At 69.2% G+C, this 51,675-nt stretch carries 47 protein-coding genes, 1 tRNA gene and 1 pseudogene; 10 read left to right on the top strand and 39 right to left on the bottom strand.

Features of this window, described 5'->3' with window-relative positions; genetic code table 11:
• Nucleotides 1-155: 155 nt before the first annotated feature.
• Nucleotides 156-620, bottom strand: coding sequence for an ATP-binding protein (locus ABD259_RS21330; RefSeq protein ID WP_344164839.1), 465 nt, complete (start codon nt 618-620; stop codon nt 156-158).
• A gap of 129 nt (nt 621-749) precedes the next feature.
• Here ABD259_RS21330 and ABD259_RS21325 point away from each other — a divergent pair, with 129 nt between their 5' ends.
• Together ABD259_RS21325 and ABD259_RS21320 are read left to right on the top strand one after the other, a co-directional pair.
• Nucleotides 750-1,604, top strand: coding sequence for a helix-turn-helix domain-containing protein (locus ABD259_RS21325; RefSeq protein ID WP_344164837.1), 855 nt, complete (start codon nt 750-752; stop codon nt 1,602-1,604).
• A complete protein-coding gene (locus ABD259_RS21320; protein WP_344105232.1) occupies nt 1,601-1,813 on the top strand; it encodes a DUF397 domain-containing protein in 213 nt (70 codons plus the stop codon). The genes ABD259_RS21325 and ABD259_RS21320 overlap by 4 nt, the downstream gene beginning before the upstream one ends.
• Nucleotides 1,814-1,868: 55 nt before the next feature.
• Here ABD259_RS21320 and icmA read toward each other — a convergent pair whose 3' ends face one another.
• Nucleotides 1,869-3,566, bottom strand: coding sequence for a coenzyme B12-dependent isobutyryl-CoA mutase large subunit (gene icmA / locus ABD259_RS21315; protein WP_344164834.1), 1,698 nt, complete (start codon nt 3,564-3,566; stop codon nt 1,869-1,871).
• Nucleotides 3,567-3,668: 102 nt separating this feature from the next.
• Nucleotides 3,669-4,220, bottom strand: a complete 552-nt coding sequence (locus tag ABD259_RS21310) for a MarR family winged helix-turn-helix transcriptional regulator (protein ID WP_344105236.1) — start codon at nt 4,218-4,220, stop codon at nt 3,669-3,671.
• Nucleotides 4,221-4,515: 295 nt separating this feature from the next.
• Here ABD259_RS21310 and ABD259_RS21305 point away from each other — a divergent pair, with 295 nt between their 5' ends.
• Entirely contained in the window at nt 4,516-6,483 is a 1,968-nt protein-coding gene (locus ABD259_RS21305; protein ID WP_344164831.1) for a glycosyl hydrolase family 18 protein, read from the top strand.
• Between the two features lie 428 nt (nt 6,484-6,911).
• Here ABD259_RS21305 and meaB read toward each other — a convergent pair whose 3' ends face one another.
• From meaB to ABD259_RS21290, 3 genes are all read right to left on the bottom strand, one after another.
• Nucleotides 6,912-7,859, bottom strand: a complete 948-nt coding sequence (gene meaB, locus ABD259_RS21300) for a methylmalonyl Co-A mutase-associated GTPase MeaB (protein WP_344164828.1) — start codon at nt 7,857-7,859, stop codon at nt 6,912-6,914.
• A 153-nt stretch (nt 7,860-8,012) separates the two neighbouring features.
• Nucleotides 8,013-8,573: a DinB family protein gene (locus ABD259_RS21295; RefSeq protein ID WP_344164826.1), complete on the bottom strand. Its 561-nt coding sequence runs from the start codon at nt 8,571-8,573 to the stop codon at nt 8,013-8,015.
• Between the two features lie 98 nt (nt 8,574-8,671).
• Complete coding sequence (locus ABD259_RS21290) at nt 8,672-9,859, bottom strand: acetyl-CoA C-acetyltransferase (protein ID WP_344105246.1); 1,188 nt, start codon at nt 9,857-9,859, stop codon at nt 8,672-8,674.
• A 110-nt stretch (nt 9,860-9,969) separates the two neighbouring features.
• Between ABD259_RS21290 and mce the strand changes: the two genes are divergently transcribed.
• On the top strand, nt 9,970-10,413 hold the full coding sequence (gene mce / locus ABD259_RS21285) for a methylmalonyl-CoA epimerase (protein ID WP_344105248.1): 444 nt from the start codon (nt 9,970-9,972) through the stop codon (nt 10,411-10,413).
• A gap of 439 nt (nt 10,414-10,852) precedes the next feature.
• Nucleotides 10,853-12,157, top strand: a complete 1,305-nt coding sequence (locus tag ABD259_RS21280) for a DivIVA domain-containing protein (RefSeq protein ID WP_344164823.1) — start codon at nt 10,853-10,855, stop codon at nt 12,155-12,157.
• Between the two features lie 201 nt (nt 12,158-12,358).
• Here the strand turns inward: ABD259_RS21280 and ABD259_RS21275 are convergent, their stop codons facing one another.
• From ABD259_RS21275 to ABD259_RS21250, 6 genes and pseudogenes are all read right to left on the bottom strand, one after another.
• Nucleotides 12,359-13,999, bottom strand: a complete 1,641-nt coding sequence (locus ABD259_RS21275; RefSeq protein ID WP_344105422.1) for a solute symporter family protein — start codon at nt 13,997-13,999, stop codon at nt 12,359-12,361.
• A 182-nt stretch (nt 14,000-14,181) separates the two neighbouring features.
• Nucleotides 14,182-14,535, bottom strand: a pseudogene (locus tag ABD259_RS21270) (DUF485 domain-containing protein); the annotation flags it as partial.
• A gap of 294 nt (nt 14,536-14,829) precedes the next feature.
• Entirely contained in the window at nt 14,830-15,561 is a 732-nt protein-coding gene (locus ABD259_RS21265) for an alpha/beta hydrolase (protein ID WP_344105252.1), read from the bottom strand.
• 60 nt (nt 15,562-15,621) lie between these two features.
• Nucleotides 15,622-15,936: an ATP/GTP-binding protein gene (locus ABD259_RS21260; RefSeq protein WP_344105254.1), complete on the bottom strand. Its 315-nt coding sequence runs from the start codon at nt 15,934-15,936 to the stop codon at nt 15,622-15,624.
• Nucleotides 15,933-17,480 (bottom strand): mycofactocin dehydrogenase MftG, encoded by a 1,548-nt coding sequence (gene mftG / locus ABD259_RS21255; RefSeq protein ID WP_344164820.1) that lies wholly within the window; start codon nt 17,478-17,480, stop codon nt 15,933-15,935. The genes ABD259_RS21260 and mftG overlap by 4 nt, the downstream gene beginning before the upstream one ends.
• An 11-nt stretch (nt 17,481-17,491) precedes the next feature.
• Complete coding sequence (locus ABD259_RS21250) at nt 17,492-18,721, bottom strand: 3-hydroxyacyl-CoA dehydrogenase (RefSeq protein WP_344105259.1); 1,230 nt, start codon at nt 18,719-18,721, stop codon at nt 17,492-17,494.
• 140 nt (nt 18,722-18,861) lie between these two features.
• On the opposite strand from ABD259_RS21250, the gene ABD259_RS21245 reads away from it, so the two are divergent.
• A complete protein-coding gene (locus ABD259_RS21245) occupies nt 18,862-19,869 on the top strand; it encodes an LLM class flavin-dependent oxidoreductase (protein ID WP_344164817.1) in 1,008 nt (335 codons plus the stop codon).
• Nucleotides 19,870-19,965: 96 nt separating this feature from the next.
• On the opposite strand, the gene ABD259_RS21240 is transcribed toward ABD259_RS21245, so the two are convergent.
• Nucleotides 19,966-20,352, bottom strand: a complete 387-nt coding sequence (locus tag ABD259_RS21240) for an SCO5389 family protein (protein WP_344164814.1) — start codon at nt 20,350-20,352, stop codon at nt 19,966-19,968.
• Nucleotides 20,353-20,632: 280 nt separating this feature from the next.
• Between ABD259_RS21240 and nucS the strand changes: the two genes are divergently transcribed.
• Complete coding sequence (nucS, locus tag ABD259_RS21235) at nt 20,633-21,310, top strand: endonuclease NucS (RefSeq protein WP_344164811.1); 678 nt, start codon at nt 20,633-20,635, stop codon at nt 21,308-21,310.
• A 191-nt stretch (nt 21,311-21,501) separates the two neighbouring features.
• Here nucS and ABD259_RS21230 read toward each other — a convergent pair whose 3' ends face one another.
• The 3 genes from ABD259_RS21230 to ABD259_RS21220 all read right to left on the bottom strand — a co-directional run bounded on the left by ABD259_RS21230 (nt 21,502) and on the right by ABD259_RS21220 (nt 23,681).
• Nucleotides 21,502-22,281, bottom strand: a complete 780-nt coding sequence (locus ABD259_RS21230) for a TNT domain-containing protein (protein WP_344164808.1) — start codon at nt 22,279-22,281, stop codon at nt 21,502-21,504.
• Between the two features lie 195 nt (nt 22,282-22,476).
• Nucleotides 22,477-23,100, bottom strand: a complete 624-nt coding sequence (locus tag ABD259_RS21225; protein ID WP_344164805.1) for a hypothetical protein — start codon at nt 23,098-23,100, stop codon at nt 22,477-22,479.
• 47 nt (nt 23,101-23,147) lie between these two features.
• Nucleotides 23,148-23,681, bottom strand: a complete 534-nt coding sequence (locus tag ABD259_RS21220) for a hypothetical protein (protein WP_344164802.1) — start codon at nt 23,679-23,681, stop codon at nt 23,148-23,150.
• A 356-nt stretch (nt 23,682-24,037) separates the two neighbouring features.
• On the opposite strand from ABD259_RS21220, the gene ABD259_RS21215 reads away from it, so the two are divergent.
• Together ABD259_RS21215 and ABD259_RS21210 are read left to right on the top strand one after the other, a co-directional pair.
• Nucleotides 24,038-25,567, top strand: coding sequence for a M20/M25/M40 family metallo-hydrolase (locus ABD259_RS21215; protein WP_425573553.1), 1,530 nt, complete (start codon nt 24,038-24,040; stop codon nt 25,565-25,567).
• A 397-nt stretch (nt 25,568-25,964) separates the two neighbouring features.
• Nucleotides 25,965-26,561 carry a cob(I)yrinic acid a,c-diamide adenosyltransferase gene (locus ABD259_RS21210; RefSeq protein ID WP_344105276.1) on the top strand — a complete coding sequence of 199 codons (597 nt, stop codon included), beginning with the start codon at nt 25,965-25,967 and terminating at the stop codon, nt 26,559-26,561.
• A 351-nt stretch (nt 26,562-26,912) separates the two neighbouring features.
• Here ABD259_RS21210 and ABD259_RS21205 read toward each other — a convergent pair whose 3' ends face one another.
• The 23 genes from ABD259_RS21205 to ABD259_RS21095 all read right to left on the bottom strand — a co-directional run bounded on the left by ABD259_RS21205 (nt 26,913) and on the right by ABD259_RS21095 (nt 50,675).
• The gene (locus tag ABD259_RS21205; RefSeq protein WP_412759423.1) at nt 26,913-27,398 is read right to left on the bottom strand and encodes a DUF2550 domain-containing protein; all 486 of its coding nucleotides are present in this window, start codon (nt 27,396-27,398) and stop codon (nt 26,913-26,915) included.
• 19 nt (nt 27,399-27,417) lie between these two features.
• Nucleotides 27,418-27,825, bottom strand: a complete 408-nt coding sequence (locus ABD259_RS21200) for a F0F1 ATP synthase subunit epsilon (RefSeq protein ID WP_344105280.1) — start codon at nt 27,823-27,825, stop codon at nt 27,418-27,420.
• Between the two features lie 76 nt (nt 27,826-27,901).
• On the bottom strand, nt 27,902-29,344 hold the full coding sequence (gene atpD / locus ABD259_RS21195) for a F0F1 ATP synthase subunit beta (protein ID WP_344164799.1): 1,443 nt from the start codon (nt 29,342-29,344) through the stop codon (nt 27,902-27,904).
• Between the two features lie 5 nt (nt 29,345-29,349).
• On the bottom strand, nt 29,350-30,267 hold the full coding sequence (locus tag ABD259_RS21190; protein WP_344105284.1) for a F0F1 ATP synthase subunit gamma: 918 nt from the start codon (nt 30,265-30,267) through the stop codon (nt 29,350-29,352).
• A gap of 3 nt (nt 30,268-30,270) precedes the next feature.
• Nucleotides 30,271-31,914: a F0F1 ATP synthase subunit alpha gene (gene atpA, locus ABD259_RS21185; RefSeq protein ID WP_344105286.1), complete on the bottom strand. Its 1,644-nt coding sequence runs from the start codon at nt 31,912-31,914 to the stop codon at nt 30,271-30,273.
• Nucleotides 31,915-31,995: 81 nt separating this feature from the next.
• A complete protein-coding gene (locus tag ABD259_RS21180; RefSeq protein WP_344164796.1) occupies nt 31,996-32,805 on the bottom strand; it encodes a F0F1 ATP synthase subunit delta in 810 nt (269 codons plus the stop codon).
• A complete protein-coding gene (atpF, locus tag ABD259_RS21175) occupies nt 32,805-33,344 on the bottom strand; it encodes a F0F1 ATP synthase subunit B (RefSeq protein WP_344105290.1) in 540 nt (179 codons plus the stop codon). Before atpF ends, ABD259_RS21180 begins: the two co-directional genes overlap by 1 nt.
• Before the next feature lie 36 nt (nt 33,345-33,380).
• The gene (atpE, locus tag ABD259_RS21170; RefSeq protein WP_344105292.1) at nt 33,381-33,593 is read right to left on the bottom strand and encodes an ATP synthase F0 subunit C; all 213 of its coding nucleotides are present in this window, start codon (nt 33,591-33,593) and stop codon (nt 33,381-33,383) included.
• 95 nt (nt 33,594-33,688) lie between these two features.
• Entirely contained in the window at nt 33,689-34,528 is an 840-nt protein-coding gene (gene atpB, locus ABD259_RS21165) for a F0F1 ATP synthase subunit A (protein ID WP_344105427.1), read from the bottom strand.
• Between the two features lie 105 nt (nt 34,529-34,633).
• On the bottom strand, nt 34,634-34,852 hold the full coding sequence (locus ABD259_RS21160; RefSeq protein ID WP_344105295.1) for an AtpZ/AtpI family protein: 219 nt from the start codon (nt 34,850-34,852) through the stop codon (nt 34,634-34,636).
• 60 nt (nt 34,853-34,912) lie between these two features.
• Nucleotides 34,913-35,338, bottom strand: a complete 426-nt coding sequence (locus ABD259_RS21155; protein ID WP_344105297.1) for a Cg1360 family ATP-synthase-associated protein — start codon at nt 35,336-35,338, stop codon at nt 34,913-34,915.
• A 227-nt stretch (nt 35,339-35,565) separates the two neighbouring features.
• Nucleotides 35,566-36,738: a glycosyltransferase family 4 protein gene (locus tag ABD259_RS21150; RefSeq protein ID WP_344164793.1), complete on the bottom strand. Its 1,173-nt coding sequence runs from the start codon at nt 36,736-36,738 to the stop codon at nt 35,566-35,568.
• 287 nt (nt 36,739-37,025) lie between these two features.
• Nucleotides 37,026-37,841: an L-threonylcarbamoyladenylate synthase gene (locus ABD259_RS21145; RefSeq protein WP_344105301.1), complete on the bottom strand. Its 816-nt coding sequence runs from the start codon at nt 37,839-37,841 to the stop codon at nt 37,026-37,028.
• 51 nt (nt 37,842-37,892) lie between these two features.
• The gene (prmC, locus tag ABD259_RS21140) at nt 37,893-38,750 is read right to left on the bottom strand and encodes a peptide chain release factor N(5)-glutamine methyltransferase (protein ID WP_344105303.1); all 858 of its coding nucleotides are present in this window, start codon (nt 38,748-38,750) and stop codon (nt 37,893-37,895) included.
• Nucleotides 38,747-39,814 carry a peptide chain release factor 1 gene (gene prfA / locus ABD259_RS21135; RefSeq protein ID WP_344164791.1) on the bottom strand — a complete coding sequence of 356 codons (1,068 nt, stop codon included), beginning with the start codon at nt 39,812-39,814 and terminating at the stop codon, nt 38,747-38,749. Before prfA ends, prmC begins: the two co-directional genes overlap by 4 nt.
• A 145-nt stretch (nt 39,815-39,959) precedes the next feature.
• Entirely contained in the window at nt 39,960-40,169 is a 210-nt protein-coding gene (gene rpmE / locus ABD259_RS21130; protein ID WP_344105308.1) for a 50S ribosomal protein L31, read from the bottom strand.
• Between the two features lie 404 nt (nt 40,170-40,573).
• Nucleotides 40,574-42,595: a transcription termination factor Rho gene (gene rho / locus ABD259_RS21125; RefSeq protein WP_344105309.1), complete on the bottom strand. Its 2,022-nt coding sequence runs from the start codon at nt 42,593-42,595 to the stop codon at nt 40,574-40,576.
• Between the two features lie 435 nt (nt 42,596-43,030).
• On the bottom strand, nt 43,031-44,020 hold the full coding sequence (gene thrB / locus ABD259_RS21120; protein ID WP_344105311.1) for a homoserine kinase: 990 nt from the start codon (nt 44,018-44,020) through the stop codon (nt 43,031-43,033).
• Between the two features lie 210 nt (nt 44,021-44,230).
• Entirely contained in the window at nt 44,231-45,289 is a 1,059-nt protein-coding gene (gene thrC, locus ABD259_RS21115; RefSeq protein ID WP_344105429.1) for a threonine synthase, read from the bottom strand.
• Between the two features lie 526 nt (nt 45,290-45,815).
• Nucleotides 45,816-47,114 (bottom strand): homoserine dehydrogenase, encoded by a 1,299-nt coding sequence (locus ABD259_RS21110; protein WP_344105313.1) that lies wholly within the window; start codon nt 47,112-47,114, stop codon nt 45,816-45,818.
• An 83-nt stretch (nt 47,115-47,197) separates the two neighbouring features.
• Entirely contained in the window at nt 47,198-48,589 is a 1,392-nt protein-coding gene (gene lysA / locus ABD259_RS21105) for a diaminopimelate decarboxylase (protein ID WP_344105316.1), read from the bottom strand.
• Nucleotides 48,590-48,715: 126 nt separating this feature from the next.
• Nucleotides 48,716-50,173 carry a DALR anticodon-binding domain-containing protein gene (locus ABD259_RS21100; protein WP_344164788.1) on the bottom strand — a complete coding sequence of 486 codons (1,458 nt, stop codon included), beginning with the start codon at nt 50,171-50,173 and terminating at the stop codon, nt 48,716-48,718.
• Nucleotides 50,174-50,285: 112 nt separating this feature from the next.
• The gene (locus ABD259_RS21095) at nt 50,286-50,675 is read right to left on the bottom strand and encodes a response regulator transcription factor (protein WP_344164785.1); all 390 of its coding nucleotides are present in this window, start codon (nt 50,673-50,675) and stop codon (nt 50,286-50,288) included.
• 107 nt (nt 50,676-50,782) lie between these two features.
• Here ABD259_RS21095 and ABD259_RS21090 point away from each other — a divergent pair.
• A tRNA-Arg gene (locus ABD259_RS21090) sits at nt 50,783-50,854 on the top strand.
• Nucleotides 50,855-51,675 lie beyond the last annotated feature (821 nt).

Raw genomic sequence — 51,675 nt, 5'->3', positions numbered from 1 at the left:
GGGTCCCGGGCGCCCTGCGGGGAGCCCGAACAAGCGTCCCGCACCCCGCTACGGCGTCCCGAAGAAGAACAAAACGGGCACTACAAGCCGCCCTGGACACAAGCAAGCAGGTAAAACAACAAGCTAGGGCCGGTGCGGTTTTCTCGTGTCTGGCCTCACCCGGGCGTCGCCGCTGTGGTGCGGTCGAGCGAGAACCAGACGGTGCGTGACTCCTGGTCGCCGTAGGTACCCCAGGTCGTCGCAAGGGCCTCCACCCAGGCCAGACCCCGGCCGTCTTCGTCCCAGGCACGATTGCGCCTGACACGCGGGGCGGCGTAATGGGCGCCTTTCCCACTGACCACGACGTCGATCTCGCGGGCCAGAAGGCCCACGGTGACGGAGAACGGCCGGGGGTCGGTGAGGAGCCCGGTCTTGGGGCAGGCGGTGTTCCGGGTGTCGCCGTGGATGAGGGCGTTAGTCGCGAGTTCGCTGGTGAGCAGGGTCGCGGTTGAGCAGATGTCGGGGTCTTCGCGGGAGAGGACGCAGCCGACGCAGTCGCGGGCCGTGCGGACCTCGCCCAGGAACAGGCCGGGCAGGTAGAGGGTCGTGACGTCCGACTGACAGCCGTGTTGGGGGAACACGAAGGTCACCTCCGTGAATCAAGAGGTTTGACAAGTGCTGACATCAACACCGTCCGTAGTAGGACTCTAGGATCGCCAGCTGCGAAACGCAATATGCTTTTCGAAGAACTCGGCTGATATCTTTTCACCATGGCGAGTCCAACGGTTCGGCGATGGCAGATCGCGTACGAATTGCGCAATATGCGTGGGGATCGCACTCAGAAGGAGGTTGCGAAGGCTCTGGGAGTGGCACAGAGCAGCATCACTCGTTGGGAAGACCCTCGTGGCATGCTCCCCAGGGCACGTGATCTACGTCTGCTGCTGGAGTACTACGAGCTCAGCCCTCAGCGCATCGAAGAGATGCTGAACCTACGTCGAGACGCCGAGCAGCGAGGTTGGTGGCAGACGTACCGCCTCGACAAGCAATACGAGACCTTCATCGGTCTCGAAGCAGACTCGGCACGTATCCAGTCGTTCCAATCCCAGATCATCACGGGACTCCTGCAGACTGAGGGCTACGCTCGCGCTGTGCTCAGGGCGACGCGTCCCGAAGCCACGGCTGACGAGGTTGAGCAGCTGCTTCAAGTGCGCATGACGCGGCAAGATCGTTGGGCGACCAACAACAACGTGAAGTTGTGGGCGATCCTGGGGGAGGCCGCACTACGCCAGGTGGTCGGAAGTCGAGCGATCATGGTTGAACAGATTGAGCACCTGCACGAGCTCTCGCTTCATCCGCGAGTAACTCTGCAGGTCCTTCCCTTCGACTCAGCGGCCCATCCCGCGCTCGAAACCACGTCCTTCCAGGTCTTCCAGCTTGCCGATCTCCCCCTCTCGGCTGTCTTCCTGGATAGCCGCACAGGTAGCCTGTATCTGGAAGATCCCCACGAAATCGAAGATTACGAAGACCTTTTCAACAAGCTTCGCGCTGCTGCTCAGGACATCGAACCCACCCGCCAGATGCTGAGCAGTGTCGCGCGGGACCACCGCGAAAGAGCGGCCCAATGAGCACCAACCCCGATAGATGCCTCTACCCAGCCAGCCAGTGGCGTAAGTCCAGCTACAGCGGCCCCAACGGCTGTGTCGAGATCAATGACCTGTCGTACGGGACGGCTGTCCGTGACTCAATGAACCCCGGTCTCGGACACCTCAGCTTCACGAGCGGAGAGTGGTCTGCGTTCGTACAAGCAGTGAAAGATGACGAGGTAGGCAGGTAATCGACGGACACAGCGATGGGGCGGGAGATCTCCCGCCCCATTTTCATGACCGCCGCTAGAACTGCGGGGCCTCGGTGTAGGTGCCGAACTCCTCGCCCATGGTCCGGCAGATCTCGCCGAGCGTGGCCTCGGCTCGGGCCGCGTCCAGGATCACCGGGATGAGGTTGCCGCTGTTCGGGTCGCGGACGGCTGCGAGGAGCCGGTCCAGTGCGGCGTCGACGGCGGCCTTGTCGCGATGGGCTCGGCGCTCGGCGAGGACGCGCTTCTGTTCGCGCTCGATCTCGTGGCTGATGCGGAGGATCTCCAGCTCGCCGGAGACCGTCGAGGTGTGGCAGTTGACGCCGACGATGCGCTTCTCGTTCTTCTCCAGGGCCTGCTGGTACTGGAAGGCCGACTCGGCGATCTCGGAGCTGAACCAGCCCTTCTCGATCCCCGCTAGGATGCCCGAGGTCATCGGACCGATCGCGTGCTCAGCGCTGTCGCCGCCGCCCATGTGGAGGATGCGTTCGAAGATGCGCTCGGCCTCGGCCTCGATCTGGTCGGTCAGGGCTTCGACGTACCAGGAGCCGCCGAGCGGGTCGGCGACGTTGACGACGCCGGTCTCCTCCATGATGACCTGCTGCGTCCGCAGCGCGATCTCGGCCGACTGCTCGGTGGGCAGCGCCAGGGTCTCGTCCAGGGCGTTAGTGTGCAGCGAGTTCGTGCCGCCGAGGACGGCCGACAGGGCTTCGACGGCGGTCCGTACGACGTTGTTGTAGGGCTGCTGGGCGGTCAGCGACACCCCCGCCGTCTGGGTGTGGAAGCGCAGCCACTGGGCCTTCTCGCTCGTGGCCCCGTAGCGGTCGCGCATCCAGCGGGCCCAGATGCGGCGCGCCGCGCGGAACTTGGCGATCTCCTCGAAGAAGTCGATGTGCGCGTCGAAGAAGAAGGACAGCCCCGGGGCGAACGTGTTGATGTCGAGTCCGCGCGACAGGCCCAGCTCGACGTAGCCGAACCCGTCGGCCAGCGTGAACGCCAGCTCCTGCGCGGCCGTGGCCCCTGCCTCGCGGATGTGGTACCCGGACACCGACAGCGGCTTGAACGCGGGGATGTTGGCCGCGCAGTACTCCATCAAGTCGCCGATCAGCCGCAGATGCGGCTCGGGCGGGTACAGCCACTCCTTCTGGGCGATGTACTCCTTGAAGATGTCGGTCTGCAGCGTGCCGTTGAGCTTGCCGGTGTCGACCCCTTGGCGCTCGGCTGCCGCCAGGTACATGCAGAACGCGGGGATGGCCGGGCCGCTGATCGTCATCGACGTGGTGATGTCGCCCAGCGGGATGCCGTCGAACAGGATGTCCATGTCGGCGACGGAGTCGATGGCCACGCCGCAGTGGCCGACCTCGCCCAGCGCCTGGGGGTCGTCGGAGTCGTAGCCCATGAGCGTGGGCATGTCGAAGGCGACCGAGAGCCCTCCGCCGCCCGACTCCAGGATCATCTTGTAGCGCTCGTTGGTCTGCACGGCGTTGCCGAACCCGGCGAACTGCCGGATGGTCCAGGTCCGCCCGCGGTAGCCGGTCGCGTACAGGCCGCGGGTGAAGGGGAACTCGCCGGGCCACCCGATGCGGTCGAAGCCGGGGACATGGGCGTCGTCTGCCGGCCCGTAGACGGGGTCGACCTGCTGCCCGGAGAGCGTGGTGAAGTCGGCGTCCCGCACGCGGGACGCGTCGAACCGTGCCTGCCAGCGGGCACGCCCGTCGTCTGTGTGCTGAGCCATACTCCGATAGTAGGACTTCCTACTAAATTTCGATAGGCCCTATCCCCACGGCGCGAACCGTGTGAGCTGTGTGAGCTGTGCGGTTTCGGGGACGGCCGGACGTCAGGGCTCGCGAGAGGAGCGGGACGAGCGTTCGGCCTCGTCGGTGTCGTCGGGGAAGTCGCCGTAGTCGACGCGCAGGCGGCGGAGCATGCTGTGGATGTCCCACAGCTCGCTGTCCTCGTAGCAGTCCATGCCGAAGTCCATGGCCAGCAGGTCGCGCGTGGCGTCCTCGACGACCTCGCGGCCAGACTCGGTGATCTCGGCGAGCGTGCCGCGCCCGTCGCTCGGGTTGGGCTTGCGCCGGACCAGGCCCTGGCGCTCCAGACGGTCGATGGTGTTGGTGACGCTGGTGGGGTGCACCATCAGGCGCTCACCGATCTTGCCCAGCGGCAGCGCGCCGGTGGAGCTGAACGTCAGCAGCACCAGCGCCTCGTACCGCGCGAAGGTCAGCCCATAGGGCTTGAGCGCGCCGTCGAGCTGGCCGATGAGGATCTGTTGCACCCGCATGATCGAGGTGACCGCGACCATCGCGGGGGAGGCGCCCCAGTGGCGGCTCCAGTTGTCATGGGCGCGTTCGATCGGGTCGAAACGGAGATTCAGCGGGTTTCCCACGCTGCCACTGTAGCGAGCCGAGGATGATTAACACTCAACTTCCCCCTGGTCAAGGAGAGCTGACTGGCCAGCATTGGCCACCGTGCCTCCAAAAACCCCCGATCCAGTCCGCCACCTGGGTTTGCCCACCACCAGGAAGTGTTCGTGCTGTCACTCGGACCCCCGGGGCACCGAAAAGGGGCACGTGGGTCGTTGACCGTTCACAAAACTAATAGTTAAGTTTCCTAAAAATTGGTGCCCACAGCAGCACATCTCCCATCCCCCATAGGTCCTACACGCCAGGAGATGCAGCAACGTGAGAACCCCCCACCACCGAGGCTGGCTCGCCGCCGCGATCGTGGCCGTCCTCGTCGCACCGCTTGCCCTCATCGCGGCCCCCGCGTCCGCCGCCCCCTCCGGTGTCACCGTCATCTACACCGAGGGCTCGCGCTGGGACACCGGCTACAGCGCCCAGTTCACCATCGACAACCAGTCATCGACCGCTCTGGACGACTGGACCATCCGCTTCACGCTCCCCGCCGGCGCCAGCGTCGCCAGCCTGTGGAACGCCACGATGGAGCGCTCCGGCTCCGACTACACGCTCACCCCGCCCAGCTGGGGCGCGTCCGTCCCCGCCGGCGGCGCCTACCAGATCGGCTTCAACGGCTCCTTCTCCGGAGGCGAGACCGAACCGGTGAGCTGCACGCTGAACAACGCGCCGTGCTCCGGCGACCCCGGCGAGGAGGACACTGAGGCGCCCACCGCGCCCACCGACCTCAGCGTGCGCGACACCGCCGCCACCAGCATCACCCTCGGGTGGACCGCCTCCACCGACAACGTGGACGTGGCCGGGTACGAGATCCTCGACGCCGAAGGCACCGTCGTCCGCGCCGTCATCGGCGGCACCACCAGCGGCACGGTCGGCGGCCTGTCCCCCGACACCGCGTACACCTTCACGGTCCGCGCCTTCGACACCGCGGGCAACCGGTCGGACGCCAGTTCCGCCGTGACCGCCCGCACCGCTAAGGAGGACGACAACGGGCAGCCGCCGGACGGGCAGCGCCGGGTCGGCTACTTCACCCAGTGGGGGATCTACGCCCGCGGCTACCTGGTGAAGAACATCGACACCAGCAACACGGCCGAGAAAATGACCCACATCAACTACGCCTTCGCCAACATCAACGCCAACGGCCAGTGCTTCCAGGCCAACCAGGCCGGTGAGGGCGACGCCTGGGCCGACTACGGGCGCTCCTTCCGGGCCGACGAGAGCGTCGACGGCGTCGGCGACACCTGGGACCAGGACCTGCGCGGCAACTTCAACCAGCTGCGCGAGCTCAAGGAGAAGCACCCGCATCTGAAGGTCAACCTCTCCATCGGCGGCTGGACCTGGTCGAAGTACATCTCCGACGCCGCCGCCACGCCCGAGTCCCGCCAGCGCATGGTCTCCTCGTGCATCGACATGTTCCTGCGCGGCAACCTCCCCGCCTTCGACGGAGCCGGCGGCCCCGGATCCGCCTACGGCGTCTTCGACGGCATCGACCTCGACTGGGAGTGGCCGGGCTCCGAGGGGCACCCGGACAACATCGTCCGCCCCGAGGACAAGCAGAACTTCACCGCCCTGGTCAGCGAGTTCCGCACCCAGCTCGACGCCCTGGAGTCCGAGACCGGCCGCGAGTTCGAGCTGACGTCGTTCATGCCGGCCGACCCGGAGAAGGTCGACGCCGGATTCGAGGTCCCCAAGATCATGCCGAACTTCGACTTCGTCACCGTGCAGGGCTACGACTTCCACGGTGCCTGGGAGGACATCACCAACCACCACTCCAACCTCGTGCTGGTCGAGGGCGACCCTGGTCCGCGGTTCTTCAGCAGCGAGATCGCCATCGACACCTGGGTCGACCGCGGCGCCGACCCCGGCGACCTCGTGCTGGGCGTGCCTTTCTACAGCCGCGGCTGGACCGGCGTGGACCCCGGACCCAACGAGGACGGCCTGTTCCAACCGGCTACCGGCCCAGCCCCCGGGACCTACGAGGACGGGTACGAGGACTGGAAGACGGTCAAGCTCCTGCTCGACCAGGGGTACACGCTGTACCGGGACAACGATGCCGGAACCGCGTGGCTCTACAACGGCAGCACGTTGTGGACCTACGACGACGAGATCGCCATGCGGCAGAAGGCCACCTGGGCCAAGCAGCGCGGGCTCGGCGGCGCCATGATCTGGTCGCTCGACGGCGACGACGCCCAGGGATCCCTGATGTCGGCGCTCCACGGAGCGCTCGGCTCCTGACCCACCCCCCAGAGAGGATCCGGGGCCATCCCCTCCCGGCCCCGCAGGTCCTCCCCCGGTGGCGGCCCGGTGCGGCGGGCCGCCACCCGACGCCGTCCCGCCCGGAGTGCACCCGGGCGGGACGGCCCTATGCGCGACTTCCCCGCGATGATCATGGGGACTATCCCGACAAACCGGACACCATCGGGACCGTTCCCATGATCATCGCGGGGAAGGTGGGGCAAACCGGGCATGGGCCGCCCGCATGGTCCGTTCGGGAGCCGACGGGCGGCGCCCCGCCCCACAGCCGCCGCCGCTGCCCCGCCCGGCCGCATCCCCTGCGACGACCGGCGCCCCAGCCGCCTTCCGCCGTCGCTGCCGCTTTTCACCCAAGAACACCGGCAAGGAAGAACGCTGACAAGGCCGCCCAGCAGACCCGACCGAAGTGATCAGCGGTCGAGGGCGGATAGCAGGGTGTCGGCGGCGGTGTAGGGGTCGCCGTGGCCGGTGGCGACCGCGTCGGCGAGCTTGTCGAGCCCAGCGTGGCCGTGGATGTCGCCGAGCCGTTCGCGCAGCACGCTCATCACGATCGCCTCGATCTCCTCGCGGGCGCGCGCGATCCTGCGGCGGTTCAGCTCACCGCTGTCCGTCAGGTGGGCGTGGTGCTGGTCGAGCCGCTCCAGCAGCTCCTCGACGCCTTCCCCCTTGGCCGCCACGGTGCTGACAATCGGCGGCTTCCACTCCTCGGGTGCCCGCTCCACCTGGCCGACCATCTGGCGCAGCTCGCGCACGGTCACGCGGGCGCCCTCGCGGTCGGCCTTGTTCACCACGAAGATGTCGGCGATCTCCAGTACCCCGGCCTTGGCCGCCTGGACGCTGTCGCCCATCCCCGGCGCGCAGAGCACCACCGTGGTGTCGGCGTGCCGCGCGATGTCCACCTCGGCCTGGCCGACACCCACCGTCTCCACGAGGATGACGTCGAAGCCCGCCGCGTCCAGCACGCGCAGCGCGTGCGGCGTGGCCCAGGACAGGCCGCCCAGGTGCCCGCGGCTGGCCATGGAGCGGATGAAGACCCCGTTGTCGGTCGCGTGCTCCTGCATCCGGACACGGTCGCCGAGCAGCGCGCCGCCGGTGAACGGCGAGGAGGGGTCGACGGCCAGCACGGCGACGCTCTCGCCGCGCGCCCGCAGCGCCTTCACCAGCGCGTTGGTGGAGGTGGACTTGCCGACACCGGGCGATCCCGTCAGCCCCACGATGCGCGCGCGGCCGGTGTGCGGCGCGAGCCCCGCCATGATCTCCCGCAGCTGCGGGGCGGCGTTCTCCACCAGGGAGATCGCCCGCGCGACGGCGCGGCGGTCTTCCTGGATCATGCGGTCGACGAGTTCGGGGGCCTGCATGCGACTCCTCGGCGTTGAAGGGTCCGTGCCGGAACGTTGGCGATGCCAAAGATCCGATGACGCCGAGTATCGCAAGTGCGGCGAGAGCCCCGTCACACGAGGTCCCCGCCGCGTCGTGCGCCGGTGCCGTGGTCCAGTGGGAAGCCGGTCCGGTTAGAAGCCGGAGGTGCCGTCGATCTGCTCGCGGATGATGTCGGCGTGCCCGGCGTGGCGGGCGGTCTCCTCGATCATGTGCACGTAGATCCAGCGCAGCGAGAGTTCGCCGATCCTGGGTTCGACGAAGGACTGTTCCAGCGGCAGGTCGGCGGCGGCCGCGCGGGACTCGGCGCAGGCGCGCTCGTAGTCAGCGACCAGCGCGGGGAGGGTGTCGTCGTCGGTGAGGTCCCAGCTCGGGTCCTCCTCCGGCAACTCGAAGTCGATGCCGAGTTCGGCCTTGTCGCGGCCGAGCAGATGGTGCTGGAACCAGTTGCGCTCGACTATTGCCAGGTGCTTGAGCATCCCGGCGAGCGTCGTCTTGGACGGGACGAGGCGGCGGCGCGCGTCCGACTCGCTCACCCCGCTCGCCCGACCGATGACGGCGGCGCGCTGGTCGTCGAGGAACGCTTCGAGGGTCTCGCGCTCGTCCGCTCGACCTGCGGTCACAATGCGCTTTTCCGTGTCGGTCAGGGGGCGTGGAAAGGCGGACTCATCGATGCTGCTGTCGGTGTCGGTCATGCCCGGCAACCTACGGGCCCGGTACGACACCGGAAAGCGATTATTTCGGGCCCCGCCGAACGCCCGCTCTCCGATGCCGTACCCCGGCGCAGCGCGGGTCAGGCGCCGGGAACCTGGAACAGCAGCGCGTCGCCCTGGCCGCCGCCACCGCACAGGGCGGCCGCGCCCAGGCCGCCGCCGCGGCGGCGCAGCTCGTGGATAAGGGTCACCGCGATGCGGGCGCCGGAGGTGCCGATCGGGTGCCCCAGCGCGATGGCGCCGCCGTTGACGTTGACGATGTCCTCCGAGACGCCGAGGTCGCGCATGGACTGGACGGCCACGCTGGCGAAGGCCTCGTTGATCTCGATCAGGTCGAGGTCGTTCACCTGCTTGTCGGCCTTGCCCAGCGCGTGGTTGATGGCGTTGGACGGCTGGGACTGCAGCGAGTTGTCCGGGCCCGCGACGTTGCCGTGCGCGCCAACCTCGGCGAGGATCCCGCAGCCGAGCTCTTCGGCCTTGGCCCGGCTCATCACGACGACGGCGCTGGCGCCGTCGGAGATCTGCGAGGAGGACCCGGCGGTGATGGTGCCTTCGGCGTCGAAGGCGGGGCGCAGCCGCCCCAGGCTCTCGGCGGTGGTCTCCGGGCGCACGCCCTCGTCCTCGGCGAAGACGCGCGGCTCGCCCTTGCGCTGCGGGATGCTCACCGGCACGATCTCGTCGGCGAACCGGCCGTCCTTGGTGGCGGCGGCGGCGAGCTGGTGGGAGCGTGCGGCGAACGCGTCCTGCTCGGCGCGGCCGATGCCGAGGCGCGCGTTGTGCCGCTCGGTGGAGGCGCCCATCGACTCGTTGTCGAACGCGTCGGTGAGGCCGTCGTGCGCGGTGGCGTCGAGCATCTCGATCGAGCCGTACTTGTAGCCCTGCCGGGACTTGGGCAGCAGGTGCGGGGCGTTGGTCATGGACTCCATGCCGCCCGCGACGACGACGTCGAACTCGCCCGCGGCGATGAGCTGGTCGGCGAGGGCGATCGCGTCCAGGCCCGACAGGCACACCTTGTTGATGGTCAGCGAGGGGACGTTCATCGGGATACCGGCCTTCACCGCGGCCTGGCGCGACGGGATCTGCCCCGCGCCGGCCTGCAGGACCTGCCCCATGACCACGTAGCCCACCTGGTCGCCGCGGATCCCCGCCCGCTTCAGCGCCTCCTCGATGACGATGGCGCCGAGGTCGACGGCCTGGAAGCCGGTGAGTGACCCGAGCAGTCGCCCGATGGGTGTCCGGGCTCCACTGACGATGACGGATCCGGGCATTGGGTGCGCCTCCATGTGTGTTCTTGTGGCTGTTCGCCCGTTCGCTCACAACACCTGGTCTGTCACCATACATATACGCCCATCACCTACCTTCCGGGAGGTCCACGGCAGTGCCAGCGTTCACCCGTATCGACCACATCGGCATCGCCTGCCACGATCTGGAGGCCACCGCGCGGTTCTACCGGGACACCTTCGGCTTCGAGGTCACCCACACGGAGACCAACGAGGAGCAGGGGGTCCGCGAGGCGATGCTGCGGATCAACGGAACCGACGACGGCGGCGCGAGCTACCTGCAGCTGCTGGAGCCGATCCGTGAGGACTCGCCGGTGGCGAAGTTCCTCGCCAAGAGTGGGGAGGGCGTGCACCACATCGCGTTCGGCACCGCCGATGTCGCCGGTGACGCCGCGGCTGTCGGCGAGCGCGGAGTCCGGGTGCTGGGCGATCCCCGCACCGGCTCCATGGGCTCGCTGATCACCTTCCTGCACCCGAAGGACTGCGGCGGGGTGCTGACCGAACTGGTCCAGTCCGCCGCGAAACCGGACGGACACGCCTAGAAGTTTAAAAAAACAGTACGTGCACGCGAGATCACGTTAACGTGATGGAACCGTCACTTCACGTGTCGGGGCACGTCTCGGCCCGAGCAGGGCCGGAGACCTGGGCAGGAACCTACCGAAAGGCCCTTCCGAAAAGGCCTGAGCTTGATAAAGTCTGCTAGTCGCCGGACTCGGATCGTCGGCGGCATCTGTCCCCCCGTACGTATGCAGACTCGTCGAGGCGGGTCGAACGTTCGCGGCATGCGCCTTCATTGAGCAGACCTTTGGCATCAATGGAGTGAACATCCCAACGCGGAAGGACCTCGCGGAGTACCCTTCCCGGGGAAGTGCTACCGCCGATTCGAGGTGGGAGGAGCCGTCCTCCACGCCACCTCATGGCTCTCCACACGACAATCTCCGCATACGTAGCCGTCTCGTCACCCGTTCAGGATTCCGCCACATGTCGTCGCCAGATATTGAAGCCCAGCTCAGCAATTTCTTCGAGGAAGGCACTCAAACCACCGAGTTCGACGTGGTGCTGCGTGGTTACGACCGGCACCAGGTCATGGAGTTCATCGGCCAGAAGCAGAGCGAGCTTTCCCAGGCCCGCGAAGAGGCCGATCGCAACCGCAAGGAGCTCGCCGAGGCCAAGCGGCAGCTCCAGGAGCAGGAGCGTCCGACCTACTCGGGTCTGGGCGCCCGCATCGAACAGCTGCTCCGGCTTGCCGAAGAGCAGGCCACTGAGCTTGTTCAGGGTGCGCGCGCTGAGGCCAATGACATCAAGTCCGCGGCCAAAATCGAGGCCGCCGAAATGCGGGCCGCCGCCGAGAACGAAGCGACCGATCTGCGCACCACCGCCCAGCGCGAGGCGGAAGAGATGCGGACGAGCGCCGAGTCCGAAGCGGAGGAAATCCGCACGACCGCCCGTCGCGAAGCCGACGAGCTGACCTCGACCACCGAGCGCGAGGTGCAGAAGAAGCGCTCCGCGGTCGACCATGAGATCGCCGAGAAGCGCGCCACGTTCGAGGGTGAGATCGCCAAGCTGCGCACCACCACCGAGCGCGAGTGCGCGACGGCCCGCGCGTCCGCCAAGCGCGAGCGCGACGAGACGCTGCAGACCGCAAAGCGTCAGGCCGACGAAATGCGTGCCCAGGCCCAGCGCGCCGTCGAGGAGAGCGAGGCCAAGCGGGCGCAGGAAGAGGCCGAGTTCGAGATCCAGCTGGCCAGCCGCCGCGAAGAGGCGGAGCGCCAGGACGCCGAGCGTTTGGCTGCCGCCCAGGCCGCCACGCAGAAACTGGTCTCGGAGGCCGAGGAGCGGGCCGCCAGTGCCGAGCAGCGCGCCACCAAGGCGAGCTCGCAGGCCGAGCAGACCCGCCGCGACGCCGAGCAGCACGCCAAGCAGGTCGTCGCCAACGCGAAGAAGAACGCTGAGCAGATCGCGGCCGAAGCCAAGAGCAAGGCCGAGCACCTGGTCAGCGACGCGAAGGCCGAGGCCGACCGCATTATGACCGCCGCGCAGCAGGAGGTCGACGAACTCAGCCGCCAGCGCGACGGCATCCAGTCCCACATGGACCAGCTGCGTCAGCTGCTGGGCGGTGGCGGCGGCGTCCCCGCGCCCCCGGCCCAGGCTGCGGCACCGGCCGCCCAGGAACCCGCGGCCATCGAGAGCAACGACAGCAACAACAACAAGCAGCAGCAGTCCCAGCAGGCCGTCCCCGCCAAGTCCGGCAAGGGGAGCGACGACGAGGACTGGTGGCAGGAGTAGCGGCTCCGACGCCCCACCGTCCTGTGCCGCCGCGCACACGGCCGCGGGAGCGCCCGTGAGTCATCGTCCGTAGCCGCAAACGCGCGGACGCCGCCGCTGGAGGCCCGGTCCCTGGTCAGGGGCCGGGCCTCCGGTCGTTCCGTCGGCCGTGAGCCGATGCGGTGCCACGGTCGGCGAAGCGACCGGGGCACCGCTGCCGCGTCAGTGCGCCCCGGCCCCGGTGACGGCGCGCACCTCCATCTCGGCGAACCGGTCGTCGTCGCGCTCCTTGGACAGCAGCGTGCCGATGACGGCGCAGAGGAACCCGGCCGGGATGGACACCAGCCCGGGGTTCTCCAGGGGGAACCACGCGAAGTCGACCCCGGCGGGGAACAGCGACAGGCTCTCCCCCGTCTCGGGGTGAATCTTGCCCGAGACCACCGGTGAGAAGAACACCAGCCCGACGGCGGCGATGAGCCCGCCGTACATCCCGGCGACCGCCCCCGTCGTGTTGAAGCGCCTCCAGAAGAGGTTCAGCAGCAGCGACGGCAGGTTGGCGGAGGCCGCGATGGCGAACGCCAGAGCCACCAGGAACGCGACGTTCAGCCCCTGGGCGAAGATCGCGAGGATAATCGCGACCACGCCGATCGCCATGGCGGCGATCCGGGCCACGCGGACCTCTTCCCGCTCTGAGGACTGGCCCCTGCGGAGCACGCTCGCGTAGAAGTCGTGCGCGAGCGACGACGAGGAGGCCAGGGTCAGCCCCGCCACGGTGGACAGGATGGCGGCGAACGCCGCGGCCGCGATGAACGCGAGCAGCAGCGCGCCCGCCGCGCCGCCGCCCAGTTGCAGCCCCAGTTGTTGGGCGAGCTGCGGCGCCGCGGTGTTCCCGGCCGGGTTCTGCGCCGTGATGGCGTCCCGGCCCACGATGGCCGCCGCGCCGAAGCCCAGCACCAGGGTCATCAGGTAGAAGCCGCCGATCAGCACGATCGCCCAGTTCACCGAGGTACGGGCGGACCTGGCGTCGGGAACGGTGTAGAAGCGGATGAGGATGTGCGGCAGCCCGGCCGTCCCCAGCACCAGCGCGATACCGAGGCTGATGAGGTCGAGCTTGCTCCACAGCGTCGCCCACGCGTCGCCGTCCACCTCGACCCCGTAGCGCAGCCCGGGTTCGAGGAAGGCCTGCCCCTGGCCGCTGGACCGGGCGGCGTCGCCCATCAGGGCCCCGAAGTCGAACCCGTAGACGGCGAGGACCAGTACCGTCAGTAGGGCCGCGCCGCCCATGAGCACCGCCGCCTTGATGATCTGCACCCAGGTGGTGCCCTTCATCCCGCCGAGGGTGACGTACAGCGTCATCAGCAGGCCCACGATGACGATGCCGCCGATCTTGGCGGCGTCGGCGCTCAGGCCGAGGAAGGTTTCCCCCTCCTGGATCCCGAGCAGCAGGGCGATCAGCGCGCCCGCGCCGACCATCTGGGCGAGCAGGTAGAAGACCGACACGGTGACGGTGGAGACCGCCGCGGCGGTGCGCACCGGGCGCTGCCGCATCCGGTAGGAGATGACGTCGGCCATGGTGAAGCGCCCGGAGTTGCGCAGCAGCTCGGCGACGAGGAGGAGCGCGACCAGCCACGCGACGAGGAAGCCGATCGAGTAGAGGAACCCGTCGTAGCCGAAGAGCGAGATCATGCCGGCGATGCCGAGGAACGAGGCCGCCGACATGTAGTCGCTGCCGATGGCCATCCCGTTCTGCAGCCCGGAGAAGCCGCGGCCGCCGGCGTAGTAGTCGGTGGCCGACCTGGTGCGGCGGTTGGCCCACACGGTGATGCCCAGTGTGGCCCCGACCAGCAGGAGGAACAGGACCATCGTGGCGAGGCGCTCGCCGCCGCCCCCGATGGCCTCCGTCGTGGTCGCCGCAGTGGCGGCGGTCGCGGGGCCTGGGCTCATTCTTCGGCCCCCTTCATGCCGGAGGGTGCGGGTCCGGCGTCGGACAGGTCGTCGGCGAGGTTCTCCGCCGGGCCGTGGGCGGCGACGGCGCCCACGCCCGCGTTGTTCAGCTCGGCGCGGAGCTCCTCGGCGAGGGGATCGAGGCGGCGGGCGGCGTACCGGGCGTAGAAGAACGCGATGCCGAAGGTGGTGGCGAACTGGAGTAGGCCGAACACCAGGGCGACGTTGACGCTGCCGAACAGGACGATGGCCATGGTGTCGCGGGCGAAGGCCGACATCAGGACGTAGAGCAGGTACCAGGCGAAGAACGCGATGCTCATCGGGAAGATGAACACCTTCAGGCGCCGTTTCAGCTCAACGAACCGGGGATCGTCGCACATGGCCACCGCCCTGTCGGTGGCGGTCTGCCCTTGTGTGCTGGTGTGGTCGGGTGATCCTCGCGATGGATCGACCATAGGTCTCAGACCCCTCTCGACGACTGCTGCGGTGGCGGGCGGCGGTACGCGCGTGCGGGGATACAGCGGCGTGCCGCGTTGCTCTCCCCAGCAAGGTAGAGGTGTTTTGGATCACACACCAGCGTTTGCATGCCACACATGAATCACCCCGGAGGCAGTGACGCCCTCCGGGGCCATTGGTGTAATCTTCAACATTTTGCGCCGAACGCGTCGTCGGGCCCATCGCGCGGCCCGCGATTCGGCGAGACCGCACGTCGGCGGGGGAGCCCCGCGAGGGCGGCCCGGCGCGGCGGCTCAGACGGTGTCGCGCTCGGCGGGACCGTCCCACTCCGTGGGCAGCGGGTACGCCTTGGGCGCGACGCGCTTGACGATCTCGTCGAGCACGATGCGCACGTAGGGCTCCCCCACCCACAGGTGCTTCGCGTTGTCCACACCGATCACCTCGGCCTGCGGGACGCGGGCGAAGCGCTCGCGCGCCTCGGCCGGACGCAGGTAGTCGTCGAACTCGGGCACCAGCGCCACCAGCGGACGGCCGAACTCCGCCCACGCGTCCAGGTCCGTGTCATTCGCCCGGTGCAGCGGAGGTGAGAGCAGGATGGCGCCCTCCACCTCCGGATCGCGCCCCCACTTCAGCGCGAGCTCGGTGCCGAACGACCAACCCAGCAGCCAGGGCCGGGGCAGCCCCTCGAACTCGGCGAACTCGATGGCGGACGCGACGTCGTAGCGCTCGGTCTCGCCGTCGCCGAACGACCCCTGGCTCGTCCCGTGCCGCGAGGTGGTGCCGCGGGTGTTGAAGCGCAGCACCGCGACGTCGGCGAGCGCCGGGAGCCGGAAGGACGCCTTGCGCAGCACGTGGCTGTCCATCATCCCGTCGGCCGTCGGCAGCGGATGCAGGCAGACCAGCGTCGCCACCGGCGCGCCGGACTCCGGCAGCGCCAGCTCACCGACGAGCTCCAGTCCGTCGGCGGTGTGCAGGGTGATGGGACGACGGTCGGCGGGCAGCACCGTGGCAGCGCGAATATCCATGGGTCCTCGATATCGGATCGGGAATGGGGATGGTCAGCGTCGGGGCGGAGCCGAGGGGGCTCAGCGCCGCGGCATCCGGACGCCGCGGTGCGCGCGCCGCTCCCAGCAGGAGGAGTGCCAATGGCGGCGGTCCTCACCGTCGCCGTAGGGCCGCCACGCCACGACGTGCGGCATCCCGACCGGGATCTCCTGGTAGCAGCCGGGACAGCGGTAGGTCTTGGTCGCGGCGGCACCGCTGATGCGCCGGATGACCCACTCGCCGTCGGCGCCCGTCTCCCGGCGTTGGCCCCCGGTGATGCGCAGCATCAGCCCGTCCTCGTCAGGCGGCTGGACACGGGTCTCCTTGCGGCGGGGGCTGTTACGGCGCGGACTCACGTTTCCAAGGGTACGGGGAATGAACGTGCCAGGTGTTCACCCATCATGACGGCGGTGGCCACGGTACCGCGCGACGGGGCGCGGGGCAGGATCGAGGTGTCGGCGACGCGCAGGCCCGTGACGCCGCGCACGCGGCCGCGGGCGTCGGTGACCGACCCCATCGCGCAGCCGCCCGAGAGGTGGTTGGCGGTCGAGACGCGTTCACCGATCCACGCGTCGAGGGCGCGGTCGGAGCCGAGGACGGCGGCCGGCGGGCCGCCGTAGGACGCCGTCAGGCGGCGCAGCGGCGCCGATGTAAGGATCTCCGCGCACCGCCGCACCCCCTCACGCAACCGGGCGCGGTCCACCGCCGAGGTGAGGTGCCCGAAAGTGATGACCGGTGGGGCGTGCGGATCGGCGGAGGCGAGGCGGATCGCGCCGGAGCTCGCGGTGCGCAGCAGGGTGACCCCGAACGCGATCTCGTCCGGCGGGGTCGCGGCGCCGCCCGGGATCAGCTCGGCGAACGGCGCGGTGTAGGGCATGATCTCCAGGTCACCGTCGCCGCGCCCGTCGGCGGCGGCGTCCGCGGCGGTCGCGACCGTGTGCAGCGCCGCTTCGACCACGCCGGTGCGTGCGGCGGGGCGTGCCGCGGGGACGGGCGTGATGCCCACGGCGACGCCCGGGTGGTCGGTCACGGCCTGCCCGACGGCGGGCGCGTCGTGCACCACGGGGATGCCCAGGGCCGCCAGTTCGTCAGCGGGCCCCACGCCCGAGCGCAACAGCAGCCGGGCCGAGGAGATCGCGCCAGCGGCGAGCACGATCTCCTCGGCCCGGATCACCCGGAGCCGGCCGTCGACCTCGGCTTCGACCCCGATGGCGCGGGTGCCCGCGAACACGACCCGGTGGACGAGAACGCCGCCGCGGACGGTGAGGCGGGGCCGTCCGGCGCGGGGCAGCAGGTGGGTGAGGAGCGCGCCGTGGCGGACCCCGGAGACGACGTTCACGGGAACCGGACCGGCGCCCGGCGGCCCGGAAGCGTTCTTGTCGGCCTCCCACGGGTATCCCAGGTCGCGGCAGGCCTCCCAGAACGCCTCGGTGACCGGGCAGGCGGATCCGGGGAAGGTGCGGCGAACCGGCACCGGGCCGCGGCGGCCGTGCGGCGGGCCAGGGAAATCGTGGTCGTGCTCCACCGCCGCGAAGGACGGCAGCACGCGCTCATACGACCAGTCGTGGTGGCCGAGCGCGGCGATCGCGTCGAAGTCCTCGCGGGTGCCCCGGATGAAGACACCGCCGTTGATCGCGCCCGACCCTCCGGCTACCCGGCCGCGCGGCACGGGCCGGGGCGTCCCCGGCGCGACAGTTCCGGTGAACGACCAGTTCAGCTCGTGGCCGGGCCGGGCGGCGGCCATCCGGGTCCCGTCCAGCACCTCCGGCGGGACGGCGTCGCGCGTTGCGGGCACCGGGCCCGCTTCCAGAAGCAGGACGGAGCGCGCTGCGGACGCGTTCGCGGCGTCGCTCAGCCCCGCCGCGAGGGCCGACCCGGTCGGGCCGGCCCCCACGATCACGACATCGGCGGTCAGGACCGCGCGGACCCCTGGCAGCAGCCCTCGTCATCGTCCTCGTCGATCTCGGGAAGCTTGTCGAGGATCAGCGGAGCGGGCAGGGAGAAGGGGATCAGCCCGTTGTTGGTCAGCTGGAAGTGGTCCTCGGCGACCTTCTCGACGCCGATCTCCTCTAGCAGCTCCACCGGTCCCTTGGGGTAGCCGCAGCCGAACCGCATCGCGGTGTCGACGTCCTGGGCGGTGGCGTAGCCCTGGCCGACCATGCGCATGGCGTCGTTGATGTGCGGGACGAGCAGCAGCCCGGCCAGGTCGCAGTCGTCGTTGCCCTCGTCGCGCAGCTGCGTGGCGATGGCGCCCTGGGGCAGCTCTTCTGGGGGGTTGTCCGCGCCGGAGTAGTCGTAGAACCCGCGCCCGGACTTGCGGCCGAGCAGCCCGGCGGCGACCATGCGGCGCAGCAGCGGCGCGGCGACGTAGCGCGGCTCGCGGAACTCCTCCCACAGCACGTCCATGACGGCCAGGCAGACGTCCAGACCGACGAGGTCGGCCAGCGTCAGCGGCCCCATGGGGAACCCGGCGGCCTTGGTGACCGACGCGTCGATCTCCTCGCGGGAGGCGTACTTGTACTCGTAGGCCTTGACCGCGTCGTTGATGTAGGGGACCAGCAGCGCGTTGGCGACGAACCCGGCCCGGTCGGTGACGACGACCGGGGTCTTGCCGATGCGCTTGGCGACCTCGGAGGCGACCTCGATCGTGCCCGGGGTGGTGAGCACCGTGCCGACGATCTCGGCCAGCTTCATCACCGGGGCGGGGTTGAAGAAGTGCAGCCCCACGACCTTGTCCGGGCGGTTGGTCAGGGCAGCGATCTCGGTGACCGAGAGCGAGGAGGTGTTGGTGGCCAGGATGGTGCCCGGCGGGCAGATCCGGTCGAGGTCGGTGAAGACGTCCCGCTTGATGTCGATGCGCTCGGGGACGGCCTCGACGACGAAGTCGGCATCCGCCAGCTCCTCGCGGGAGGTGGTGAACGTCAGACGACCGAGGATGGCGCCGTGCTCCTCCTCGGTGATCTTCTGTTTGCTCAGCGCTCGGCCGAGCGACTTCTCCAGGTGGCCGCGGCCGCGGTCGAGCGCGCCATCGTCGATCTCCACGCCGGTGACCGAGAACCCGGCCCGGGCGAACACCTCGACGATGCCGGCGCCCATGGTTCCGAGCCCGACCACTCCGACCTTCTTGAATTCCTGCACCATGTGACTCACCTTACGGGGTGCCCGAACCGGCTCTTACCGGCGGGTACTTATCGTGATCTCGTCCGGAAATGTCGGCCGCGGGCCGGAGGAATCCGCTCGTTCGCGCGACGAGCGGACGGTATCGCGACCAGAATGCCACCATGCGTATCGGAGCGTTCCTCCCGGCCGCCCAGTTCCCCGGCCGGGACCACACCCGGGTGCTGGAGTCGACGCTGGACGCCGCCGTCGCCGCCGAGGAGGCGGGATTCGACGGCGTGTGGTTCGCCGAGCACCACTTCATGTCCTATGGGATCTGCCCGTCGGCCGCGACCCTGGCCGCATTCGTCCTCGGGCGTACCCACCGCATCAGCGTCGGTACCGCGGTGAGCGTGCTCAGTACCCGGCATCCGGTGGACCTCGCCGAGCAGGCCAATCTACTGGACCAGGTGTCCGGTGGCCGGTTCCGGCTGGGGGTGGGGCGCGGCGGACCCTGGATCGACCTGGAGGTGTTCGGCACCGGGCTGGACCGCTACGAGAACGGCTTCGCGGAGTCGCTCGACGTCCTGCTGGCCGCGCTGGGCGGAGGGCGGATGCGCGCCGACGGCGCCACGTTCGGGTTCCGCGAGGTCGAGATCGTGCCGGGGCCGCGGACCCGTCCGCGGCCGGACGTCATGGTCGCGGCGTCGTCGGATCGCACGCTTCACCTGGCCGCACGGTTGGGCCTGCCGGTCCTGGTGGGGATGCATTTGACCCCGCAGGAGCAGGCGGAGCTGCTGCGCGACCACGCCGAGCACGCGCCCGAGGGACCGGTGGCCGGCCATGTGGTGACGGGTGTCGCGCACGTGGCCGACACTCGGGAGGAGGCGCGCGCCACACTGCTGGAGGCGCTGCCGACGTGGTTGCGGCCGGGGTTGGCGAGCTACCAGCCGCTGGACGGGAGGCAGCGGCCCCAGCGGGACCCGGACCACTACGCGCGGTTCCTCGTCGACACCCACGCGGTGGGCTCGCCGGACGACTGCGTGGAGCGGCTGACCGAACAAGCGGGGGTCACCGGCGCGGACGAGCTGATCCTGCTCGTGGAGGGGGCGGGCGATCCGGATGCCGTGCTGCGCAACATCGCCCGGCTGGGCTCCGAGGTGCTGCCGAAGGTGCGGGCGGCCGTCGACTGAGGCGCGCGGCGGCCGGACCGAGGTCCGGCCGCCCACGGCCAACGGCGGGAACGGTCGGTGCCGGTGGCCGGGGCCCCGGCCACCGGCACCTTCCCGTCAGCAGTCGACCAGCTCCGGCGACTGGTTGAGCAGCTGGGAACGGGGGGTCACGAACTCCTCGTAGGCGGCGTCGGCACCTTCGCGGAACAGCGCCACCTTGTGGCAGTTCTGGAAGGCCATACGCATCCCGAAGTGGCGCTCGACGGCGGCGCGCATGGCGTCGCTCGCGACCAGGCGCAGCAGCTGGCCCCGCTCGGCCTCGCCGGGCGGCGGCACCTCGTTGGCCTCGTAGTCGGCGCCGCTGGCCGTCGCCTGCTCGGCGAGTCCGCTGACGACGCTCCAGGCGTACGGCAGGGACGTGCGGATGCACTCGATGAAGTCGGCGTTGTCGATGGGGCCCTGTTTCGCCTTGTCGAGAAGTTCCGGTGAGACCGTGAGCGACATGTGAGTCCTTACATCTCTCGGTGACAGGCGGCCACGGGACCCGAGGACGCGCGGGCGGATGCGACGGCCGCGGGTCCCGTGCACCTCTTGTGACGGTAGATCCCGGTACGTACGACGTCACGGGACGCGAGGGTCACAGCTTGCTACCCTCGCCGCTATATGAAAATAGTTTTCATTCTTATCCTCCGCCACCCCGGCCCCGCATCCGCCCGGCCCGCCGCCCGCGATCCTCCCCGATTCCGACCGAACCGGTCCCGCGATGCCGGTAGCGTGGCGTTCCGTGCGTCTTGTTATCGCCCGTTGCAGCGTCGACTACGTCGGTCGGCTCACCGCCCACCTGCCCATGGCCCCGCGGCTGATCCTGATGAAGGCCGACGGATCCGTGTCGATCCACGCGGACGACCGCGCTTTCAAGCCGCTGAACTGGATGAACCCGCCGTGCACGGTGCGCGAGTCGACCAACGGCGACGGCCTGGCCGTCTGGACCGTCACCCACGGCAAGTCCGGCGAGAAGCTCGTGCTGACGATCGAGGAGATCCAGCACGACAGCTCCCATGAGCTCGGTGTCGACCCGGGGCTGCAGAAGGACGGTGTCGAAGCCCACCTCCAGGAGCTCCTCGCCGAACACATCACCACCCTCGGCGAGGGCTACACCCTGATCCGCCGCGAGTACCCCACGGCCATCGGCCCGGTGGACATCCTCTGCCGCGACGCCGAAGGCGCCACGGTCGCCGTCGAACTCAAGCGCCGCGGCGACATCGACGGCGTCGAACAGCTCACCCGCTACCTCGAACTCCTCAACCGCGACCCGGCCCTCAAGCCGGTCCACGGCATCTTCGCCGCCCAGGAGATCAAACCCCAGGCGCGCGTCCTTGCCACCGACCGCGGTATCGACTGCGTCACCCTTGACTACGACGAACTCCGCGGCATCGAACCGGACACGCCCCGCCTGTTCTGACCGAAGGGAACCCCCTGGCGCGTTCCCGGCGCGAACGCCGCGGTCCTCCGCGGTTGGCCTGTAGCGTCGCCGCCGATGACCGGGTGTTCCCCTGCTGTCCCGACGGGACCGCCCTGGACCACCTCGTCCAGTCGGCCGCGGGGTCGCAGAACACGGGGCCATCGAGCGGTGGCCGCGGCCCACGCTCCCGCTCAGGCCGCCAGCCTGAAGCGTTCGGACACCGCGCAGTCCTCGGCCGGGCGGTCCTCGACGTAGCCCCACTCCGCCAAGGAGTCCACGCCCACGTGACCCAGGCCCGTGCCTTCGGGGACAAGGGCGGGGTCAAGGAAGAGCCGGTCGCCTCCGCCCGGCTGTTCGAAGGCGGGGGCGATGGGTCCGACCTCGGCGGTGAACTCGTCGAGGACCTGGTAGCAGCGGTAGTTGTGGGCCGGGCCGCCGGGCCAGGTGTTGAGGGAGTCCGGGGGCAGGGAGCGCTGGGCGTAGGGGGTTCCCGCCGGGGCGAGGAAGGAACCCCACGGGGAACCGAACCGGTCGAGCATGGTGCCCGCGGCCACGTCGACCTTCCAGCTCTGCACGACGCCGCCAACGGTCGCGAAGCCCTGGTGGGCGGGGTAGATCCAGCTTTCCTCGGCCTCACCCGTCTGGGGGTCGGTGGAGGTGCGCCGATACCGGTTGAGGAACTCGGTGGGCGAGAGGCCACCCAGACGCTGGTAACCGTGCATCAGTTCGCCCACGACCCCGTCGTCGGGGAGGTCGGCCGGGCCGAGCCGGGGGTCACCGCAGAGGTAGCGTTCGAGGTCCTCTTGGCTCGGCGGCGGGTCAAGGAGGGGGCAGTCGGTGGCGACGACGGCTGGCAACCGCTCCGTCTCCGTCGGCGCGGCGGCGGCAGCATCGGCCGACGCCGCCGGGGCGAGCACGGCGAGCGCCGCGCCAAGGACCAGGCGCAGGCGCAGGCGGGTGAAGGGACGCAACTCCGACTCCGCAGGATCTGTCGGCCGACAAGGATTCCCGACCCAAAGTGATTAGGGTCATTCGGAGAGTAGTTAATCAGGCGCGGACGCTGACCCCCGCGGACATCGGGAATGTCGGCGCGGCCCGGCGTCGCGTCACCAGCGCGGTAGGGACCGGCCGGGCGGTGCGTCCGCCCGGCCGGTCCGCGCGGCGGGTCAGCCGCCGTGTTCCTCGTGGTCGCCGTGGTCTCCGTGGCCCTGCGCGGCCTCGCTGCCGGATACGTCGGTTTCGGCCTGGATGGCCTCGCCGTCGACGGCCCACGTCGTGTGGTCGTTGGCGTTGAGGGTGACCATCACGGTGTGCTCACCGCCGCCGATGGCTTCGGCCGGGAGGTGGAACCACTGGCCGTAGACGCGGGCATACTTCTCACCATCGATGTAGAGGTGGGCGTGGCCCTCACCGCCAGCGGCCTCCTTGCCGGCCTGCTCGGGGACGAACTCGTACCCCTCCGCCGCGATGTGCAGGTTCCAGCCGTCGACAGGGTCGGGTTCGGCGGTGAGTTCCACCGTCGGCGCGCTGTCGGCTGGGATCTCGCGCAGCTTGTGGCCGTCGGGCGCGGTAGCGCCGGTGACCTCGCCCAGCGGGAAGGCGTCGGAGGCGGCCTCCGGGGTCGCGTCTCCGGTAGCGGCCGCCCCGTCGGCGGGTGCGTCCGCCGTCCCTCCGCACCCTGCTGCGAGCAGGCCAACCAGCGCGGCGGCCACAGCCGGGGCCAGGAGGCCGCGGTGGGCGGGGGTCGTCCTCTCGGGCATGCTTCGCACGCCCGTCGTTCTCTGCGCCATCGTCGGCGCTCCTCTCGGGTCGGGATGTCGTCTGGTCCGATCGCTGGTCAGTAACCGGCGGGCCGAACCGGAGGACCCCGCTGGACGAGGGTGTGGCGCAGGAGGTCGGTGCGTGCCGACCGTGCGGGGCCGCGCGGCGGCGGCGTCGGTGCGCCCATGATCGGGGCGGCGGTCGCACGCGGGAAACGGAGGATGGTGAGAACGGCCGTCGCGATGCGGCGGACCAGGGCGAAGGCGGCGGCCTCTCCCCTGCGCAGCCACCCGGCGCTGATGATGGCGGCCGCGAGGTGCGCGGCGACCATGCCGGGGGACATGCCTTCGGTCGGCCCCGCCGCGACCGCATGGGAGTGGTGGCCGCCCGCGTCGGCGGCTGCCGTGCCCGGCGTCGCCACGGAGAAGATGAGGTGAAAGGCCAACTGGCTGCACAGCATCGCGGCGAGGATCTCGGCGAAGCCGCGTTCGCGGCCCGCGGCCGACCAGGCGAGCGCCAGCACGGTGAGGAACCCCGCTGCCAGCCCCGCGGGCGCGACGTCGTGGCCGGCCGCGGCGGCATGTCCGCCCGCCGACAGGCCGGTACTCACGCAGGCGAACACGCCTGCGCGCAACCACCGCGACCGCCGGGGGGATGACATGTCCGGGTCATCGTGCCACCGGTGGTCGCCGCACCGCTACGGGGGCGTGGCTTTTGCCCGGTTTACGGCGACCCTGCGATCGCCCGCGGCGTACTACCCAGCGGCGAACACCGGGACGATCGGGTGAGAATCGTCCATAACACCACATCACCTCCCCTTCGCGTAAGGGGTATGGCTGATTGTGGCAAGTCCCAGTGCCTCACCTTGATCCGCCGTATCGCAACCTGACAGGCTGCACGGTACTTCTCACCATTCGCGTCCATCCCGATACCCCGCATGGGTGGGCGCCTGTCAGAAGGGCCATCGTGCGCAAGCCAGAATCTGGACGATCCCCCCGTCGTGCACACACCGCACGCAGACGACTGCTGGCCGGTGGTACCGCCATCGCCGCCGCCCTGGCTGTGGGGCTGGGCCCGACAGCAGCGCAGGCCGACACGGCTCAGCTGCCCGTTCTCGTGACGGTGGACAACGTCCGCGCCCACATGGAGAACCTGGAGACCATCGCCGAGTACAACGGCGGCAACCGGGCCAGTGGGACCGCCGGCTATGACGTGTCCGCCATGTACGTCATCGACCAGCTCAAGCGGGCCGGTTACAAGCCGAAGAAGCACACCTTCGAGTTCGACTCGTGGAAGCAGCACTCGGACCCGGTGCTCTCGGTGACCAAGCCCGAGCCGAAGGACTTCGTCCACGAGGACGACTTCAGCACCATGACCTACTCCACCGGCGGAGAGGCGACCGCCGCCGGGGTAGCGGTGAACACCGACAGCGGCGAAAGCGGCTGCTCGGCCGACGACTTCGCCGACTTCCCCGAGGGAGCGATCGCCGTCATCAAGCGCGGCGGCTGCACGTTCGCGGCCAAGACGCAGAACGCCGCGGACGCAGGCGCCGTCGGTGCGATCATCTACAACAACCAGAAGGGCCTCTTCGCCGGGACGGTGAGCGAGCTGTCCGACATCCCGGTCGTCGGCGCCTCCGACGCGGTCGGGGCCGAGCTGCTGGCCGCGGGCGAGGAGCTGGAGCTGCACCTCAAGGTCGACGCCGAGGTCGTGACCGAGTCCTCCTACAACGTCATCGCCGAGACCAAGGGCGGCCGGAAGGACAACGTCGTGGTCGTCGGCGCGCACCTCGACAGCGTCGAGGACGGCCCGGGCGTCAACGACAACGGCAGCGGCACCGCCGGTGTGCTGGAGACGGCCAAGCAGCTCGCCAAGCTCGGCAAGCCGAGGAACAAGGTGCGGTTCGCCTTCTGGGGCACCGAGGAGCAGGGCCTGATCGGATCCACGAAGTACGTGGAGGGCCTGAACGCCAAGCAGCTCGACGACATCGCGCTCTACCTGAACTTCGACATGATCGGGTCGAGCAACTACGGCCGCTTCGTCTACGACGGCCGCGGTGAGCTCGCAGGGTCCCTCACGCCGCCGTCCGGATCGGCCGCGATCCAGAAGACCTTCGAGGACTACTTCGAAAGCAAGAACCAGGTCTCCGAGCCGACCGAGTTCAGCGGCCGCTCGGACTACAGCGCCTTCATGGAGAACGACATCCCGTCGGGCGGCCTCTTCAGCGGCGGCGACTCCGTGAAGACCGAGAAGCAGGTCGAGTACTACGGCGGCACCGCCGGAGCCGACTTCGACCCCTACTACCACACGCCCAACGACACGATCGAGAACATCAACTGGAACTCGGTGGACGAGCTCTCCGACGCCCTCGCCTACTCCGTGGAGAGGTTCTCCAAGAGCACACTCCCGGTGAACGGCGTCGCGCCTCGGACGCTTCAGGCCCCCGTCCAGGCCGGCATGCAGTTCGATCGCCAGGGCGACCACTGGCTGCGGTAACCGTCCTACCGCGCTGGGCGCCCGTGGGCGAGGGGACTTTCCCCCTCGCCCACGGGCGTCTTTCCTTCCTGACCGGGTCCGCCACCGGCTCGGGCTCCCCTCCTTCCCGAACCGGTAACGGGCGGTGTCCCCAAGCCCCCCGACTCAAGGATCGCTCCCCCTTCGGCGGCCCCGGTCATCCCCCCTCTTTGAGGCTCGTCCCCCCACGGGCCGCAGTCCCTCGGCCGTCCCCCGATGGTCCCCCGGTCGAACGTCCCACGGCCACTCAGCCCCTGAACAACTACTCTAAGTAGCTTGTTCACTGCTCAACGTATCAGCCTGTCGATCACACGACACCCTCTGAGACCGAACGGTTATCCGCCAGCCGCGCCAACCCGTGCACTTCTAGTCTGGGGCCATGACGAAAAAGGATTCCGACAAGCCCGTAGTCCTCTCGAAGATCTACACGCGGGGCGGCGACGCCGGTACCACCGCCCTCGGCGACATGAGTCGGACGTCCAAGACCGACCTGCGCCTGGCCGCCTACGCCGACGTGGAGGAGGCGAACGCCGCCATCGGGACCGCCCTCGCCCTCGGCGACGTCCCCGACGACATCCGGACCCTCCTCACCCGGGTGCAGAACGAACTCTTCGACCTCGGAGCCGACCTGTCCTGCCCGGTCGTGGAGAACCCCGAGTACCCGCCGCTGCGCGTCGAGGCCGACTACATCGAGCGCTTGGAGGAAGCCTGCGACGCCTACAACGCCGACCTGCCGACGCTGCGCAGCTTCATCCTGCCCGGCGGCTCCCCCACCGTCGCGCTGATGCACACCGCGCGCGTGGTCGTCCGCAGGGCCGAGCGCGGTGCCTGGGCCGCGATCGAGGCTCACGGGGAGACCGTGAACCCGCTCACCGCCCGCTACCTCAACCGGCTCTCCGACCTGCTGTTCGTCCTCTGCCGCGTGCTCGGTAAGGACGGCAACGAGGTGCTGTGGAAGCCCGGCGGCCAGCGCTGACGAACGCGTGGTGCTCGTGGGTGTCCCGATGAGCACCACGCAAAGCGTTACCGGGGGCGGAAACCTCGGTCTGCTAGGCGGCCTTGTCGGCGGTCGGCTCGTCCGGTGTTCTTGGGTGAAAAGCGGCATCGACGGCGGAAGGTGGCGGCGGACGCCGGTCGTCGCAGGGGACGCGGCCGGGCGGGGCAGAGGTGGCGGCCCATGCCCGGTTTGTCACAACTCCCCCGCGATGATCATGGGGACGGTCCCGATGATGTCCGATCTGCCGGGATAGTCCCCATGATCATCGCCGGAGGGTCGTTTCACCTGCGAGCCCGGCAGGGGCGCACAGCAGACCCACGGCCAAGACGCTCACGACTGCCAGATCGTCCCCGGTGGCAGGGACTCCAGCCACGACAGGAAGCCGGTGAGGGCGCTCTCGCTCATCGCGATCTCATAGACCGGCTCTTTGGGGTCAGTGCCGTCCTCGGCCGCCCACCCCACCTCGATGACCACCAGGTCCGAGGTGAGCTCGGTGAGATCGCGGTGCGTGGGCGCGCGACGCCCCATAATGACGAGACCGCGGCGCGACAGCTCCGCTGTCGGCCGCGGCCACAAAGAGAAGATGCGGTACCAGCGCAGTTCCTCGCTCCCATAGCGCCCGCACCCGATGCGCCAGGGCGCTGGATCGTCACCCGAACCGGCCCGCATATAGCACTCGACGGAGCCGCCCCCGCGCTCCAGGACGAACCTGCGCACGGTCACGGCGACCAGCCCCAGAAGGGCAAGGACGAGGAGGGCGAAGAACAGCCACTCCGCGATCTGAAACCACGCTTGGCCGAACAGCTGCGCCCCCACTCTCACGTCCCCTCGGGCCTCAGGCCGCCGTGCCAGCGGCCTCCAGGCGGCTGCGCGCACGCGCGGCCCGCGCCTGCGCCTCTGGGTCCTCCGGGCTGATGCCGCCGGACTCGGCGTCGGCCAGCGCTCTGCGCGCACGTTCGACGTCGATCTCCTCGGCGAGCTCGGCGGTCTCGGCGAGGATCGACACCCGGTTGTCATCGGACACGGAGATGAACCCTGCGTGCGCCGCCGCGCGGACCTCGCCGGTCTCCCGGCCACCGAGAATGCGGACGACCGACCCCGGCGCCAGCAGCGCCAGCACCGGCACGTGCCCCGGCTGCACACCGATCTCACCGTCGATGGTCTTGGCGATGACCATGTCGCCCTCGCCCGCCCACACCTCGTGCTCGGGGGAGACGATCTCGACGAAAAGCTTTTTCGACACTGCCACAAACTCCTTCGGCTCGCGGGCGGTTTCGACGGGAGCGGGCGCCGCCCGAGCGCCCGCTCCCCACCGTGAACTAGCCCTGGAGCTTCTTGGCCTTCTCGACGGCCATCTCGATATTGCCGACGTCGAGGAACGCCTGCTCGGGCAGGTGGTCGTACTCACCGTCGCACACCGCCTTGAAGGAGGCGATGGTCTCCTCCAGCGGCACGAACACGCCCGGGTTGCCGGTGAACTTCTCGGCGACGAACATGTTCTGCGAGAGGAACCGCTCCAGGCGCCGCGCCCGGTTGACGATGATCTTGTCCTCTTCGGACAGCTCGTCGATACCGAGGATGGCGATCTGGTCCTGCAGGTCGTTGTTGCGCTGCAGGATCCCGATCACCCGCTGGGCGACGTCGTAGTGCTCCTGGCCCACGTACTGCGGGTCGAGGATGCGGGAGGTCGACGCCAGCGGGTCCACCGCCGGGTAGATGCCCTTCTGCGAGATCGGCCGGGACAGCTCGGTCGTCGCGTCGAGGTGGGCGAAGGTGGTGGCCGGGGCCGGGTCGGTGTAGTCGTCCGCGGGGACGTAGATCGCCTGCATCGAGGTGATCGAGTTACCGCGGGTCGAGGTGATCCGCTCCTGGAGCAGGCCCATCTCGTCGGCCAGGTTCGGCTGGTACCCCACGGCCGAGGGCATGCGGCCCAGCAGCGTGGAGACCTCGGAACCGGCCTGGGTGAATCGGAAGATGTTGTCGATGAACAGCAGCACGTCCTGGTTCTGCACATCGCGGAAGTACTCCGCCATGGTCAGAGCGGACAGGGCCACGCGCAGACGGGTGCCCGGGGGCTCGTCCATCTGGCCGAAGACCAGAGCGGTGTCCGGGAGGACGCCCATCTCGCCCATCTCCAGGAACAGGTCGGTCCCCTCACGGGTCCGCTCACCGACACCCGCGAAGACGGACACACCGCCGAAGTTGCGGGCGATACGGGTGATCATCTCCTGGATCAGAACGGTCTTGCCGACACCGGCGCCACCGAACAGACCGATCTTGCCACCGCGGACATACGGGGTGAGCAGGTCGATGACCTTGATACCGGTCACCATCATCTCGGTCTTCGACTCCAGCTGGTCGAAGGCCGGAGCCTGACGGTGGATCGGCCAGCGCTCGGTGACGTTCAGCTCCGAGGAGGGGACGTCCATCGACTCGCCCAGCGTGTTGAACACGTGGCCCTTGACGCCGTCGCCCACCGGGACGCTGATCGGCGCACCGGTGTCGCGCACCTCGGCGCCGCGGACCATGCCGTCCTGCGGCGCGAGGCTGATGGTGCGGACCAGGTTGTCGCCGAGGTGCTGAGCCACCTCCAGCGTCAGGGTCTTGGTCTCCCCACCGAGCGTCACATCGGTGTGCAGGGCGTTGTAGATCGCCGGCAGGTTGTCGACGGGGAACTCCACGTCGACGACCGGACCGGTCACCCGGGCGATACGCCCGGTGGCCGTCGCAGGTGCGGCCGTCCCTTCAGCAGTCGCAGTCACTTTGATTACTCACTCCCCGCGCTGGCAGCAGCAAGAGCGTCGGCACCGCCGACGATCTCGCTGATCTCATTGGTGATCTCCGCCTGGCGGGCCTGGTTGGCCTGGCGGGTCAAGGTCTTGACAAGCTCCTCGGCGTTGTCGGTGGCCGCCTTCATCGCGTTGCGACGCGATGCCCATTGGGAGGCCGCCGACTCCAGGAGCGCGAAATAGATCCGGTTCGTCACGTACTGCGGCAGCAGCCGCTCAAGGACGTCCTCCGCGGACGGCTCGAACTCGTAGAGAGGGAGCGGCTTGCCGTGCTCCTTCTCCAGCTCCGCAGGTTCGACCTCCTCCACCTCCAGCGGCAGCACGCGGCGCGACGCCGCCTGCTGGGTCAGCATGGAGATGAACTCGGTCGAGACGATGTGGATCTCGTCGGCGCCGCCCTCGTCCGTGTCCTGCGTGTACTTCTCCAGCAGGACCGTGCCGATCTCCTTAGCGTCAGCGTAGGCGGGGCGCTCGGTGATGCCCTCCCACGTCTGCTCCATGGGGCGGTTCCGGAACTGGTTGTAGCCGATGCCCTTGCGGCCCACCACGTACTGGACGACCTCCTTGCCCTGCTCCTGAAGGAGCGCGGTCAGGGATTCGGCCTCCTTGATCGCGTTGGTGGTGTAGCCGCCAGCGAGGCCCTTGTCACTCGTGATCACCAGGACGGCGGCCCGCTTCGGGGACTCCACATCGGTGAGCATCGGGTGGTAGTTGACCCGCCCGGCGACGGCCGAGACCGCCCGGGTGATCTCCCGCGCGTAGGGCTCAGCCGCCTGGGCCGCCCGCTGCGCCTTGGTGATGCGGGTGGTGGCGATGAGCTCCATCGCGCGGGTGATCTTCGCCATCGACTTCGTCGAGCGGATCCTCCGGCGATAGACGCGAAGCTGTGCTCCCATGGGCTACTTCCCGGCGCTCTTGGCGACCTTGATGGTCTCCTGGCCGACCTTGCTCTCCTCCAGAGGCTCGGCCTCCTCCTCGGACCCGAGGACACTGCCGGAGCTGGTCTGGAAGGTCTGCTTGAACTCCGTGATGGCGTCCTTGAGGGCGGCCTCGGTCTCCGACTCGAACTTGCCGCTCTCCCGGATGGTGTCCAGGATCCCCGCGTGCTCGCGGCCCAGGAAGTCCAGGAAGTCGGCCTCGAAGCGGCGCACGTCCTCGACGGGGACGTCGTCGATCTGACCGGTGGTCCCGGCCCAGATCGAGACGACTTCCTGCTCCATCGGGAACGGGGCGTACTGGCCCTGCTTGAGCAGCTCCATCAGCCGCTCACCGCGCTCCAGCTGCGCCTTGGACACCGCGTCCAGGTCGGAGCCGAAGGCGGCGAACGCCTCCAGCTCGCGGTACTGGGCCAGACCGAGGCGGAGCGTACCGCTGACCTTCTTCATGGCCTTGGTCTGCGCGGCGCCACCGACACGGGAGACCGAGACACCGACGTTGATCGCCGGGCGCTGCCCCTGGTTGAAGAGGTCGGACTCAAGGAAGACCTGGCCGTCGGTGATGGAGATGACGTTGGTCGGGATGTAGGCCGAGACGTCGTTGGCCTTCGTCTCGATGATCGGCAGACCCGTGATCGAACCCGCGCCCAGCTCGTCGGAGAGCTTGGCGCAGCGCTCCAGCAGCCGGGAGTGCAGGTAGAAGACGTCACCCGGGTAGGCCTCACGGCCCGGCGGACGGCGCAGCAGCAGCGACACGGCGCGGTAGGCCTCGGCCTGCTTGGTCAGGTCGTCGAAGACGATCAGGACGTGCTTGCCCTGGTACATCCAGTGCTGACCGATGGCCGAACCGGTGTAGGGGGCGATGTACTTGAAGCCCGCGGGGTCCGAGGCGGGGGCGGCGACGATGGTGGTGTACTCCATCGCACCGGCCTCTTCCAGCGCGCCCCTGACGGCCGCGATGGTCGAGCCCTTCTGGCCGACCGCGACGTAGATGCAGCGCACCTGCTTGTCGGGGTCGCCGGACTCCCAGTTGCTCTTCTGGTTGATGATCGTGTCGATACAGACCGCGGTCTTACCGGTCTGCCGGTCGCCGATGATCAGCTGGCGCTGACCGCGGCCGATCGGGGTCATCGAGTCGATCGCCTTGATACCGGTCTGCAGCGGCTCGCCCACGGGCTGGCGCTGCATGACCGTGGGGGCCTGCAGCTCAAGCTCACGGCGCTCGGTGGTCTCGATGTCGCCCTGGCCGTCGATCGGCTTGCCGGTGGGGTCGACCACGCGTCCCAGGAAGGCGTCACCGACCGGCACCGAGAGGACCCGGCCGGTGCGGCGCACCGTCTGGCCCTCTTCGAGGTGGGTGAAGTCACCCAGGACGACGACGCCGATCTCACCGATCTCCAGGTTCTGGGCCAGGCCCAGGGTGCCGTCTTCGAATTCCAGCAGCTCGTTCGCCATCGCCGAGGGAAGACCACCGACGCGGGCGATACCGTCACCTGCATAAGTGACGGTTCCGATTTCCTCGCGCGCGGCGGCGTCGGGCTCGTACGACTGGACGAAGCGCTGCAGCGCGTTCCGGATTTCCTCCGGCCGGATCGTCAGCTCCGCCATCTCACGTATGTCCTTGCTCTCCTTGGCGCCGAATTCCCGCGGCGCCGTGCGTGCTTGCGTTGCGTCGTGTCGTCTGTAGCGTCAACCGGCGAGGCGCCGCCGAACCTCGGCGAGGCGCCCTGCCACGGTGCCGTCGATGACCTCATCGCCCACGCGGATGGAGAGCCCACCCACGATCTCCGGGACGATTTCGATGTTCAGGTGGATGGCCCGGCCGTACACCCGTGTCAGGACGTCCTGCAGACGGGACTGCTGGTCAGCACTGAGCGCCACCGCCGTGCGCACGACCGCGATGTAGCGCTTCGCGCGTTCGGCGACCAGCTGCCCGAAGTGCTCCAGACGCTGTTCCAGGGTACGTCCCCTCGGCCGGGTCACGGCCTCGGTGACCAGGGCAAGCGTTGCCGCGGAGACCTTGCCCGAGAGCAGGTTCTCCAGCAGCGTACGACGGTGCTCCACGGCGACGCCCTCGGAGGTGAGGGCGGCACGCAGCTCCGGCTCGGAGGCGACGATGCGGTCGAACCGGAAGAGCTCGTCCTCCAGTTCGTCGAGCCGCTGCTCGCCCTCAGCGCCGGCCATCGTCGCGTAGACCGCCATCCGCTCGATGGCGTCCACCAGGTCGCGCGGCGTGGACCACGCCGCCTGGACGACGTCGCTGACCACGATGACCGTGGTCGGCGACACCTTCGGCTCCAACAGCTGACCGACCAGACCGGACTTGGCCTCCGCCGGGTTGGCGGGGTCGGCCAGCCACCGACGCAGGGAGTGCTCCTGGCCGAGGAGCGCCACGACCTCGAAGAGCTCGTGGCCCAGCGTCGGGGCGTTGGCCGACGGCAGAACGCTGTCGAGGCGCTCTGTCACCTGCTCCAGCGACGTACGGCTGATACCCCGCATCAGCGCACCTCAGCCTGCTGGGAGCTTTCGGCCTGCTCAAGCTCGGCCAGGAACCGGTCGATGACGCGGTTCTGGGCGGCGCTGTCCTGCAGCGTCTCACCGACGATGCGCTCGGCGAGGTCGGTGGAGAGCGTGCCGATCTCGGCCCGCAGCTGCGCGAGCGCGTGCTGCCGGTCGGCCTCGATCTGGGCGTGCGCCGCGTCAATGATGCGGCGGGCCTCCACCTGCGCCTCTTCGCGCGCCTCAGCGATGATCGCCGCGCGCTGTTCCTTGGCCTTCTCCAGCTCAGCGGCGTACTGGCGGTGCGCCTCTTCGAGCTTCTCGCGGTACTGCTGGCGAGCTTCCTCCGCCTCGGCCTCGGCCTTCTTGGCCCGCTCGATGCCACCCTCGATCTGGTTGGCACGCTCGTCTAGGGCCGCCATCATCTTCGGCCACATCTTGTAGACGATGCCGAGGAGGACGAGAAAGGCGATGAGACCGAAGACGAACTCGTCCAAGTGGAGACTAAAGACGTTCTCTTGTTCGGCTGCCAAGATCATGGCTGGCATCCCCTTCGCGTTGGGCTGACCGGCTGACTAGTTGAGGGCGAACGCGAGAACGAAGCCGAGGATGGCCAGGGCCTCGACCACGGCGAAGCCGAAGATCATCTGGCCCTGCAGGATGCCGCGCGCCTCGGGCTGACGGGCGATGGCCTGCACACCCATGCCGAAGATGATGCCGACACCAATGCCGGGACCGATGGCGGCGAGACCGTAACCGATGGTGTTCAGGCTACCGACGATTTCCATTGTGATTCCCTTTACTCAGACACGCCGACGGTCTGTCGATTCCGTCGAACTGACGTTGATTACCGGAATGGGGTCGCAAAGCGCGCGCACCGCGATTAGTGCGCACCCTCCATGGCCTCACCGATGTAAATGGAGGCCAGCAGGACGAAAACGTAGGCCTGGACGGCCATGATGAACAGCTCGAAAGCGGTGAACACCAGGAAGCCGACCAAGGCGAGACCCGAGTAGCCAACGGAGATCGCACCGAAGAGCGGACCCATAGGCGAGGTCGGGTTGAACATGTACCAGCCTGCAGCGGCGAACAGCGCCAACAGCAGGTGCCCGGCGAACATAGTCGCGAAAAGCCGGACCGAGTGGGTGAGCGGACGGATGATGAAGTTCGAGAGCGCTTCGATCGGCACCACCACGGGCAAGATCCACACGGGGACACCACTGGGGACCAGGCGCGCCCTGACGTGCCCGCCGAAGCCGTGCCGACGGATACCGATCGTGTTCCACAGGAGGAAGACCGCGAGCGCGAGGACCACGGGGAAGGTGAGGCGGGAGGTGACCGGGAGCTGAAGGCCGGGGATGATACCCATCACGTTCATCGAGAAGATGAACAGAAACAGGGTCACCATCAGCGGGAGGAACTTGTCGCCCTCCTTACCCATGGTGGTCCGGGTGATGTTGTCCCGGATGAAGAAGACCAGCAGCTCGGCCATGCTCTGCCCGCGGCCGGGCACGACCTTGGACCTGCGGGTGGTGAAGTACCAGAATGCCGCCACCACAAGGAACGCGACCACCAGAAGCAGCAGGTACTTGGTAATCCCGGCGGTCCCCGGAAGACCGAAGTCGACCCACGGCTTGGGGAAGAAAAGCTCTGTGCCAGGAGCTTCGAATCCGCATCCGGTGCCGAAGATGTGGCAGCCTTCGTCGGCGGCGGCGCTGTACACGTCAGCACTCACGGCGAATCCTTTCGTCGTGACGCAACTCAATCCTCGATGTATAGGGCGGTACCGCGCCGCTCTCGGGGAGCAGCGCACTACCGGGCTGGACGGTCAGGACCGGACGTACTGGGTGATGATCAGATAGATCGCGCCGACCAAGCCCAACAGGAGGCCGATGGGCAGGAACAGCGCCTCGTAGCCGAGTGCCCGGTCCACTAACCAGCCCGCGCCACCCCAGAAGGCCAGGCCCCCCAGCAGATACGAGATGATCGTGAGGCCGCTGGCGGACTGAGGACCTGTGTCCTCGCCCTCGCCTGGACGGTCGTTCATCTCGCTCCGGAAGATAGCAGTAGGTGAATACAGTGCGCACACCACCCCGGCTACGCGGGGTCACCGCTGTTCCTCGATCGATGTGGCGTCTTCGACCGGCTCAATGTACGGGCGCTTCACTCGAACGCTCATGAAGGCGTGCCCAGTAAGCCAGGCGACGACGCAGACCAACGTGGTCAGCGCGAACGCGTTGCCGTCGAAGGCCGTGGTGCCCTTGAAGATGATCAGCGCCACTGCAAGGATCCCGACCTTCGTGGTGTAGACCAGAAAGGCTACCGGCAGCAGCAACTCCGGGCGACGCTCCCCCGTCCACGCGATGATGACCGCGGAGACGGCGAAGAAGACGATGACCAGCAGGGTGCCGAGAACAGCGCCGATGAGCCCATGCGTACCCGCGATCGCGAACGCAACGATCATCGCGATCAGGCCGACGACTGCGGTGGGAATCGCGGCGCCACGGAGGACCCGGGCGTCGTGTTCCTGCATTGAGGCTCCGGTGAATGTTCAGTGGGGTGCTTGCTCGTGAAAGCTATCACAAGGATTTCGGCGCTGGCCCCGGGGTGACCTTTACGCGCGTCTTACACGCGCGAAATGTCCCTGTCTTACCGGATTTCGGGGTCCTCTGTAAGGTATCTCACCGGTTCGGCATAGCACCATCCGCATAGTTCGCCTGGCATTCACGCCCTGTTCACCTTCTCGGACGCGGAGCCTGGTCACTCCCTCGCGGCCGAAATGTGATCTTTTGTGCTTGATCGCGCCTGCTGTCGGCGTCGCCGACGGCGCAGCCGGGGCAGGGTGATCAGGCCTACGGCACAGAGCGCTACCAATGTGGTCACGGTCAGGATCATCACCGGCTGGTCGAACACGGCGAGTGACACCGAGGCGAACGCGATGATCGCCGCCCACAGGTACATCAGCAGCACGGCCCGCGCGTGCGAGTGGCCGAGTTCCAGCAGGCGGTGATGGAGGTGCTTCTTGTCCGGGGCGAACGGCGACTTGCCCGCCAGCGTCCGGCGGACCACCGCGAGCACCAGGTCGGCCAGCGGCAGCGCGATCACCAGCAGCGGGAGCAGGACCGGCAGGAAGACCACCAGGCCGTGGTGGACGCCGACCGCGCCGTCCTGCCCGCTGTTCGCCGCGGTGTTGGCGTCGAACTGGCCGGTCACGGTGATGGTGATCGAGGTCAGCAGCAGCCCGAGCAGCATCGACCCGGTATCGCCCATGAACACGCGGGCCGGGTTGAAGTTGTGCAGCAGGAACCCGATGCACACACCGGCCAGGATGATGGCGATCATGGCGGGGTAGGACTGCCGCTCGAAACCCTGGTCGACGGCGGCCACGTAGTAGTAGGCGAAGAAGGCGAACGCCGATATCGCCACGATGCCGGCCGCTAGGCCGTCGAGGCCGTCGGCGAAGTTGACCGCGTTGATCGTGACCACGATCAGCAGGACCGAGATCAGCGCCCCGAGCCACGGGCCCAGCGAAAGCGTTGTCCCGGGTAAGGGCAGCCAGAGCAGCTGCACGCCCATCGACACGAGAATGCCGGCCGCGGCGACCTGGCCGGCAAGCTTGGGGATGGGACCCATCCCCCACCGGTCGTCGACGATGCCGATGACGGTGATCAGTCCCCCGGCCAGCAGCAGCGCCATCCAGGTGTTGTAGACGAACACTTCCTGCAGGTGCGGGAGCTTCGCGGAGATCAGCAGTGCGGCGGCGAAACCACCGTAGATGGCGATCCCGCCCAGGCGCGGGATGGGCTCACTGTGCACGTCGCGATCGCGGACCGGCGGGACCGCGCCGAAGGTGATGGCCGCGCGCCGGACGAAGGGGGTCAGCAGATAGGTGACCGCCACGGCGATGACAAAGGTGAGCGCGTACTCACGCACGACGTGTCCTCGAAGCCTTTCGTTTCAGCGCACCGGCGAGCACGGCGGCACGACTCCCGGTGGAGGCGGACATCAGAGACGGAACATCCCCCGCGAACCTAGCACTCCCGCGGCGGTTCGTCGTCGGATTCGTCCCCGTCATGCTGTCATTGACGCCCTTCCACTCCCGGAACCGCCCGCCCCTCCGTTGATCGCGGCGATATCGACCGAATAACAGCAAAAATTCGGTCGATATCGCCGCGATCAACGGAGGAGGCGCGATGGGGGCCGACATGGTGTGGGGAAACTCAGTTTCCGCGGTCCGCGGCGCTGTCCGGGCCGTCGGACTTCTGGTCGCCCGTCGATGTCGCTTCGTCGGGGGCCTTCCCGCTCTCCGCCTCACCCTCAGCGGAGCCCTCGGCGCCAGGTGCCTCTGCAGCGTCCTCCTCGTCCTGTGGAGCCGCGGGCTTGGGCTTGACCTCCCCGATCACCGTGCCGCACACCGCGCGCAGCCGCTCGATGGAGATAGCCCCGCTGCGCAGAACGCGCGGGACCGCGTAGGTCAGGTCGACGATGGTCGAGGGGGTGGCGTCGCTGCTGCCCGGCCCGCCGTCGAGGTAGACGGCGACGCTGTCGCCCAGCTGCTCGGCCGCCTCCGCCGCCGTAGTCGCCGCCGGCTGCCCGGAGATGTTGGCGCTGCTGACCGCCATGGGCCCGACTTCCTTGAGGAGTTCGAGCGCGACCGGGTCCATCGGCATGCGCACCGCCACGGTGCCCTTGGTGTCGCCGAGGTCCCAGGAGAGGCTGGGTGTCGCGGTGCAGACGATGGTGAGGGGGCCGGGCCAGAACTCCTCGATGAGGTCCTGCCCGTGCGTGCCGAGATCGTCGATGAGCGCCTGCGCCGCCCGGACCGACCCGACGAGAACCGGCGGCGGCATGTCGCGGCCGCGGCCCTTGGCATTGAGCAGGGAGGCGACCGCGCTCGGACTGAACGCGTCGGTGCCGATCCCGTAGACGGTGTCGGTGGGCAGCACCACCAGCTCACCGCGGCGCACGCAGGACGCGGCGTCGGCGATGCCGTCCTTGCGCTGCGCGTCGTCGGCGCAGTCGTAGCTGCGGCTCATCTGTGGATCACCATTCCAATCCCTCTGGAGACGTGCCTCGTCGCGGCGGATCTAGTCGTCCGCTCTGCGCATGACCACGAAACGATCCCGGTAGGCGAGGTCCTTGCGGTTGCGGACGTCGCGCCAGCCCGCTTCCTCGGGGAACAGGTGCGGGATGTCGATGCCTTGGCCGTCGCCGTGTTCGATCGCCATGGCGCCCCCCGGTCTCAGCAGGCGGCGGCCGACTGCTTCCAGTGCCCGGATCATGTCGAGGCCGTCATCGCCCGACCAGAGCGCGGGGCCGGGGTCGTAGTCGCGGACCTCGGGCGGGATCTGTCCGGAGTCGTCGGTGGGGACGTAGGGGGGGTTGGTGATGAGCAGGTCGACGCTGCCGTCGAGTTCGGGCAGGGCGGTGCGCATGTCGGCCTGGTGCGCGGTGACGCGGTCGCCGTGACCGCTGTTGGAGATGTTGCGCTTGGCCCAGGCGAGCGCGTCGGAGTCGATCTCCACCGCGTGCACGCGCGAGCGCGGGACCTCCTGGGCGATGGAGATGGCGATGGCGCCGGACCCGGTACCGAGGTCGACCACGAGGGGGTCGGCGACGTCCATGGCGCGCAGGGTGTCGATGGCCCAGCCGACCATTATCTCGGTCTCGGGCCGGGGCACGAACACGCCGGGGCCGACCTGCAGCTCCAAGTAGCGGAAGTAGGCGCGCCCGGTGATGTGCTGCAAGGGTTCGCGCGCCTCGCGGCGGGCGACGCACTCCCAGTACAGGGCGTCGAAGTCGGAGTCGGGAACCTGGTGCAGCTCTCCTCGACGAACGCCGTGCACAAACGCCGCGAGTTCCTCGGCGTCGGTGCGAGGCGAGGCGACACCCGCCTCGGCCAGCCTCAGCGTGGCCCGCGCGACCTCGTCGAGCAGGAAGTTCATGACTGCGCCTGCTCCAGCCTTTCCTTGGTGTCGGCGTCCATGAGCGCCTGCAGCACCCCGCCCAGCTCCCCGTTGAGGACCTGGTCGAGGTTGTAGGCCTTGTAGCCGATCCGGTGGTCGGAGATCCGGTTCTCCGGGAAATTGTAGGTGCGGATGCGCTCCGAGCGGTCGACCGTGCGGACCTGGCTCTTGCGCTCGGCGGCGGCCTCCGCCTCAGCGGCGGCCTCGGCCTCGGCGTACAGCCGGGCGCGGAGGATCCGCAGCGCCTGCTCCTTGTTCTGCAGCTGGCTCTTCTCGTTCTGGCACGAGACGACGATGCCGGAGGGCAGGTGGGTGATGCGGACGGCGGAGTCGGTGGTGTTGACGCTCTGGCCGCCGGGACCGGAGGAGCGGTAGACGTCGATGCGCAGGTCGTTGTCGTTGATCTCGACCTCGACCTCTTCCGCCTCGGGGACCACCAGGACACCCGCGGCGGAGGTGTGGATCCGCCCCTGGGACTCGGTCACCGGCACGCGCTGAACGCGGTGCACACCCCCCTCGAACTTGAGCTGCGGCCACACGCCCTGGCCGGGCTCGGGGGTGCCCCGGTTCTTGAAGGAGATGGTGATGTCCTTGTACCCGCCGAGTTCGGAGGGGGTGGCGTCGATGACCTCGGTCTTCCACCCCTGGCGTTCGGCGTAGCGCAGGTACATCCGCACGAGGTCGCCGGCGAACAGGGCGGACTCCTCACCGCCCTCACCGGCCTTGACCTCCATGATGAGGTCCTTGTCGTCGGCGGGGTCGCGCGGGACGAGCAGCACGCGCAGGCGCTCGGTCAACCGCTCCTTCTCCGCCGTGAGCTCCTTGGCCTCCTCGGCGAAGGCGGGGTCCTCGGCGGCGAGCTCTTGGGCGGCCTCGATGTCGCTCTCGACCTGGTTGAGCTGGCGGTAGGCGGAGATGATGGGCGTGAGCTGGGAGTACCGCTTTCCCAGGCGGCGCGCCTGACCCTGGTCGGCGTGCACGGCGGGGTCGGCGAGCTGCTGCTCCAGCTCGTAGTACTCACCCAGAAGGTCGTCCAGCTTCACGTTTCGTCCTCATCGGTAGCGTCGGTGATCGCCCGGTGCACTCCCCGCGTAAAGGTGTGGGGGGCGCGGTCTCGTCGAACCTCGTGCCGCGGCTCCGGTCGCGTGTGCCCTCGGGCGGGTGCGACCGGAGCCGCTGGGGCAGACGCTACTTGCGCTTGCCGAAGCGCTGCTCGAAGCGGGCGACCCGGCCGCCGGTGTCCATGATCTTCTGCTTGCCCGTGTAGAAGGGGTGGCAGGCGGAGCAGATGTCCGCGCGGATCTTGCCCTCTGTGACGGTGCTGCGGGTCACGAAGCTGTTGCCGCAGGTGCAGGTCACCTCGGTGACAACGTACTCGGGGTGGATGTCGGCCTTCACGTGGATCTCCTCGCTAGGGCGGTCGCCGGACGCATGCCGATGGTGGTCGCTGCGATGAACGAGGTTCCCCGCGTCGGCGGGGAGCACCGAATGGCCTGCGCGAACCGGTACCGCGACGGTCACATGACCTGGGATGGCCCCCGCACGTACGGGGGCGATTCTTCCTCTACCAGTCTGCCAGACCTTCAACCCCGAACCGACCAGCCGCTATTCCCGCCCGGCGGGGAGAGGCGCCGTGCGGCGCGCTGACGTGCGCGCGGCGGGCCGCCCCGACCGTCGCCCGACCCTGCCCGGCCCGCATCGACGCGGGGCGCATGCGCGTACGTGAGGCCCCGCGAACGCGAAACGGCCCGCTCCCACCTGCGTGGTGGGAGCGGGCCGTCCGTGCGCGGGCCTTCGCGGGGTCAGCCGTCGTTGGACCCCGGGGTGCTCTTCTGCACCTGCATCAGGAACTCGGGGTTGCTCTTGGTCTCCTTGATCTTCTCCAGGAGCAGTTCGAGACCCTGCTGGGCGTCGAGGCCGTGCAGCACCCGGCGGAGCTTCCAGATGATGTTGAGCTCCTCGCTCGACATCAGGATCTCCTCCTTACGGGTGCTGGACTGGATGACGTCGACGGCGGGGAAGATCCGCTTGTCCGCGAGCTGCCGGTTGAGCTTCAGCTCCATGTTGCCGGTGCCCTTGAACTCCTCGAAGATGACCTCGTCCATCCGGGAGCCGGTATCGACCAGCGCGGTGGCGAGGATCGTCAGCGAGCCGCCGTTCTCGATGTTGCGGGCCGCGCCGAAGAAGCGCTTCGGCGGGTAGAGCGCGGTGGAGTCGACACCACCGGACAGGATGCGCCCGCTCGCCGGTGCGGCGAGGTTGTAGGCGCGCCCGAGCCGGGTGATGGAGTCGAGCAGCACCACGACGTCCAGGCCCATCTCGACGAGTCGCTTGGCGCGCTCGATGGCGAGCTCGGCGACCGTGGTGTGGTCCTCGGCCGGGCGGTCGAAGGTCGAGTTGATGACCTCGCCCTTGACCGTGCGCTGCATGTCGGTGACCTCTTCGGGCCGCTCGTCGACGAGGACGACCATGAGGTGGCACTCGGGGTTGTTCTCGGTGATCGCGTTGGCGATCGACTGCAGCACCATCGTCTTACCGGCCTTGGGCGGCGAGACGATGAGTCCGCGCTGGCCCTTACCGATCGGCGACACGAGGTCGATGATCCGGGTCGTCGGGACGTTCGGCTCGGTCTCCAGGCGCAGCCGCTCCTGCGGGTACAGGGGCACGAGCTTGGAGAACTCGGGCCGGTTGCGTGCCTGGTCGGGCGCCATGCCGTTGATGGTGTCGAGCCGCACGAGCGCGTTGAACTTCTCGCGTCGCTCTCCCTCGCGGGGCTGGCGCACGGCACCGGTGATGGCGTCGCCCTTGCGCAGGCCGTTCTTGCGCACCTGGGCCAGCGACACGTAGACGTCGTTGGCGCCCGGCAGGTAGCCGGTGGTGCGTACGAACGCGTAGTTGTCGAGGATGTCCAGGATGCCGGCGACCGGCAGCAGGACGTCGTCCTCATTGATCACGGGCTCGGTGTCCTGGCGGTCACGCCCGCGGCGGTCGCGGCGGTCGCGGCGCCGTCCGCGGCGACGGCTGCCGGAGCCGAAGTCGTCGTCGGAGTTGTCGCGGCCGCTCTGGCCGCCGCCCTTACGACCGTTGTCCTGGGACGACGTGTCGGTGGCGGCGGTCTCCTCGCGGTTGCCGCGGTTGCGGCGGTTGCGCTGACGCTCGCGGCCGCCCGAACCGGACTGGCCAGACTGGCCGCTCGCGGAGTCGGAGCCGCTCTTCTGCGGGGTACTTGATGTCTTGGTCACGCTGCTCGCGGTGGTTGAGGGGTCGCTGCCATCCGACGGCCTGTTCTGGTTCTGGTCACCGGAGTCGTCACCGCGCTTGCGGGACGAGCGGCGGTTGCGAGCGGGCTTCTCAGTACGCTCAGCCTGCTCCTTTGCCCCCTCATCGGTCGCGACGGGGGCCTCGGTGCTCACCGGAGCGTCCTTCGTCGTCCCGCTGTCCGTGGACTTCGCGGCGGAACGGCGGTCGGAGGACGCGCCGTCGGTGTCGTCGACCTTACCGCTTCCGGCCCGATTCTCAGAGGTCTTCGAGCTTTTCCTGGCCGGCGGGCCGGAAACCGGACCGCCCTGCTTGGCTTCGATGGCGGCGATGACGTCGTTCTTACGCATCCGCCCCGTGCCCGTAATGCCGAGACTCGACGCGAGCCGCTGGAGCTCCGTGAGCTTCAGAGCGGACAGACCGGTGCTACCGCTTCCGGTCCGGCTCCGGGCCGCCGCGCTCTTGCCTGCTGAAGGGGCGGCGTCGCCGGCTTCCGCAGCGGACGCGGTCTGATTGTTCTGCGTACTGACCGCCGCGTCCGTGTGGAGTTCGGTGGTGTCGCTCACTAAGGGTCCTTCCCAAGGAGCGGGCTCAAGCCGTCATCGTGTCTGTAACGGCCGGCCCGGTGGTGCGAACCGGCGGGGGCCGGGTCGGGCTTGCCCCACCTGGATGTCATCGGGAACCGGCGTGCGGCTCCTACCCATTCACGGCGGGCTTTGGGTACAGCCAGACGTTGGGGCGATGAGCTCGGTAGTGCCGCCCGTGGACCATTCTGTCGCTCTCGCCGAACGAGGAACCGACTTCGGTGGGGTGGGCAGAGCCACGGGTGCGCCGCGAACTCGACACAGTGATCACCGGGTGTAGCGCTCGCATGGAGACGACCACGTGCGCATCGGACGCGGAGAACACTGTGGCGGATGAGCACACGCCCCGCAACGGGGCATCTGGTGCTTCACCTAGCCTAACACCACCGGAGCCCACAGCTATTCCTCGACACAGGTCTATGAACGGGGAGAACTGATCCACACCCCTGCCGGATCGATTGTTAAGGGGCGTATGTGCCAACCAGTACCCGTTCGCTCCCGTATTGAATCAACCAGGTCCCCACTGATTTGCGCGACGTTTCCCACTACATCGGGGATCCCGTCGTTCGCGTCGGCCACGGGGGCGTGGGCCAGGACCAGCACGGTGGGCCCGGCACCCGAGACTACGGCGGGGAGGCCGGCGTCTTTTCGCAGCTGCTGAATGAGCGCCGCGCTTGCGGGCATGGCTGGCTCCCGGAAATGCTCGTGGAGCCGGTCCTCGGTGGCTTCTAAGAGCATTTCCGGGTGGCCGGAAACGGCCGCGACGAGCAACGCGGAACGCCCGGCGGTGAAGGCCGCGTCGGCGTGCGGTACGGACGCGGGGAGCAGACCGCGCGCACGCTCCGTGGACAACTGCTCGTCGGGGATGCACACCACCGGGCGCAGCCGTGGCGAGGGCGGCAGTGAGAGCGCTCCCCAGCCGGCCGCGCCGCGCCAAGCGATGGTGAACCCGCCGTAGACGCACGGCGCGACGTTGTCGGGGTGCCCCTCGATGTCGGCCGCGATCGAGAAGACGTGGTCCCGGTCCAGCTCACCGGTGGCCGTGTCGCCCCTGCCCAGGAACACGGCCGCGGCGGTGACGCCCGCGACGATCGCCGAGGCCGAGGACCCCAGCCCCCGACCGTGCGGGATGTTGTTGCGGCACCGCAGGTCCAGGCCGGGCAGGGGCTGCCCGGCGGCCTCGAACGTACGCCGCATCGCCGTCACGACCAGGTGGGAGGCGTCGCGCGGCAGGGCGTCGGCGCCCTCACCGGCGATGTCGACGGTGACGCGGCCGTCGTCGCGGAGAGTGACCTCGATCTCGTCGTGCAGCCCCAGGCCCAGGCCCAGGGCGTCGAACCCCGGGCCGAGGTTGGCGCTGGTGGCGGGGGTACGGACGAGCACCCCGGCGGGGCGCGGCTGAGACATCACGTGACTCCCAATTGGGTGGAGGCGGAACCGTCCCCGTCTACGCGGGGAGCGAAAGCGTTCGGGTCGCCGGAACCGGATCCGGACGCCGAAAATACGACAAATTGGCCGGATCCGGTCATTGTCCTAACGGGGCCGCCAGGTCTCTCCGGACGGCTCGCCACCAGTGGCGAGCGGCGCACGGCGACCGGCTGGCCGGATGCGGCCGCCTCAGGCGAGACCGAGCGCGGTGGCCGCCGCCTGCGCGTCGACCGGGACGGTCGTCGCGGCGGAGGCCCCGGCCAGCGCCCAGTCGGGATCCTTGAGGCCGTTGCCGGTGACCGTGCACACGACGCGGCTGCCGCGCTCGATGTGGCCCCGCTCGACGGCCTGCACCAGACCGGCGACGCTCGCGGCCGATGCGAGCTCGACGAAGACGCCCTCCTCGGCGGCGAGCATCCGGTACGTGGACAGGATCTGGCGGTCGGTCACCGAGTCGATGCGTCCGCCGGACTCGTCCCGCGCCGCCTCGGCGTGGCTCCACGAAGCCGGGTTGCCGATGCGGATGGCGGTGGCGATGGTGCGCGGCTCCTGCACCGGCTCGCCCCCGACGATCGGCGCGGCGCCACTGGCCTGGAAGCCGAACATGCGGGGCCTGCCGGTGGAGACGCTGTCAGCGGCGTACTCCTTGTACCCCATCCAGTACGCGGTGATGTTGCCGGCGTTGCCCACGGGGACGCAGTGCACGTCGGGCGCGTCGCCGAGGGCGTCGACGACCTCGAAGGAGGCCGTCTTCTGCCCCTGCAACCGGTACGGGTTGACCGAGTTGACCAGCGCGACCGGGTAGTCGACGGACAGCTTCTGGGCCAGTTCCAGGCAGTCGTCGAAGTTGCCCTCGACCTGCAGCAGCTTCGCGCCGTGGACCAGCGCCTGGGCCAGCTTGCCCATGGCGATCTTGCCCTGCGGTACGAGCACCGCGCAGGTCATCCCCGCGCGCACCGCGTAGGCGGCGGCGCTGGCGCTGGTGTTGCCGGTGGAGGCGCAGATGACGGCCTTGGCGCCCTCTTCGGCCGCCTTGGTGATGGCCATGGTCATGCCGCGGTCCTTGAAGGACCCGGTGGGGTTGAGCCCCTCGACCTTGAGGAACACCTCACACCCCGTCAGCTCCGACACCCGGTTGGCGGGTACCAGTGGCGTTCCGCCTTCCATCAGAGTGACGACCGGGGTGTTCGCGTTGACAGGAAGGCGGTCGCGATACTCCTCGACGACCCCTCGCCACGCCCGTGCCATGCTCACGACAGGGCCCTTTCGAGTGGGTGGGACTTGCGGTGGAAAATCTCGTTCGTCAGGCGGCGCGGTCCGCCGTCTCCGGCGGCCGCGCGATACGGGACACGGCCGATCCGGCCATCCCGAACCCGCGGAGATGATCTGCACCGATTCTAGGCCCCAGGGCTCGCGACCCGGGAATCCGCCGCCCGGTGGTCTCGGCTGGTGGGACAAGGTGCGGCGGCTGGGGTCTGCTGGGCGGCCTTGTCGGCGTTGTTCCTTTCCGGTGTTCTTGGGTGAAAAGCAGCAGCGAGGGCGGAAGGGGGTGGGGGGCTCCCTTCCGCCCACCGGGTGGGGCCGGGTGGCCCCACGGGCGGGAAAGCGCTGTCCGCACCCCTGTCAGCGATGATCATGGCGATTCTTCCGGCAAAACGGACAGAATCGGGACTCTCCCCATGATCATCGGCGGGTGCTGCTTTTCGCCACAGAACACCGGGAGGATGGAAGCGGGCAAGGCCGCCCAGCAGACCCGGTTTCCCTCACGCCGACGTCAGCTGTCGCCGCCGAACGCCTCGACGCGCATCACACTGGCGACCGACCGGACCATGTCGAGCGCGTGCAGCTGCTCGACGGTCGTCGCCAGCGCGGCATCCGGGGCCTGATGGCTGACCAGGACCAGCTGGGCGTCGTCGCCGAAGCCCTCCTGGCGCACGTTCTTGATGGAGACACCGTTGTTGGCGAAGATCTCGGCGACACGGGCGAGCACACCCGGCCGGTCGGCGACGTCGAGCGCAACGTGGTAGCGGGTGATGGTGTCCCCCATCGGGTGCACCGGAAGCCCGGTGTCGTGGGCGCCCTCGGGCGCCGCGGCCGACACGCGCCGGTTGCGGGCGACGGCGACGAGGTCGCCGAGGACCGCGCTGGCGGTGGGCGCGCCACCCGCGCCGGCTCCGTAGAACATCAGCCGCCCGGCCGACTCGGCCTCGACGAACACCGCGTTGTAGGCCTCGTTGACGGTGGCCAGCGGGTGCTCTCGCGGGAGCATGACCGGGTGCACGCGCACGCCCACCGACGCACCGTCGGCGGAGCGCTGACAGATGGCGAGCAGTTTGACCACGCAGCCCATGGCCTTGGCGCTGGCGATGTCGCCCGCGGTGACCTCCGTGATGCCCTCGCGGTGGACGTCGGCCGCGGTGACGCCCTGGGTGTGGAAGGCCAACCGGGCCAGGATCGCGGCCTTGGCCGCGGCGTCGAACCCCTCGACATCGGCGGTCGGGTCGGCCTCGGCGTAGCCGAGCGCCTGCGCCTCCTCCAGCGACTCGGCGAAGCCCGCGCCGAGCGTGTCCATCCGGTCGAGGATGAAGTTGGTGGTGCCGTTGACGATGCCCATCACGCGGTGCACCGTGTCCCCCGCCAGCGAGTCGCGCAGCGGGCGCAGCAGCGGGATCGCCCCGGCGACGGACGCCTCGTAGTAGACGTCGACTCCGGCCTCGCGGGCGGCGGCGTGGATCGTGGCGCCGTCCTCGGCGAGCAGCGCCTTGTTGGCGGTGACGACCGACTTGCCCGACTTGATCGCCGCGAGGATCAGCGAGCGCGCGGGCTCGATCCCGCCGATCACCTCGACCACCAGGTCGATGTCGTCCCGCGTCACCAGGCCCATGGCGTCGGTGGTGAACAGCTCCGGGTCGAGCCCCGTGCCGCGGGACCGCCCGAGTCGGCGTACGGCGATGCCGCCGATCTCCAGGGGGGTCCCGATACGCGAGGCGAGTTCGTTCGACTGCTCGTTGAGCAGGCGAACCACTTCCGCGCCCACAACGCCGCATCCGAGCAGCGCCACCTTCATTGCCATCTGGGGGTGACTCCCACTTCTCTCATTTCGTGCCGGTCGGAGATCATCGTGGCCCTCTCCTTCTCTCCGAGGGCCGCAGCCACTCAGCCTACGTCCAGGCGGAGCAGGTCGTCCTCGCTCTCCCTGCGCATCAGCGTCCGGGAGGCGCCGTCGCGCACGGCGACGACAGCGGGGCGCGGCAGGTGGTTGTAGTTGCTGGCCATGGAGTAGCAGTAGGCACCGGTCGCCGCGACCGCCACGAGGTCGCCCGTGCGCAGGTCCGCCGGGAGGTAGAGGTCGTGGACGATGATGTCGCCGCTCTCGCAGTGCTTGCCGACGAGGCGGGAGAGCATGGGCTCGGCGTCGCTGCCGCGGGAGGCCAGCACGCAGGTGTACTCGGCGCCGTAGAGGGCGGTGCGGATGTTGTCGCTCATTCCGCCGTCCACGCTGACATACGTCCGGATGCCCTCGACGTCCTTGATCGTGCCGACCTCGTACAGGGTGATACCGCAGGGCCCGGAGATCGCGCGGCCGGGCTCCACGGCGATCCGCGGCACCGGCAGCCCCGCCGCCGCGCACTCGCGGTGGACGATGGCCAGCAGGCTCTCGGCGATGGCCTTGGGGGACAGGGGAGTGTCGGAGGAGGTGTAGGCGATGCCGAGCCCGCCGCCGAGGTCGAGTTCGGAGAGCGTCACGCCGAGGCGGGCGTGGATGCGGGTGAGGAACTCGGTGACGCGCCGCGCGGCGACCTCGAACCCGGCGGTGTCGAAGATCTGCGAGCCGATGTGGGAGTGCAGGCCGACCAGCTCGATGTGCTCGGCGGCGAGAACGCGGCGGACCGCCTCCTGGGCGGCGCCGGTGCTCAGCGCGAAGCCGAACTTCTGGTCGTCGTGGGCGGTCGCCACGAACTCGTGGGTGTGGGCCTCGACTCCGGTGGTGACGCGGATCAGCACCTTCGGCACGCGGCCGTGTTCGGCGGCCAGCCGGTCGAGGCGGTCGATCTCGTCGAAGGAGTCGACGATGATCCGGCCGACCCCGACTTCGACCGCGCGCGCCAGTTCGGCCTCGGACTTGTTGTTACCGTGCATGCCGATGTCCTCGGCGGGGAAGCCGGCCGCCAGCGCGACGGCGAGTTCGCCGCCGCTGCACACGTCGAGCTTGAGGCCTTCCTCGTGCACCCACCGGGCGACGGCCTTGGTGAGCAGTGCCTTGCCCGCGTAGTAGACGTCGCCGCCGGTGTGGGCGAAGGCGTCGCGGTAGTCGCGGGCGCGGGTCCGGAAGTCCTCCTCGTCCAGGACGAACAGAGCGGTCCCGTGCTCGCGGGCGAGCTGGGACACGCCGATGCCGCCGATGGTGATCTCACCGTCGACGCGCCGGGCCGTGGCCGGCCAGACGCGGGGGTCGAGCTCGATGAGGTCCTGGGGCGGGCTCGGCGGGTGCTCCTCGGGGAGCACGTCGGCGTGGCGCGGGCCTGCTGGGTGGGCGTAACGGCTCATGGGCGTGCGCTCTCGGATGGGTTCGATGGGTGGTGCGTCATGTGCGGCGAGTCCGGCCGATCGGCGACGGCGCGCGGCCGTTCCGGGCGGCGGGACGCACGGTTGTGCGGGCCGGGGCCCGGTTGTTCACAGCCGTGTGGGCGCGGACACACCGAGCAGGGACAGCCCCGTTCTGAGCACACCGGCCGCCGCGGCACACAGTTCGAGCCGCGCGGCGATGCCCTCCCCGCTGGTGCCACCGGCCCTTTCCGGACCGATTGCGTCCCCGATTACGGCACCGCGGGATTCCCGCCATTCATGGTAGGCAATAGCCAGACCTTCGAGGTAGCGCACCAGGGTATGCGGCTCTCGACGACGCCCCGCGGTGGCGAGAACGCCGGGTCCGTCGAAGAGTATGCCGATAAGCGCGGCGGCCGCGGGTTCCTCCAGAGCCGCGACGGCGGCGGGGGTGAGCGTGATGGTCGCACTGGGATCAGAGTGGCCAGACGCCGCATGGCCGGAGCTGGCCGCGCGATGTTCACCCGAAGGGGCGGGGGCGGCCGTGGCCACCGGTTCACCGCGCATCCCCGAGCCACGGGACGGACGGGTGGCCGCGGGCGCTCCGGCCGGGTCGGACCGGGCCGGGAGTGCTCTGGCGGGTAGCGCCGGAACGTCCCAGCCAGAGGCGTACGCCCAGGCCAGACTGGTGACAGCGTGCGCGTGCGCGTAGCGGACGAGAAACGCGGGGTTGGCGTCGGTATGCCGCGCCCAATTGCCCGGATTCTCGGATGTGGGGACGGCGGGGAGTCCGGGACCGGTCTCCTCGCCTCGGCGCGGCCGGTCGGGGATGGATCGGCAGAACGCGACGCGGGCGCTGGCTTCACCGATAACGGCCAGCAGGCGGGCGACGGGACCGTAGGGGCGCTGCGCGTCGAGGTAGGGATCGCGCCAGGACACCTCGGGGATGCACGCGACTCCGGCGGAGGAAGCGCTCAGCGCCGCGGGAGAGGCGTCACGCGCGGGCACCGCCGGGACGTCGACGCGCGCCTCATCAAGGTCACGCGCATGGGCAACCTGCCGCGCGTGGACAATGCGCCGCCGGGCGTCGCCGCGCGCCAGCTCCCTGGCCTCCTCGACGGTGGGGGCCTCATGGAGTTCTGACAGCGCCCACACGGGCCGGTGGCCGCGGCCGCTTGCGCCCCCGGCCGCCGCGTCACCCACCCGGCCGGCCCGCCCACGGTCGGCGTCTCCCGTCTTCTCCGTGTCCTCTGGCCTCTCCATGCTCTCGCCACCCGTGAGATACGCCGCGCCGTCGCCGACGGCGTAGACCAGCGACACGCGGTCGGCGGGGGTGAGGGTGACGTTGATGAAACCGGGCCCCTCGACCGCGGCGTCCACTACCTCCGGCCGCGTGCGCAGTTCTGCGGCGATATCGGCGGCGAGCCGTTCGACGGGCAGCCCTGACAGCCCGGCCAGGCGCATCGGCAGGGCGCTGGCGTAGTCCCTGGGCGCGCCAGCGGGCGGGCGACGCGGCTGAGCGTCGGGAATCCGCGCGGTATCGACCCCGCTCACCTCGGCCGCGGCCGCTCGCAGCAGCTCGTTCACCCACCACGGCGTCGCCCCACGCACCACCGACCGCGCTTCGACCGACGCCGCCGATCGCGCGCCGCCCCGCCTGTTGTTTCTCGCGCTATGGCCGTTCCGCATCACCCGTGCGTCACCCGCCCTGCGGCAACCCGGCGAGGTCGCGCACGATCCGGACGAGTTCGGTCGGCTCGAACGGCTTGGTCAGATACCCGTCGACACCGATCTGCTGCCCGCGCTTCACATCGTCCCCCTGGGCGCGAGCGGTGATGAGGAGGACCTTCATGTCGTGGGTCTCCTCACTCTCCCGGAGCCGCGACGCCGTGACCCAGCCGTCCAGCCGGGGCATCATGACGTCGAGCGTGATCACGTCCGGCCGGACCTCGGCCGCCTGCTCCAGGCAGTCCTCGCCGTCTACGGCGGTGTGCACCTCGAAACCCTCCAGCTGCAGATTGACGCTGATCAGCTGTCGGATCACCTCGTTGTCGTCGACGACCAGTACCCGTGCCAGCACATCATCCACGGCCGTGAGACTAGTGCCCCGTCGGCGCAACCGCCGAGGTATCGCCGAACCCGGGATCAATTGCGCGATCCACCCTCTGCTCCCTGCTAGAGTTATTCCCGCAGCGCGCCCCCTTAGCTCAGGGGATAGAGCAACGGCCTCCGGAGCCGTGTGCGCAGGTTCGAATCCTGCAGGGGGCACACTGAGACACACGCGAAGGGCGTTGACTCCGGCCGGAGTCAACGCCCTTCGCGTTGTGCTGCGCTCTGTCCGAGGCCGGGGGTACGTCCCGACGTGCGACGGGCTGGAGTTGGCGGGACCACGTCGCGACCGCGAGGCCGTCGGGGCACGGTGCCGGAGGAGTGAGGAGCGGCCACCCGGCCCCCGGCGCGGGTTTCGGGGGCGGGGGGATCACCGGGATCGTCCTCGGCTCCGCCGGAGGTAGCGAGAAGCGTGTTCCGCGCCGCCCCGGGCGCGGGCTGGGGTGAAGGCCGCCGTGATATCGAGCAGGAGACGCGAACCGGCATCGCCTGATCCGTCATCCCCGGCGGCGACGGTATTCGGCGGATAAAGGGCAGACACCCCCTTCATCCGGCTCCGGTCAATTGATCGCTCCGGCGCGTTCTGCGCAATTATGACGCGTTGACGATGCTGCTTTCACGGTTTCACCACGAGTGCCTTGGCGAGAGCCACGCGGACCGGCATGGGGAAGAGCAGGATCGCCACCCCTAGGAACCACGAACGTGGTGTCGACACCCCTAACTCCACGGATTGGGCGACTAGGCGACGGGATGCGGATCGACGTCGAATGTGGTGACAGCACCCGTGCGCGTCCGGGGTAAAGACACCCGTGCGGCACACCTCCGTGACCTGCGAAGCTAAAGACATCAGGAAAACTCCGGTAAAAGCTCGGAGGTGGGACGTGCGTTCCGATCGTCGCCCCCACCCGTGGGGCGCGCGCCGCGCACAGCGCCGTATCGCGAGGTGGCGGGGGCTCCGGGAAGCGGCTCGCGCCGCGGCC

This window comes from Nocardiopsis rhodophaea (assembly GCF_039530945.1).
Classification (GTDB): Bacteria; Actinomycetota; Actinomycetes; order Streptosporangiales; family Streptosporangiaceae; genus Nocardiopsis_C; species Nocardiopsis_C rhodophaea.
The sequence above is the reverse complement of the archived record's forward strand: the minus strand, read 5'-3'. Positions and strand labels throughout refer to the sequence as shown.

Excerpts from the sequence above, each read along its gene's own strand:
- ABD259_RS21325 (WP_344164837.1), top strand. The coding sequence starts at position 750 with ATGGCGAGTCCAACGGTTCGGCGATGGCAGATCGCGTACGAATTGCGC.
- ABD259_RS21320 (WP_344105232.1), top strand. The coding sequence starts at position 1,601 with ATGAGCACCAACCCCGATAGATGCCTCTACCCAGCCAGCCAGTGGCGT.
- icmA (WP_344164834.1), bottom strand. The coding sequence starts at position 3,566 with ATGGCTCAGCACACAGACGACGGGCGTGCCCGCTGGCAGGCACGGTTC.
- meaB (WP_344164828.1), bottom strand. The coding sequence starts at position 7,859 with ATGCAGGCCCCCGAACTCGTCGACCGCATGATCCAGGAAGACCGCCGC.
- ABD259_RS21295 (WP_344164826.1), bottom strand. The coding sequence starts at position 8,573 with ATGACCGACACCGACAGCAGCATCGATGAGTCCGCCTTTCCACGCCCC.
- ABD259_RS21290 (WP_344105246.1), bottom strand. The coding sequence starts at position 9,859 with ATGCCCGGATCCGTCATCGTCAGTGGAGCCCGGACACCCATCGGGCGA.
- ABD259_RS21280 (WP_344164823.1), top strand. The coding sequence starts at position 10,853 with ATGTCGTCGCCAGATATTGAAGCCCAGCTCAGCAATTTCTTCGAGGAA.
- ABD259_RS21275 (WP_344105422.1), bottom strand. The coding sequence starts at position 13,999 with ATGGTCCTGTTCCTCCTGCTGGTCGGGGCCACACTGGGCATCACCGTG.
- ABD259_RS21265 (WP_344105252.1), bottom strand. The coding sequence starts at position 15,561 with ATGGATATTCGCGCTGCCACGGTGCTGCCCGCCGACCGTCGTCCCATC.
- ABD259_RS21250 (WP_344105259.1), bottom strand. The coding sequence starts at position 18,721 with ATGGTGCAGGAATTCAAGAAGGTCGGAGTGGTCGGGCTCGGAACCATG.
- ABD259_RS21245 (WP_344164817.1), top strand. The coding sequence starts at position 18,862 with ATGCGTATCGGAGCGTTCCTCCCGGCCGCCCAGTTCCCCGGCCGGGAC.
- ABD259_RS21240 (WP_344164814.1), bottom strand. The coding sequence starts at position 20,352 with ATGTCGCTCACGGTCTCACCGGAACTTCTCGACAAGGCGAAACAGGGC.
- ABD259_RS21225 (WP_344164805.1), bottom strand. The coding sequence starts at position 23,100 with ATGGCGCAGAGAACGACGGGCGTGCGAAGCATGCCCGAGAGGACGACC.
- ABD259_RS21210 (WP_344105276.1), top strand. The coding sequence starts at position 25,965 with ATGACGAAAAAGGATTCCGACAAGCCCGTAGTCCTCTCGAAGATCTAC.
- ABD259_RS21190 (WP_344105284.1), bottom strand. The coding sequence starts at position 30,267 with ATGGGAGCACAGCTTCGCGTCTATCGCCGGAGGATCCGCTCGACGAAG.
- atpA (WP_344105286.1), bottom strand. The coding sequence starts at position 31,914 with ATGGCGGAGCTGACGATCCGGCCGGAGGAAATCCGGAACGCGCTGCAG.
- ABD259_RS21180 (WP_344164796.1), bottom strand. The coding sequence starts at position 32,805 with ATGCGGGGTATCAGCCGTACGTCGCTGGAGCAGGTGACAGAGCGCCTC.
- atpF (WP_344105290.1), bottom strand. The coding sequence starts at position 33,344 with ATGATCTTGGCAGCCGAACAAGAGAACGTCTTTAGTCTCCACTTGGAC.
- atpE (WP_344105292.1), bottom strand. The coding sequence starts at position 33,593 with ATGGAAATCGTCGGTAGCCTGAACACCATCGGTTACGGTCTCGCCGCC.
- ABD259_RS21160 (WP_344105295.1), bottom strand. The coding sequence starts at position 34,852 with ATGAACGACCGTCCAGGCGAGGGCGAGGACACAGGTCCTCAGTCCGCC.
- ABD259_RS21155 (WP_344105297.1), bottom strand. The coding sequence starts at position 35,338 with ATGCAGGAACACGACGCCCGGGTCCTCCGTGGCGCCGCGATTCCCACC.
- ABD259_RS21145 (WP_344105301.1), bottom strand. The coding sequence starts at position 37,841 with ATGAGCCGCAGCTACGACTGCGCCGACGACGCGCAGCGCAAGGACGGC.
- prmC (WP_344105303.1), bottom strand. The coding sequence starts at position 38,750 with ATGAACTTCCTGCTCGACGAGGTCGCGCGGGCCACGCTGAGGCTGGCC.
- thrB (WP_344105311.1), bottom strand. The coding sequence starts at position 44,020 with ATGTCTCAGCCGCGCCCCGCCGGGGTGCTCGTCCGTACCCCCGCCACC.
- thrC (WP_344105429.1), bottom strand. The coding sequence starts at position 45,289 with ATGGCACGGGCGTGGCGAGGGGTCGTCGAGGAGTATCGCGACCGCCTT.
- ABD259_RS21110 (WP_344105313.1), bottom strand. The coding sequence starts at position 47,114 with ATGGCAATGAAGGTGGCGCTGCTCGGATGCGGCGTTGTGGGCGCGGAA.
- lysA (WP_344105316.1), bottom strand. The coding sequence starts at position 48,589 with ATGAGCCGTTACGCCCACCCAGCAGGCCCGCGCCACGCCGACGTGCTC.